Raw genomic sequence first — 46468 nt, forward strand, 5'->3', positions numbered from 1 at the left:
GGGACTCAGGACGATCGTCCCGGAGTTAACATCTATGATTGTCCGCAGGCGCATACTCACATACATCTCCCGGGCGTGTGCGGGAATGTCGTCTGCTGGAAAGTGCAGTCCTTTCAAGGAAGGGAGACGGTTGTTATTAATTGACTCAGCAACAACTTCTCCACTCCCGTCAACACTAAATCTGTAAATCATAATGCGATCTGTTTTCAAAAAAGACCGCACTTCTACTACCGTACTGGTTAAAATATCTTCTAATTCTAAAGATTTGCGGATGCGTTCAGTTATCCGCCGTACCAAAACTTCTCTGTCTAGTTTATGATGTAATTCTTGCGTATTTTCTGTGAATTGCATAATAAATCTCCTTTTGTAATTATACAATGATAATAAAAAGTTTTGATGTGCTGTTGGAGCGCTCAAACTCAAATGCACCACCCTGAGTTTTTGATTCAACCGATCTGTACAGTTAATCGGTGGCGCACTGGTGAGAGACGACGGTCTATCGCCTTTGGCGCCTTGGGATCGTAAAAATCTGCGATCGCGCCGGTTGAGTCCCTGCCTTCAACCTGCTGAGCGACTTAAGCAAATAATAATTATTATTTTAATCCTCTTATAAATTTCTCGCAATATTAAACTCTTACTATCAAAACTATTGATTGTTAGGATAGTTTGACATTTCTTGTAAAACTTTATACAATGATAACGAACGAAAGAATTTGAATTTCTATCAGCCCGCAAGGCGCTGACTAATTTCCTTGCGCACGCTCATCAGAATTTTACCCAAATGATTTTGACCGGTTCGGTCGCAGCCACACCCCCAGTAGTAATCCGTTGGCGAATCCTCGACAATCATTCGATCCCCTGTGGCGAGGAGAATAGCTTGAATGTCTGTATGAACGAGAAACTTAGTTAAAACTGCTTCGCGCATAATAGGAATTTTCACCGCTTCCCAATCAGCGCGAATCCGGTGGTTGGGATCGCGACCTAATTTGGCGGCTTCCTGGGGAGTTGCTACGGCTCGAATCGTCGCCACTAATCTTTCATCAGTGCTAACAAATTTTTGTGCTTGATAGTAATGTTCCACAGTCAACCAATCTTGACCGTGCAGACTAATGTCGTGTAGTGAAAAATTAGAAAAGCAGCCGTAAGGCTCCTCTACTTTATAAAAATAAATTATCATTAGATTTGAGATTTTATATTTTACAGGATTTAGGTAGAATGTAATTATTCATGGTGCGCCTAAAGCACCTCACCGCACTCTTAGTAACGTATCAAACCACTTTTTGTCAAGAGTATTTGAGATTAGATTCTACAAGCAGCGCGGGGCTGGTATTAAAAAATCCTCGCATCGACTTTATTTAAAATAGAAGTTACGCTTTTGAACCCCGTTTATTGGAAAAAATTGGGCTTGGCCACAAAAAATCTAGGAATCAACTGGCTTTCTGAGGAATAGTGCGTAATTCCTATTGTTAAATTAACGATTAAGAATTGGGAATGAAGAATAAGGAATTGGGATTTAAGAATCTTCCTTTTTCCTTCTTTCTTCGTCCTAAAACGGCATCAGCTTTTTAAGAGCGCGGTTAGCGATATCAGCATAACGCAGTTCACCGCACAAAATTTTGCTCGTCAACTGAGTAGCGATCGGCAATTTGACGCCCGCTCTGCAAGCAGCTCCTGTAAACTGATAGAATGCTCTAGCCAAGCGACCGGCCCAAACCATATCAGTTCCCCATTTTTGGGCGATCGTTTGATTATACTGCTCCTTAGCGTCGCAGGCACCTCCAAGAGTTCGATATATCGCCTGAGCAGCATTAAATTGGCTAAATAGGGCAGGTCGAATCCCCTCGCCGGAGAGGGAGTCGGCAAGACTGGTGGCGTCTTCTACAAGCAGAGTATTTTGCGAGTGCAATCGGCATCCCACAGACTAATGGGGTGTTCCCGCACGTTGCTGACACTAACATCAGCACCGCACTTAGTGGCGCAGTCGGCCAAAATTTTCTTGATATCTTTTGGCTTGTCGCCGCGCATCGCAGCAATACTCAAAGAGTAGCCGTCAGCTTTGGGAAAGCTCCAGATAAAACCTTTTTTAATAGTACCAAAATCGAAATTGAGCGAATCGCCTTTGATTGAGCGAGTTTCTAAACTTGCGATCGAACAGAGTTTTGGTTCTTTCCAAAACAGAAGGTTCCTGCTTTGCGTGGTGATAACCTGCTGTGCTACCTGCCGGGCTTGCACCGACAATAATGCCATCAAACATTTTTGGTTATGGGTAATTGGTTATTGGTAATTGGTTATGGGGAACAGGGAATTAGTAACTGGTAATTGCTAACTTATGAGTGTTAAATATTGAGTTTTTAACTCAAAAATCACAACTCATCGAGAGTCTGGGCGTTGTTCGCGACCGGCTCTCGGCAATCTCAAAACTATTCCTATTCCCCAGGCCCAATTTCCCATTCCCTAAACTGTCGTGATATCTTTCTCTTTCGCTGCTAGAACTTCTTCTATTTTGGCAATGTACTTGTCCGTCAGCTTTTGAATTTTATCTTGCAAGTCCCGCGATTCATCTTTAGAGAGATCGCTGCTTTTTTCCTGCTTGCGAATCGAGTCAACGGCATCGCGGCGGATATTGCGAATTGCAACTTTACCTTCTTCAGCAAACTTACTGGCCATTTTGACAAATTCTTGGCGTCTGTCGCTCGTCAGCGGCGGAATGTTCAAGCGAATAACTGAACCGTCGTTGTTGGGAACGAGTCCTACATCTGACAGGGAAATCGCTTTTTCGATCGAGTTGAGCGCTGTGCGATCGAACGGTTGAATGTTGATCGTAGTCGCATCCGGCGTGCCAATATTGGCAAGGGATTTGATCGGAGTTGGAGAGCCGTAATAGTCTACCATGACTCGATCGAGGAGGGAGGCGTTGGCCCGTCCCGTCCGAATAGTATTAAAAGACCGTTGAGTAGCCTCAACTGCCTTTTGCATATGATCTTCTGCTTCAGCTAACTTCACAAAAACCTCCGACAAGAGTTCCAATAGATTCTCCCATTACAGCTCGGTAGATGTTGCCCGACACCGAGAGGTCAAATACCATAATAGGAATATTATTTTCTTTGCAAAGGGCGATCGCCGTACTGTCCATCACCCGCAAATCTTGATTCAAGACGTGGGCATAGGTGAGGGTTTGATACCTGCGCGCGTTGGGGTTGAGGTGGGGGTCGGAATCGTACACCCCATCTACCTTAGTAGCTTTAAAAATCACCTCTGCATCAATTTCAGCCGCCCGCAAAGCTGCTGTAGTATCAGTAGTAAAAAAAGGGTTGCCAGAACCGGCACCAAAAATAACTACTCGTTTTTTTTCGAGGTGGCGAATCGCCCGCCGCCGGATGTAGGGTTCAGCTACTTCTTGCATGGCGATCGCCGATTGCACCCTCGTTGGCACTCCTACTTGTTCTAGGGCATCCTGCAAAGTGATAGCATTCATCACCGTAGCAATCATGCCCACATAATCAGCCGTTGCCCGATCCATCCCTGCCGAAGCAGCTTTCACCCCGCGAAAAATGTTGCCGCCACCGACAACAATCGCGATTTGAATGCCTTCGGACACGACTTTGGCCACTTCCTGGGCGATCGACTGAACGACTATCGGATCGATGCCGTAGCCCAAGCTGCCCATCAGCGCTTCACCGCTGAGCTTCAGCAAAACCCGCTGATAAACCATCCCCATGCCGCCACTATTTTTTTACTCTGTTTGCCTCCACCATAAGATAGCAGCATGGGTGCATTTTGAACATCAATTACCCAGAACAGACCCAAAAGCCTGTTCCAGAACTGTTGACTGAGAACGGTTGACTAAATTTAATCCTTGGGGACAAAATTAAGAGCAGCAGAATTCATGCAGTAACGCTGACCGGTAGGTTTCGGCCCGTCGTTAAATACGTGACCGAGATGAGCGTCGCAAACAGCGCACAGTACCTCTGTTCGGCGCATGAACAAGCTGTTATCCGACTCGCACTTGACATTTTCTTCGCTAACGGGAGCGTAGAAACTCGGCCAACCGGTACCGGAATCGAACTTTGTTTCTGATTTAAATAGCTCAGTGCCGCAGCAAATACACTTATAAATTCCGGTTTTTTTGTTGTCGTGATATTCGCCGCTAAAAGCTCTTTCCGTTCCCTTCTTTCGGGCGACTTTAAACTGTTCTGGCGTGAGTTGTTGTTGCCATTCTGCGTCGGTTTTTTGAACTTTTTCAGTCATGATTTGATGTTTGGTTAAGATGTATTTAGCTGTTGAGTGTTGACGGTTAGCTGTTAACTGTTGAGTGTTGACGGTTAACGGTATATTGCTAGTTAACTCATGCCTCCATTAATATTAACCTAATTGGCTCGAAATGAACATACCAGGGAAAAGGATTGTCCTTAATAGCCCTCCACTTTTCTTTGAAAACTTCGGCTTGCAAGTTATAATCTTGGGAATCATTGGGAGGCGAGTGCAATTTGAGATATAATGTCACCCGGTGCGGAGTTTCCACAGTCGAGGCGATCCAACAAGCAAAAGTATTTTCACGATCGCACCCGCTAACAAAACTCAGTTGATGAGCCCGAATTCCCACAGAAACTAGAGATTTGGGAATTGGTTCGACTACAGTCAGAGTACAGCCCCAGTCGATCGCCTCCACGAGACTTTCTGCGATCGGTTTAGCTGCTGAGAAATTCTTGCAGCCCGTCAACTGGGCGACAGTGAAATTGCCAGGGCGATCGAAAATATTCTCTTTGGTATCAAAGGCGATCGGTCTTCCCTCGGCCAACACCAACAGATTTTTGCACACCCGGTAAACTTCCTCTAAATTGTGGCTGACAAACAAAGTAACTCCCCGATAATTAGCCAGAGTCTGCATTAACTCGCGTTCCAGTTGACTCCGCAAATGAGTATCCAAAGCAGAAAACGGTTCGTCTAACAGCAGCAATTCTGGAGAAGGGGCGATCGCCCTCGCCAAAGCCACCCGCTGCTGTTGGCCTCCCGAAAGTTCCTGCGGGTAGCGGTTTTCCAGTCCCGACATTTGCACCGAAATTAGTTGTTCTTTTACCCGAAGTTTTTGCTCGCTTTCAGATAAATGCTGCAAGCCAAACGCAATATTTTCAGCCACTGTCAGGTGAGGAAATAAAGCATAGTTTTGAAACAAAAAACCGACGCGGCGGTCTTTAGAAGGTACATTAATGCCCTGTGCTGAGTTAAATAAAACCTTGCCGTTGACGGCAATTTTACCGCTGCTGGGAGTTTCTAAACCAGCGATGCAGCGGAGAGTCATGCTCTTACCAGAACCCGACGCGCCCAAAATTCCCAGCACTTCCGAGCCGATATCAAAACCGACATCTAAGGCAAAGCCAGAGAGAGGTTTAAAAATGTTTAAACAAAGTCCGCTTTCCGGTTGTTGTTTTTGGGGTTTTGTGTTACAAGTAGACGCGACTTTGGGAAGATTTGAGTGCAATCTTTGGCTCGAATTCGGTTTGGGCGATATCCTTTGTAAATCAGTCCAAAAATTAACAGCAGTTAGCACGCTCAAAGAAAGACTAAGAATAATCAAAACCCAAATACCAGCTTGCCTCATATCCCCTGCTTCCACAGCAAAATAAATTGCCGTCGGGATAGTTTGAGTTTGTCCGGGAATATTCCCCGCTAACATCAGCGTCGCGCCGAATTCACCCAAAGCGCGGGCAAATGCGAGAATAGTTCCTGCTAAAATTCCCGGCCATGCTAGCGGCAACATAATCCGCCAAAAGACTTGCCACTCGGAGGCTCCCAAAGTGCGAGCAGCGTTGAGAAGATTGGCATCAATTTGCTCAAAAGCTCCCAAAGCAGTTTTGTACATGAGGGGAAATGATACAACTGTGGCAGTAATGGCGGCGGCTTGCCAAGTGAAAATTATAGTAAAGTCGAATTGTAGCAATAATTGACCGATCGCCCCATTTCTCCCAAACAGCATCAGCAGCAAAAATCCAACTACTGTCGGCGGTAAAACTAAGGGAGAAATGAAAATGCCTTCAATCAAAGCTTTACCTCTGATGCGAGTTGAAAGCATCCACCGGGCGGCGGCTATTCCCAGGAAAAAGGTGAGAAATGTCGCAATAGTGGAGGATTTTAGAGATATCCAGAGCGGAGAAATATCAAATTCCATCTATAAATAAATCCGCGTTAATCAGCGCTTATCTGCTTTCATCAGCGGTAAAAAATCCCGAATTAGTTAGTTATCGAACTATGCCAAATCCATATTTCTGAAATACTATTTTAGCTCGATCGCCCGCCAAAAAGTCAACAAACGCTTTTGCAGCAGCGGGATTGCGGCTGTTTCTGATAACTGCCAGCGGATAAACAATGGGCGAGTGCAAATTTTCCGCAGCCGTTAGACGCACAGTTACTTTGTCGGATGCTTTGGCGTCAGTCGTGTAAACTATGCCAGCATCCGCATTGCCGCTTTCGACAAATGTCAGCACTTGGCGGACGTTATTTCCTAGCACTAATTTTTGCTGGAGTTGCTGCCACAATCCAAGCTTAGTTAGCATTTCCTGAGCGTATTGGCCCACAGGTACGCTTTTCGGTTCGCCGATCGCAATTTTCTTGATTCTAGCATCTGTTAACTGTTTGAAATCGCTCAAAACTATGCCATTTTTAGGAGTAATCAAAACCAGGCGATTTGTCAGCAAATTGCGCCGCGTGTCGTTAATCAGCAAATTAGCTTGCTGCAAAGCATCCATTTGTTTGGTAGCAGCGCTCAAGAATACATCTACCGGGGCTCCCTGCTGGATCTGCTGTGCGAGGGCGCCGGAAGCACCAAAATTATAAGTGATAGTAACATTGGGATTGCTGCCTTGATAAACAGTCTTGATTTCTGCGAAGGCTTGTGACAGACTGATAGCCGCAGATACGGTTAAAGACGTGCGCTGTTGGGCTGTTGCGACTGGAGAAACACTCTGAAATAAGTTCCAACTAATCAGCAGTGCTAACGCCGCGAGGGCTGCGACAATCAAATTGAGAATGCGTGTATTTTTTAAGTTCACCGAAAATAGTTTTGAATTTTAATTTTAAGTTACTCGGAAACCATTATAAAACTATCTTCTTCTCTTTCTTGCTTCGCGCTCTTCGGGGTTCGTTAACAGAAGTTAGGTCCTACTTAAAGCGATAAGGTGCGCAGTGCGCACCCCTACATTATTAGGTTCTGCATCCAGGATTGTTAATTTAAAACCTCGCTATTCTCGCCATTTGACAGAACAGCCGATCGCCTCTGTAGTTGAAGGCTCCACGGGTTGGCTGTTGAGCAATTGGTCGATCGCACTCCGCAAATAAGAAACTTGCACCGCCGCCGAATCGTCGGCGCTGTCGTCAATTAAACCTTTATAGCGCAGTTTGCCGTCTTGGTCTAACAAAAAAACCTCCGGCGTTTTAGAAGCCCCAAAACTTTCAGCCACATCTTGAGCAACATCTCGGATGTACGGGAAGTTGAGTTGATTGTCGGCTGCAAAAATTTTCATGTTCTCAAAACTGTCGTCGGGATGCTGGTTTGCATCATTAGCATTAATCCCGATTAAAGTAACATCTCGATCTTGAAACTCTGCTTGAATTTCTTTAAGGCGATCTAGATACAACTTCACGTAAGGACAGTGATTGCACATAAATATCACCCCAATAGCTCGATATTTTTCTAAATACCGAGCTAAATGGTGAACATCTTCGTCTACTCCCGGCAGTTCAAAATCGGGAGCGTAGCCGTTAATCGGAGTGCCGGTTGTTTCCATTAGTAAACTCATTTTTTGAGGGTATGAAGATCGGTATTTGCAACGAAAGAAAGATGAAACTCCTGGTATCTATAAAATTGGCTGTTTTTGGGCTTTGTCTTAATTCTAGCCTTGCCCGCAGCCAATTTTAACTCATACTTACCCGTTTATTCCTCGCCCTGTTTTAGCCAACCTTGAGCCAGAGCTTGATACCCAATCATTTTGTACGCTAATTTGGCTGCGGTAAATTCCGAAACAACAGAATCTACAACAGGTGCTAATTCCATAATGTCACAGCCGATGACTTCGTAGGACTCGAAGACGCGACGCAAAAATCCGGTGAGGGAATACCAATTTAACCCGCCCGGTTCGGGCGTTCCCACCCCTGGAATTAAAGTCGGATCGATGCCGTCTAAGTCGATCGTCAAAAATACTCGCTTAGTTGTTATGCTGGCAATTGCCCGATCGGCCCAATCCGGTTGAGTAGCAATTTCGCGAGCTCGAATCACGTTTAGCTGTTTTGCTTTAATCAAGTCGGCTTCTTCCTTGCAGATAGCGCGAATCCCGATTTGCAGTGTCGGTAAGCCCATATCGACAACGCGCCGCATCACGCAAGCGTGGTTGTGAATCGAGCCTTCGTACTCGTGCCGCAAGTCGCCGTGGGCGTCGATTTGCACGACTGTGAAAGGTTCATCCGGGTATGCTTGGCGATAACCTTCGACAACACCGGCGGTGATGCTGTGTTCGCCTCCGAGGGAGATGACAAATTTATTTTCGGTAACTAGCTGGTGGACTGCGGCTTGGGTGACTTGCAGCATTTCTGATGATGAAACCAGTTGTCTGTTGCGAGTGTCGGCGATCGGCTCTTTTGTATAAATTCCGACATCGTAGCAAACTTCGGAATCCAATTCTTCGTCATAGCACTCGAGTTGATGAGAAGCTTCTAGAAGTTTCGCCGGCCCGTTTTCGCACCCCCGGCGGTAAGTGGTGGTAGCTTCGTAGGGAATTGGTAAAATTACTACTTTGGCGGTGTCGTAGTCTGGTACAATTTCCGACCCCAAAAACGGTACGACAGCAGTGGAAATGATCGTTGGCATAAGGGAAATTTCAATAAGGCAAACAAGTCAGCATCTTTAATCCTGACATAATATCGGCTCTAACTGCAAAGGAAGAAGGAAGAGGGAAGAAGGAAGAAGGAAGAAGGAAGAGGAAAGAGGGAAGAGGGAAGAGGTATTAACCGCAGAGAGCGCTGAGGACGCTGAGGGAAGAGGGATGAGGGTTTGGGATTTATGTCCTAGCGGTTGCCTCGAATTGCGATAGGGTTTGTAGTAATGACTTGAGTCCTTTGCAGCCTTGCATTCATCTAAAATCTAAAATCTAAAATCTAAAATCTAAAATCCCATGACATCTTCTACTCCCACTTCGTCAACTGCTGTTGCACCTCAAACTTGGCTGTGGAAAGGCTTTCCGATTTGCTACCAGGCTGCGGGTTCGCAGGGGCCTGCGGTGGTGTTCGTCCACGGTTTCGGCGCGTCTTGGGGCCACTGGCGCAAGAATTTGCCGGCGCTGGCTGCTGATTGTCGCTGTTATGCGATCGACCTCATCGGTTTTGGTGGTTCTGCTAAACCCGCGCCCAAGCTTGAAATTGACTATACTTTTGAAACTTGGGGACAGCTAATTGCTGATTTTTGTCGGGAAGTTGCGGGCGGGCCGGCTTTTTTGGTAGGAAATTCGATCGGCTGTGTGGCAATAATGCAAGCCGTAGTGGATTTTCCCGATATTGCTTCTGGCGTAATTTTAATCAATTGTTCCCTGCGGTTGCTGCACGATCGCAAACGCGCCGAATTGCCTTGGTATCGCAGTTTTGGAGCGCCAATTGCACAAAAAATTTTAAATGTCAAGTGGATTAGTCAATTATTTTTTAAACAATTAGCAACGCCAAAAACAGTAAAAAAAGTGCTTTTGCAAGCTTATCGCCGTCCTGAAGCTGTCAGCGACGAACTGGTAAATATTCTGCTGGAGCCTGCTAAAGACAGCGGCGCAGTGGAAGTATTTGTAGCATTTATCAGTTATTCTCAAGGGCCGCTACCGGAGGATTTGTTGCCCAGTTTAAGCTGTCCGGCTTTGATTTTGTGGGGTACGGACGACCCTTGGGAGCCGATCGCATTGGGGCGAGAATTGGCAAAGTTTCCGGCTGTTGAAAAGTTTATTGCGCTGGAAGGCGTAGGTCATTGTCCCCAGGATGAAGCGCCGGAATTGGTCAATCCTATTTTACTCGATTGGATTAAAGAGCGATCGGCGTTTGCAGAAAATTAGCGCTTTTGCTCTTTTGGTGCTGGAAGAATTAGATTATTGAACCGCGAAGACGCAAAGGACACGAAGGAAGAAGTAGGAAGAAAAAATTAGGAAACGGCAGTGCCGTTTCCCTACCAAAAATAACATTGTAGGGAAACGGCAGTGCCGTTTCCTCGGTATGATAAGGAGTGCAGCCGGAATTGATATTACACGAATATGAAACTATCAAGAGTAAAGCCGCCTTGAATGACAGCAATTTGGTCAGATGTACCAGCCAAATTGATGGAGTTACCAACTATATTGTAGTTGGAAAGATTCCCACTTAACTGAATGCGATCGAGTCCCTGTTGGAAATCCTGAATCAGTGCAACTCCTGTTCCCTGATAGTAGCTAATTGCCGCATCACCGAGAACAAAAACATCTCTACCCCGACCACCAATCAGCACATCCGTTTCATTGCTTCCCGGTGCAGCACTTGATGGGTTGACTCCAATCAGGGTATCATTGCCGCGCAAACCTGAGAGTGTATCGTTACCATCTCCTCCTACTAAAGAATTGTTTTGGATGTTTCCGGTAAGGACATCCACATTTGGAGTACCTGTGACGTTAACGAAATTCTCTACCGTAAAATTCAGAGTGCCGATACCGGGTAGATTGTTAACCGCCAAACGATTTTGCGACAAATCCACATTAATAGAAGCTGTGCCGCTACCTGTAGAAGCATCGATGGTATTACTCTGTCCTAAAGGAGCAATTATTTGTTCTATATTTTGCAGGGTATCTGTACCTGCTGCGCCTTTATCTACTATGCCTTTCGCCTCAAGGCTAATGCTGCTGGTAAGGGAAAGATAGCTCATTGTATCCGTGCCTAATCCTCCAATTACGCTATCAGTGCCGCTACTACCTAGAATGAAGTTATCTAAACTATCTCCGGTAATATTGTCGTTTCCTGCTGTGGTGCTAATACTGTTAGCTGGCGGAGGGGGTGGAGTTGGATTTTGGGGAGGTAGAGCAGAATTAGTAATTTGTGCGCCTTGATTTTGAGGAGGTTGGTTGCCCGGTGCGCCTTGATTTTGAGGAGGTTGGTTGCCCGGTGCGCCTTGATTTTGAGGAGGTTGGTTGCCCGGTGCATTGATTGAATTAGGAAATAGTTGTGGCATGATGTAATTACCTGGATTAGTTTTCTAAGTTTGAAGAAGCTTTCAGGCTAAAGGAGTGAATTCTCGATCGGCCTTTGAGTTAGTCTCTACAATCATTAAGTTGGTTGAATATGACATTTACCCCTGTCCTAGGATTACAGTTTTGTAATCTGGAGAAATTAGGGTTTTTCCGAATTTTGAGGTAAATTACGATCGCCCGGTGGACGCGGTGGAATGCCCAGAATTTTAATCAACTCTGCTTCGGTGACTCCCAACTTTTTCGCTGCACCGGGAATATCTAAACGAGGACGGGGCGGTGGGCTGGGCGGGCGATTATTTTCGCTTGGCGGTTCCGGCGGTTTGGCGGGTAGGCCCAAAGCTTCGATTAACTCGGCTTCGGTGACTCCTAATTGTTTGGCAGCAGCAGGAAAATCTATACGGGGCGGATGTCTGCGCTCTTGACTGGGTTCGGGCTGGCTCTGGGCTAGTACAGTATTAGAATTAGCTGTAGTCCGATCGGGGAAAGTCAAGCTGCTAAATCCCAGCAGCAAGGCTGTAGCAGGTAATGCGAGCATTGAAGCAATTTTCATGAGAGTTACGATCGCCGACCTAAAAATGTTTATAGCTACATCAAAACCCCCAAACATTACCTGCAACACTGCGGATGGATTACAGTTTTGTAATTTAAGTAAATCCCTGATGGCGGTATAATCGCAACCGAATATGTAAATCTATGAATGTTCTATACGTTGAAGATGAAGAAAAAATTGCCAATTTTGTTTGTATCGGCTTGAAAGAACAAGGTTTTGTTGTGGATTATTGCGATAATGGTAATGATGGCTACGATCGGGCGATGGATAATGAGTACGATGCGATCGTCCTGGATATTGTTTTGCCGGGAAAAGATGGATTATCTATTCTCAAACATCTGCGAAAGGCTGGACGCAACGTACCCGTGATTTTATTAACTGCTCGCAATGAACTAGACGATCGCATTGAAGGGTTACATCTCGGTGCTGATGACTATTTAGCTAAACCGTTTTTTGTTGAGGAGTTAGTTGCTAGGATTTATGCTGTAGTGCGTCGGGCTTCGGGCGATCGCCAAAATATTCTAAGTGTTGGCCCAGTTAAGCTCGATCGCATTTTGCGAGAAGTTACCTGCGATCGCCATGCGGTAGAACTTACAACTCGCGAGTTTAATTTGTTGGAATATCTGATGCGATCGCCTGGCCGGGTACTCACCCGCACGCAAATCCTCGAACATATCTGGGGTTATGATTTTAATCCGAATACAAATGTAGTAGATGTATGTATTCAACGCATTCGCAAGAAAATTGAACCGATAGGCGGTACAGGATGGGTTGAGAGCGTGCGGGGCGTTGGCTATCGGTTTCGCAAACCAGATTCCCCATCGTGAAACTGCAATCTTTTCGCTTTCGGATTACTTTATTATCTGCTGTTCTGGCAAGTGTTGCTCTGATTGGCTTTAGTATTGTTTCGTGGTGGTTGATTTACGATGCTAAGGTCAAGCGTCTTGATGCTGAAATCAAGAATCAGTTAATCCAATCTACCCGCCCGCAATCGACGCAATGGGATGTTTATAGTGATTCTTTGCCCTCAGTTTTGGGCATGAATGATGGGGAAACAACCGCGGCTTTGCTGGTGACTGATAGAGATGGTAATTTGCTCTACCGATCGAGCCAGTGGCAAGATGAACTTGATGCTAATTCATTATGGCGATCGCTGCCCCAACCGCCTCCCGATCCTGCTAGAATACCTTTTCAATTAGAACCTCCCCCTCCACCCTATCCACCACCTCCACCCTATCCGCCACCTCCCGATCGACCGGATTCATTGTCACCGAGAGAAAGAAGACCCCCGCGCGATCGACCTCCTCAATTCGATCGACCGAATTTTCCTCGAGTTTTCAAAGCTAAACTAGCAACCCAGCGTACTAGCAGGGCAGTTTGGCGTGTGGGCGCGATTCATTCTCCTCAGACTCAAATAGCGATCGCTGTTAACTTACAAGCGATCGATCGGGAAATGGCATCAATTCGCAATATCTTTCTATTTTCTATTCCCGTAGTGCTGTTATTCGTAGCGGGTGGAGCGTGGTTGATATCTCGGAGTATTCTATATCCCATTGGGCGACTCACGATGGCTATTAGCAATGTTACCGTACAAGGGCTCGATCGGCGCGTCCCTGTCGGTTCAACGGATATAGAGTTTGTAGAATTAATTTTTGTGTTCAATCAGATGTTAGAACGTCTGGAGCGAAGTTTTAAACAAGCTTCTCGTTTTAGTGGAGATGCTGCTCATGAACTGAAGACACCGCTGGCAATTTTGCAAGGCCAACTAGAACGGGCTTTGCATCAAGTTGAATCGGGTTCTGAGGTGCAGCAAACTCTGAGTAATTTATTGGATGAAGTGCGCCGTTTGAGTGAAATTACCCGTAAACTTCTCTTACTTTCTCTAGCCGATGCTGGACGTATGGGTTTACATTTGGTTGAGGTGAATATGTCGGCTTTGCTATCGGAAATTGCCGAAGATATGGAACTGCTAGCACCGCATTTAGATGTGCAAATGGCAATTGCTCCTAATTTATATATCAAGGGCGATCGCGATTTGCTGGTGCAGGTTTTGCAAAATCTAGTTGGTAATGCGATTAAATATAATTTACCGAAGGGTTGGCTCAGGTTACAGGCTAACTGTCAGGGAAAAAGAGTAATTGTGAAAATTGTCAATAGCTCTCAAGATATTTCTTTGAGGGAGCGCGATCGCATTTTCGAGCGCTTCCATCGCGGCGACTCCACACAGATCCAAAAAATCGAAGGATCGGGATTGGGGCTAAGCTTAGCAAGGGAAATCGCACGGGCGCACGGCGGCGATATTCAACTAGATGCTGCCATACTTGGTCAAACAGGGTTTATACTGAGTTTACCTGTGGGCGATCGCGATTAACCTTATAGCAATTAAGCAGCTTGGCTAAGACTTTGGCTAATTCGGATTTTAAAGTTAATAGATCCCTAGTCAATCATAGGTCTGTTTAGGATTAATCCTCTTGCTGATAAGTACAGCAAAATACCATTACAAAGATGCCAAACAAAATGAGTACCCGTTGAAAAATAAGGACAAATTGCTCGATCGAGAGTGCGGAATGAAAGGGCTAACAGGAATACCCCCGATGCTGCTAATAGAACAAATGGCTCACGCTTTTGCTGTTGATAGTGATATACTCCAAGCCCTAGTAAGACTAAAAATGCAGGAGCATAAGAAAGAGAACCTTTGTAAATTTATTGCTGAAGTTGCTGGCCAAGAAAAATCCTAAGAGCAATCCTCCTACATATCCATATTTCATCCTAACTACTTGACGGCTATAGAGCCATAAAAACACAACCTGAAAGAGCATAATAGGAATCACATCTAGTAATCTCCCCCATTGTGTCGCAAATGTATGAAATAGCGCACTTCCAATACCAATACTGGTGGCTAAAGTAATCAACATCCAAATACCCGTGGGTACTTTTTGCTGTCGCCGAGCCAATTGAAAAATAGCCCATGCTGCAATGAGAAAAGAAATATTAGATACAGCATTTAGTGGTTCACTCCATAAACCAGGCATGGTACGTTCGCAGTAAAGATCGATGTAATCATTCATCTCATGTCACTGTTGTGGGAGTTGAAGCCATACTACAGCAAAAGCGTTAAAGTGAACGAAAAAACCTGTCTCAAAGTTAATGAATTCCCCAATTTCTCCCGATCGCCGTTTTTTAAAATATAGAATTGCCCTGCTCATCAGTATAATCGTGATTATCCCTTTAGGTTATGCGGTGAGGTTTTCTCGCGGCCTTGCACCGGAATGGTTCAACGACTCTTTTGGGAGCATAGCTTATGAGGTATTTTGGATTTTGCTGGTAGTTCTGATCTGGCCGCGATTTTCCCCAATTATGGCGGCTTTAGCTGTGTGTCTAGCTACCTGCGGAGTAGAGTTTCTCCAACTGTGGACACCTCCGTTTTTACAAGCAATGCGAGCTACTTTACCCGGAAGGCTGATTTTGGGAAATCACTTTAGTTTGTCAGATTTTATCTCTTATTTTGTAGGGAGTTTTTTAGGTTGGTTGTGGGTGCGATCGCTTCATTTCACTTGCTTCCGCTTGTAACTTGTACTGAATTTAAATTGTATATTTTGATTGCCAGATCCCAAATCGTCAAATCCTCTCCCCATCAGCTCCTCTAACACCACAGACAATCTAGATGCACAAAAGCTTAATGATATGGTTGCCGTTATTTTCACTCAATTATAAGCGATCGGGTTAACTTAGAATTGAGAATTTTTAGGAGTTGAAGTGGGAGGTATATTGCCGCGATCTCGCCAGAGCAACAACGGAATGGTTAACGTTCCTAAAATCATCACAGTTCCAGTCATAATCCAAACTAGCACACGATTTGGGCGATAATCACCTCGCTCAATTTGCCAGAAAACTCGATTATAACGCCATGCTGCCAAGGCAATGACCGCAATCCCAAAAACGACCAGACTCAGCCCTAAATTTTCCGAGTTGAAGAAGGGAGGGGAGGCAACTTCTTGCTGAGTCACTGTAGCTTGAAATTGACGCAGAAATAAACTGAACCGACTGATCGCAAACCCAAAACCAATTAAAGCGAGTGAAGTTCGTAACCATGCAAGAAAGGTGCGTTCATTGGCCTGATGTTCCCGCTGTCGGTCTATTTTAGCACCCTTGTTCATCAACCCTACCTTTATAAAATATTTTAAGCTTTCCCTCGTTGATTATTGTTTCACTTGTGATGGCAGAGGGAAGTGTCGGTATTGCGATCGTGATTCATCATTACAAAAAAGATAATATCATAGGAATTGCGCAGAAACCGGATTTTTTCAGAAAAAGACTGTGTTATAGCTTTTAATCTCGGTAAAAAACCTTCCAGCAATCCGAGTGCGCAAGTCCTAGCTTACAAACCCGGTTTATACAAAAAAATCTTGGTTTGGTAATTAGGAATCTACGAATCAAGGGGGTTTCTGAGGATTAGTGCATCCAGGGCTTTATTAGTTAGTAAATCGCCAAAAAAGCGATCGCCCCCATCTCTACCAACAGAAAAGAAGAGGACACAGCATTGCTGTGTCCCTACAAATACCGCGGTTAAAATCCAGTTTAAAAAGACTTAGCCGCACCGCCGGACTGAGCCTTTTTCTGCAACCAATCCTGACCCAATCTGATTGTCACGTCCGACTGCAAAGAACCGGTACTCTCAACCAGCACGTCTCCAAAACCCAAAAACTGGCGAATCGCTTGAGCACCTTTAATATCGCCCTGTTGAGCTACTACAGTAGTTACCTCCAACGGTTCGGGCCAAGCTTTATAAACCTGAACATTCCGATAACCTGCTTGAGTCAGAGTATTGACAAAATCTTCAACAGCCGATTCATCTCCGGTACTATCTTGAATCGCCACCTTCAGAAAAGTTGCATCAGCATTCTCAATTGTCCAACTATTCTGACCGAAGTCAAAATGTTCTGACACCAGAGTTTCGATGCCACTTTGATCGGGCAACCAAAAACTCGCCTTGTAGTCCTTAGCATCGCTAAATTTGCCGGGAACCATTAACATCTGCACGCCAGCGCGATCGGTTTGAGTAGCAAAACCAGCCAAAGCCACCAATTCTTCTATACTCAAATTCGTGTCAAGGTGAGACTGAATCACCGACAAAATCTTCGGTAGCCGAGACAGCAAACCTACATTTACTTCCTGTTCTACAAAAGCCCGCATCAACAATTGCTGGCGCTGCACCCGCCCGATATCGCCCAAATCGTCGTGCCGGTAAAGCAAATATTGCACGATTTGTTCGCCGTTGAGTTTCTGCTTGCCAGCCTTTAAATTTATATATAAATGCTGGCTTTCATCCGTATACTTCATGTCCTTAGGGACATTAATAGTAATGCCGCCAAGTGCATCTACCAAACTTTTGATGCCTTGAATATTGACCGTGACATAACGGTCAATTCCCACGCCGCCCAAGAGTCCGCTGACTGCCTTCGCTGACGAAGCTGGGCCCCCGTAGTAATTAGCTTCGTTTATTTTCACCTCCCCTCTACCTTCAACATAGGTGCGAGTGTCTCGCGGAATGGAAAGCACGCTTAACTTTTTATTTTGAGGGTCAAACCTAACCAACAGCATGGTATCGGTTAAGCCCTTGAAAGAGTTTTGCCAGACCTCGTATCCCTGCTCCCTATCGGCATGGCCGTCGATGTCTGAACTCAGAACTTTAAGTCCTAAAACTAAAATATTAACTGGGCGAGTCAGCTCCGGCATCTTCATGTTGAGCTTTGCCATGTCGCCTTGAGAAAACACCGCCGCTTCTTCAGGGCTCAACTTTTGTTGCTGAAGCGGCGTTGTAGAAAGGGAGACGGCTAGCAATGCTCCGGCTGTGGCTGAGAGCATGGCTACTCCCGCCAAACCAAAACCAAAACCCAGCCAACGGCCTCGATGGGGCTGCTGGGAAGATTTTTTGGTTGCAGGTTGAGCAGTTGATTGTTGGATAGGGTCTTGATTAGGAATTTTTTGAGCTGGCACTGGCTTCCTCACACACAACAAAAATAAAAAAGATAATGGCAATATGTAGTATCAAGCTGAAGACGCAATCAATCAATACGGTAGGGGCTTAAAAGAACCCTAAATTATGATAAATGTTTGCCCACCACTTGCTCCGCTACGCGGCTAATTCCGGGCAACCATAGCGGTTGACGCTTCCAGAGGCGAACCATCAGTCCCAAAGCAACGATGAAATAGCTGGTTGTCAGCAGGCTACTCATTAATAACATGGGAAGTGTCGGAGATTCCGCAGAAATCGCTCCAGCTTCTAAAAGAATATGTCCTAATAGCCAACTAAAAGCAAGGGCAATTGCCAAGCGGCTGATGGCTTTGCGTTCGGGGCTGCCCTGACGGCGGTAAAGAGTCCACAGGGCGGGGAAAAAGCCGATGACTGGGATCATTAATACAAACAGACTTGCACGATCGAGTTCAGGATTTTCTAAGGGATCTGTATTTTTCATCATTCGCTACTCAATATTTGCAGAAGGTCAGATTTTGCACGAAAGTTATTTGTTAGAGGGAAAATTAATATCCTAAACCAAAATTCCCAGAGCAGGGCTGGTGCGATCGCCAAACTTGTCTGTCAAAGGCAAAATTTTTCGGCACTCCCGAACCCGCGACCGATCGTTGGCAACTTTTCGACCCGGAGACTCGTATTTTGATAAACTGGATACAGCACAGCAGACAGGAGAACAGACTTAGCCATGACCCAATCCCAAAAATCAATCGTTATTGCTCCATCCATATTATCAGCCGATTTTAGCCGTCTCGGAGAAGAGATTCAGGCTGTCGATCGAGCTGGGGCTGACTGGATTCACGTAGATGTGATGGACGGTCGCTTTGTTCCTAATATTACTATCGGGCCGCTGATTGTTGAGGCAATTCGCCCTGTTACTACCAAGGTGATCGATGTCCACTTGATGATTGTGGAGCCGGAGAAGTACGTCGAGGACTTCGCTAAGGCTGGTGCTGACATTATTTCGGTTCACGCCGAGCATAATGCTTCGCCTCACTTGCACCGCACCCTCGGCCAAATTCGGGAATTGGGCAAAATGGCTGGTGTGGTTCTGAATCCTTCGACGCCTTTGGAGTTGATCGAGTACGTGCTGGAACTTTGCGATTTAGTGCTGATTATGAGCGTCAATCCCGGCTTTGGCGGTCAAAGTTTTATCCCGGCTGTTCTGCCAAAAATTCGCCAGTTGCGCAAAATGTGCGACGACAAGGGCCTCGATCCTTGGATTGAGGTGGATGGCGGTTTGAAGGGGAACAATACTTGGCAGGTTCTGGAAGCGGGCGCAAATGCCATCGTCGCTGGTTCTGCTGTGTTTAAGGCGAATGATTACGCAGGGGCGATCGAGGGTATCCGCAACAGCAAGCGCCCGACCCCCGAGTTGGCTGCTGTTTAGTTGAAAATGCGATCGTGTCCGTCAAGTTACCAATAGACTTCTCCTCTCAAAGCAGATTTTGAACAGGCAACGAGGGCCTGTTCCACGATAATTATGGGAGAAGTCTAATAAAAAAAAGTGGTTTGCAGTCAGGACGAATAGTCATTATTAAAAAATGGAAGAGCAAATTCTTCCATTTTTTTGTGGGCGATCGAGCAAAAGTATTGCCCGGATTGTTAACTCAAGCTGTTTTACGATCGCACCCGCAGCGTCAGGCGCACTGTATCCCCAATAAAGTGAGGAATGCGCCAGCTAAAGAGGCATTTTTTGATAGTTTTCAGCAACTCCACATCCGCCAAAGTCGAAGCATCAGCATCCACAACTATGCGGCTGGCGCGCACTTTAGTGAAGACAATTTCTAACACCAATTCGCCATTTGTACCGGGCGGCACAGTCAGAGTTGCCAAGTGTTCGTTTAAACTATCGATCGCCACTTCATCCAACCCCGTAGCGCTAACGACTTCTACAGGTGATGTACTCCGCCTGTGCCGCTTTGACTTTGCGCTGGGGGCGCTGGCTAGTGCGGGCAATGGATACACCCGCTTCTGTGAGCGATTAAATGTGATGCCGCGTTCTTGTTTTTGTTCCATCCAGTCTGTGCAGCCATTATCTTCTACATAGCCTGTGCCGCCCAATACGCCCAGATATTCCACCGCTTCCGGCATTTCTACAGGAACGTTCATCGAGATGGATTGCGTACCCGGTTCGACGCGCACATCATCGCTGACAGCCACAAAAGCCGTGTACTGCGACAGAAGCTGATACGTTAGCGCCGTTTCTGTCACTGTTTCCACCCCCACCTTGGTTTCGTACTGCACCATCTGATTCATCAAATCTTTGATGCGCTGCCGCCCCCAAAGCTGGGCAACTGCCGGATTTCCAGGATCGGTAAAGTCGAGTTGGTAGGTTTGGACGTACTGGTGTCCGCCTGCGCTAACCCCTTTAATCTGCAATATTCCAGCTTCGCGATCGCCCTTTTTCCCAAACAGAACCAGCGGTTGTTCGGCAAATAAATCCGGCGCAACTGACGGATAAATTACCGGATTTTCGCCCTCTCCCTGCCAAGTAATTTCCAGATTTACCAACACCGGATTGTTGATTTGCCGGAAAAACTTTTCGACAAATTCCTTAGCTGGTTCGTCATGCCGGATTATCCGGGAGATTCCCCGCCCGATTTCCGCAATGCGATCGAGCAAAAAGCGATTGACGGAACTCCCCGCACCGAAACTGTACAGGCGATTCCCCGATTTGAGATGCTGCTGCACTTCGGCGAGAACTTGGTTTTCGTTGCCGATGTAACCGTCGCTGAGGAATACCACAGTTCGCAAGCGCCCGGATGGTGCGGGAAAATCGATCGCCGCCCGAATCCCGCCCAACATTTCCGTAGCGCCAGAAGCGCGCAGTTTGTTGATATATTCGATCGCCTGTTGTCGATTTTCTGCTGTATTCGGTAGCGGTTGTTTTGATAGTTGTCGCACTTTGTCGGAAAAATCCAAAATCGAGAAAGTATCCGCTGGATTCAATCCGTTAATAAATTGCCGCAACAATGCCTGACATTGCTGCAAAGGCGCACCGGATTGCGAACCGGAAGTATCGACTAAAAAAACGACATCTTTCGGCACAATTTCATCGGTTTTGTACTCGATCGCTGGAATCAAGTAAACTGCAAAATGCCCGCCGCGATCGTCCGAATGAGTTAATACCGTCGATTGACTTTCTCGACCCGCAATTTGATAGCGAACAATCAAATCTTTGTTGGGAATTGTATCTTGATTTCCCAACTGAATGCGCACCCTCAACCCATTTTTTTGGTCACTTGCTAAGGAAGTTTGGGGAGAGTCGAAATATTCAATTTGCAGTTGGTGGGATGGGGAATTGACATTACGAATCGGTACGCCAGCTTCAATTTCCAGCGTCACGCCGATATCGTGTCCCGATCGCATTCCCGGTGGCAAAATCGGGGCATTAAGGCGCGACGCATCGGGGACAATATCGGTATCGGAATTGACTGTCATTGGGGCTGGGGCGCTACCGCTAGCAGCCGTTTCATCCAGCGGCGTACCGGGAATATATCGCGGCCCGACAACCATCGGAAAAATGAATTCGTAATCGCCAGCTAAAAATTTCAAACTGTCAGTGTAGCGAATCGTGACATCGATTGATTCACCCGGTTTGATGTTGGCGAGGGACTGGGTGAAAATATTATCTCGCTCCTGTTCCAGCAAACCCGCAGTCCGCCCTTCTTGTTTGGCTTTTTCGTAAATTTGTTGGGCTTCTTCGCGTTTTTTGATGCTGCCTTTAATGGTGCGATCGCCAATTTTAATTTCCATCTCATCTACCGCTGCTTCCGCAGGTAGCGGGAAAATATAGACGGCTTCTAATGGCTTGGTGAAAGGATTTTCAAATTGCTGCGAGACTTCAACTCGCGATAAATTTCCGGCAATTTTTGCTCGGACTTCTGTATGTTTCAGGGGAAAAATAAGTTGTTCTCCCTCTGGGGAACGCACGTATAATCCACTGGTTCGCTCGGTTGGAGATTTCAATGATGGCATAAAAGTAGTCCTCCATAAATGATACATCAAAAGGAACTGCAACACGCATCGTCTCGACTGCCTACACTCTAGCGATTTCTTTTGGGTTTCAGCGCTTGATTTTATTTTATTTTATTTTATTTTGTTTTGTTTGCTTTGGATAAAGATTAGAAAGGGAAGCGGGAACGATCGATCGAGAAAAACAGCAGATTCCAGTAGGTATCGATCTGTCCTATTAAATAATGGCTTAGAGAACAGGAATTATGCAAAAAAATCGGTTTTTGGGAAAAATCGTCGCTTTTTTCGAGAAATATTGACGCATAAACCTGGTTTTTGGGTTCTCTAGAGCGTGTTTTCTTGCGTCTTAGAACCCCCCAGTACCCCTTAAAAAGAGGGGAGCAAGAGGGTCAAATTCCCCTTTTTGGAGCTCATAGCGAGCTGGGAAAATGTATCCTGTGTTACAGGGTAATGGTAATAGGTAATAGGTAATTGGCTCCAAATGACTAACCCATTACCCATTACCTATTACCAGTTCTTAGATCGAGTTATCACCATAGATCCGGGAGAGCCGATTTTTTGTATACGATCGAGCAAAAGGACACGGCATTTCCGTGTCCCCAGGGGTATCGATTTAGACCGCTACAAAATCTGCAACATTAATCAGCCCTGTTGACACATTGCTGAGAGTTGCTAACAGTTGACCGGAACTGGTAACTCGGAGCAAAGTAGAATTATTTTCTACAGTAATGCTCAGTTGCGAGAAACTTAAACCGCCTGTCAAGCCGATCGCATCGCGACCATCTTGAAAGTCTAAAATAGTCTCGCGACCGCTGTCGATACCTAAGATAAATCGATCGTCCCCAGTACCTCCAATCAAAGTATCATTCCCCTCATCTCCAAATAACCAATCGTCCCCAGCACTACCCAGTAAACTGTCTTCATCCTTGCCGCCATAAAGAGTATCGTTTCCAGCATCACCGTTAACGGTATCCTGACCTTCATTGCCAAACAACAAATCGTTGCCCAAATCACCGCATATCTGGTCTTGAGCGCCAGCGGAGCCGATCGCCAGAGGGCTGCCAATATCCCCGTACATAGTATCTTCTCCGTCGCCACCACAGAGAGTATCGCTGCCCTCATCCCCAAACAGCAGGTCGTTGCCCAAGTCTCCTAGGGCCAAATCATCACCCTTGCCACCACGCACTGTATCGTTTCCATTACCGCCAGAAAGGGAATCTTCGGCTTCTTGCCCGTTCAGGTAATCATCGCCACTGAGGCCAAATAGCAAATCGCGACCTGTAGAATCGATGTCTAAAGGGTTAAGAGTACCACCGTATAATGTGTCGTTACCCTCATCGCCAATTAAAGTATCGCTCTGTTTGTCTCCAAAAATTATGTCGTTATCTTTGCCACCGTAAGCAACATCTTCGTTCTTCCCCCCAAAAATTAAATCATCTTTAGCACCCCCGTTGAGGTAATCATCGCCCTCATTGCCAAACAGCACGTCGCTATCTTTGGCAGAGGGAAGAATGGTTATATTTCCTAGATCAATGCTGAGGTAAGATCCGCCGTAAATATTGTCATTGCCAGTGAAGCCAACCTCCAAGTCGTTACCATTTAAGCCGTCGATATTGTCATTGGTAATCGAACCCTCCAGAAAGTCGTCGCTTTCTGTACCGTTGGTGGTGCTATTTGTTTGGTTGGGGCCGCGAACAGCAGTCTGGCTGGGAAAGGTTATCTGCTTGCAAATGCAATCTTCGTCTTGAGTTTCTGGCGTTGGTGTGGGAGTTGGCGTCGGAGTCGGAGTCGGAGTCGGAGTTTCCGTTGGAGTCGGAGTTTCCGTTGGAGTCGGAGTTTCCGTTGGTGTGGGAGTTTCCGTTGGAGTCGGAGTCGGAGTCGGAGTCGGAGTTTCCGTTGGAGTCGGAGTCGGAGTTGGAGTCGGAGTCGGAGTTTCCGTTGGAGTTGGAGTCGGAGTCGGAGTCGGAGTCGGAGTTTCCGTTGGAGTCGGAGTCGGAGTTTCCGTTGGAGTCGGAGTCGGAGTCGGAGTTTCCGTTGGAGTCGGAGTCGGAGTCGGAGTCGGAGTTTCCGTTGGAGTTGGAGTCGGAGTCGGAGTCGGAGTTTCCGTTGGAGTTGGAGTCGGAGTCGGAGTCGGAGTTTCCGTTGGAGTTTCCGTTGGAGTCGGAGTCGGAGTTTCCGTTGGAGTTGGAGTCGGAGTCGGAGTCGGAGTTTCCGTTGGAGTTGGAGTCGGAATCGGAGTCGGAGTTTCCGTTGGAGTTGGAGTCGGAGTCGGAGTCGGAGTTTCCGTTGGAGTTGGAGTTGGAGTCGGAGTCGGCGTCGGCGTCGGTGGAGTCGGCGTCGGTGTCGGAGTTGGCGTCGGTGTCGGAGTTGGTGACTCCAAGTCGTCATTTGCGATCGTACCTATGCCCGTCGCTTTAGTAATAGTCGCATTGACAGCGGTGCTGAGGTTGACGTTAAATGTTTCGTCAGTTTCAAACTTAGAATCGCCGTTGACAGCAACAGTAATGGTTTTTGTCGTTTCCCCGGCATTGAAGGTGACGCTGCCTGTGGCCGCCGTGTAATCGCTATCAGCAGTGTTAGCAGTACCGTCGTCTGAGGTGGCGTAATTAACGGTGACGGGCAAGCTAGAAGCTGCTGAGAGAGTGGCGGTAAAAATGGCGCTAGCAGTACCCGTATTGCCCTCGGTAACAACTACATTATCGATCGAGATACTAGGAATATCATCATTGGCGATCGTAACAGTGGCGGTGCTGGTGATGACAGTCGAACTTTCCGGCGCTGCGGTCGGATTTGGGTTGCTGAGGGTGACGGTAATTGTCTCGTCAGGTTCAACTTCAGTTTCGCCCAAGACATCGACAGCAATAGTTTTAGTTGTTTCGTTGGCGGCAAAGGCGATCGTCCCTGTGGCGGTAGTAGCCCCGGCAGCATTGATATTATTGTAGTCTGGGCCGTTGATCGCGGTACCAGCGATCGCATAATTTACTGTACTCGCTACCCCCGTGCCGCCGCTGCGAGTGACGGTGAAAGTGACGGGTTGAGTGCCGGAGTTGCCTTCTGTTAAGGAACCTGTGGCTGGATTTGTGAGTGCGATCGCATAAGCAATCGAGTCATTCGCAGGAATAGTAACGGTAGCGTTAGTGTTGACAGCATCAATCGTGTAATTATTGCCAGCAGCCAAATTCAGGCGCAGCGGTTCTGCCAGTTCAGGAATGGTATCGTCAACAGCAGTGAGGGTGACATCAACAAAAGCTTGTCCGTTGGGAATCGTCACCGTCACGTTAGAAGCCGCAACCGCTACGCTGCCACCCGCAAGGCTGTAATCAGCGGGGACAGCGGTACTGCTGTTATCAATAGCGAGATTAACTGTCAGGTTGCCTAATGTGCTACCAGTGCGGCTAATGCGAAAAGTACCTGCGCTTCCACCTTCAATAGGTGTATTGGTTGGGGCTGCAATGCTGACGGTTTGCTGTACTTCAAAAGCGCCGATGTCAACAGCAATGCCAGAAGGCCGAGTTAAGCCACGCTGATCCGTAGCAGGTGCGATCGCACTGTTACTCGCATCGATCGCGGGACTACCTGCATTCAGTGCGTGCGTCTGCGTAAGGCCGCCGTTATTTGCCAGTGGTGCTAGATTCGGATTGATGGGAGTGCCAGCAGTGCCTACTAGATCGCCATTAACACCGTTTGTGAAGCCAGCACCAGTACCGTTGCCAATTAAGTTATTGCCCTCACTTGTAAATGTGCCGTCTACATCGGGGTTTAACGGAGCCGTATTCCCAGCAATGATGGTGTTCCGGACGTTTGCCGTCAAGGTATTGAAGATGCCCCCGCCTTGGTTTGTGGCACTATTGAGAGTAAGAGTGCTACTTCTCAGATCCAGCGTACCGCCATTTCTGATCGCGCCAAAGTTAGTTGCCGTGTTCGCAGAAAACGTACTGTTGGTAATGGTTGCCGCGCCGCTGTTGACAATGCCGCCGCCGTTTTGTGCGGCTTGGTTGCCATTGAACGTGCTGCTGGTGACACTTAATGGCTGGGCATCGTTTCTGATAGCACCGCCATCAGCCGCCGAAATATTGTTAGTGAAAGTGCTGTCAGCAATGCTTAACAGTTCGCTCCCGCCTCTGTGGTAAATCGCGCCGCCACCGTCGGTGTTTTGGGAACTATTGCCAGTAAACGTGCTGCCAGTAATGTTTACCGAACCGGTATCGATCAAGATGGCACCGCCCCCTTGGCTAGTTGCCGTCGCTGTATTTTCGGTGAAAGTGCTGTTAACAATGGTGACAATACCGCCACCCTGCCTGATCGCGCCGCCGCCGAAACCGTTGACTGTATTGGCAGTAAAAGTGGAACTCGTGATTGTTACAGTACCGCCGTTATTGAACAGGGCACCGCCTCCTCCAGCGGTGTTGCCTGAGAAGGTAACGTTGGTGAGGTTCAGGGTGACACCTAAGCCGTTAAGAATGCCGCCAGTGCCGTTAGCAAAGGTGAGGTTAGAGATGCTAACAGGGCCGGTATTAGTGTTAAGTATCTGTACTAAGCTGTTGCCGCTAACTGTCAAGTTAGCTGCAACAGGGCCGTTCAGACTGACGCTTTCATTAATAGTTGGCAGTGTTGCAGCTAGGGTAATTGTGCCAGTAATGCCAGTCAGGTCAATAGTATCTACGCCTGGAGTAGCATTGGCTTGGGTAATCGCATCTCGCAGCGAGCCTAAGCCGGAGTCGTTGGTGCTGGTGACTCCAAAAAAAGCTAAAACGCGATCGTAATTTGCGATCGCCTCTTGGGTGAATGCCAAAGGTGTCTCAATCGAACCAATTGTTACTTCTAAATCCCAGTCACCGCCTAATGCAGCACTTCCTGTCAGGTTTTTGGAAGCAGCGATGTCTGCACCTGTGAGTTGATTGAGGCGTTGCAAAAACGATCGTCCCGCTATCGGTGGGGCGATTTCTGCCGCCACGTTGCAACCGTACAGGAGGATATCGGCGTTAGGGGCTAAAGCTTTTTTCCACTGCTGAAGTCGATCGCCATATTCGTCTAGGTTGTCAGAATTTAGCTGAATTGACCCCAGTTGCAAATTTCCAGGCCCGCCGTGAGAAACAATGTGAACGGCGGAAATATCCGTGTAGCTAGCTAATAACTCTGTAATTTGCTCGACTCCATCCCCCGCCCGATCGAGTATAAATATCTCTTTCCTTGGTTCGGCGCTTGGTGCAAGGCTTTGATAATCTTCAACCGTTGGGTCAATGACAACTATTTGCGTAATTTTTTGCATGATAAATTTTCCTCGTAGATGCAAGGGAAATGGAGCTTAAAAGCGGCGATCCTCTTGCCAAAAGAATTCAAATTAGTATTGACTAATAATTATTTGAATCCACTAGCTAGGTTTGGGAAAGCTGGTAAAAGGCAAGATATAATGCTTAAGTCATAAGCAGCTTAGAGTCTTACTAAGACAACACCTAGAGCAAATTTGTTCCCAAGCGTAAAAATTAGTCAGTAAATATAGCGATCGACTCGATCGCGCATTCGATCCCCGACTTCTTTAAGAAATCGGGGATCTGTTGTGTTTATTCAGGTGGGCTTACTTATTTGGAGATACTAGCGAGAATGCTTTCCATCTCAGAAAGCTCGACCGCCCCGGAGAAAGTTTGACCGTTCATAATAAAGAAGGGAGTCCCTTGAATGCCTAGTTGTTGAGCGAGTTGCACGTCTTTGGCAATGGCGGCTTCGGCAGCGGGGCTGTTGCGATCGGTGTTGAATTTATCTAATTTTAGATTGAGCTTTTGGGCGATCGATGCGTAAAATGGCTCGCCTAACTCTTTCTGCCCTTCAAACAAAGCGCTGTAGTATTCCCAGAATTTGCCCTGCTGTTGGGCTGCCCAAGCTGCTTTAGCTGCTGGCAGCGCTTGAGGGTGAATTGAAGTCAAGGGAAAATGCTTGTAAGCTAAAGTAACTTTGTCCTGGTGTTTTGCCATAAACTGCTTGACAGTATCGTGAGCGCGCGCGCAAAACGGACATTGAAAGTCTGAGAATTCTAAAAGTACAATCTGCTGCGAAGCTGATCCCGTGCTGGGAGCATCCCCGATCGCAGATTTGGGATTAGTTTTCATCTCCTGCAAAAATGATTCCTGCGCTGCTTTGAGAGACTGCTGCTGCTGTTGCTGGTACGCTTGTACCGAATCTAAAATTACTTGCGGGTTTTCGCGGATAATCTGCAAGACTTGCTCTTTCAACTTGGGATCGACTGAATTTCCAGCCGCTGACTGCGCGGGGGAACAACCGATAAATACCAGGCAAGCTGCCAGGAGTGCAGCAAAGCAGAAGGCTTGCTGGCTGCGGAGTTTTCGCCAAATAGTGGATAGGTTCATCTTTTATTTCTCATTCACGGCAACACTTAATCCTACATTTAATTTTGCGGAGTGTCAGGTGTACCGCTGTTGACTGCTGTGCACCTATTTTTAGCTGTGACCAATAATTAGTCATTGGCAATCGGTAATTCGTAGTCGGTAATTGGCAATGGATGTTAATCACCCGAACAGCTAAAAACCAAATAATTAAGATTTAAATTTTCGGGATTTATTATAATATTATGTCCCCGGGAACCACCGCAATCAAACAGGTTTGTAATGAGGACTTGAGTCCTCCAACCGCCAGTCGATTTTAGATTTTAGATTTTAGATTTTAGATTTAAAAATCGACTCCACAGATGAATCTGGGAGCTGGAAACTAGGTGTAAAAATTTTCGTAAAATTTTTCGCTTGTCAACAGTCAACAATCAACAGTCAACAGTCAACAGAATCTTATCAGGACTCAAGCCCTCACTAGAAATGCGATCGCGGTTATTTTACAGGACTAGATATAAAAAATAAAAGGACGATCGCCCGGGCGGTCGTCCTTTTATTTGCTGCACGTAGTATCAGCTTTGAAGCTTGTGTGAATCCGAGACTATTTGCGGTTGTTGAGCCATTTAGCAGCAACTATTCCCAAAATACCCGCCACAATTGGATTTCCCAAAAACTTCATCAAACTCGGCTGTTCTGCCAGCACTTCTCGGAAAATATCCGGGTGATTGTGATAGGTAAACGAGGCAAGCTTGGTAACATCGTCAGCATTCATGCGGCTGGCGTGGTGAGTAGAAAGTCCTAGCTGCTTTTCCAAGGTGCGATCGTCCAATCCTCTCTTGCCCAAATGCTTGAAGAATTCCCGCGCCACGTCGTCGAGTTCGTTTGGCTTAATTTGGGCGATCGCCTTTTGCAATTCCGGTTCCAACTGAGCCGGCGGGAGGGAGTCGTGATTCAGAGAACGCCCGAATAATTGTTTGCGCTGATCGGGCGAAGTTCTCTGAGCAAAATCGTCAAAATTTTCGTACTCTTCACCGGTTGTCTCCGGCATCGTTTCTCGATCTCCCTGGGCCAAATCTTTCATGATTTGACTCTTGTAATTATCGCTGCTACTCATGGTAAATCTTTTCCTCTCTAGACAACACTTTTGTCTTTATTTGAGATTCTTTCGCCTTCAAAAAACTGCGGAATATTAAACCGTCGCGCGGCTTTTATTTAAGCTTTCTAACCAGGTCAAGACTTGTATTCAATTTGATTTGATTGCTGGTCGTACTTAGCCGTCAAAATCAGTTTTTTGTCAGGAGCGTAAACCAAAACACTTACATCCTGATTTGGGAAATTGCGGTGAAAACCTTGTGCTAAAGATTTGGCCAAATCTTTCACTTCAGTAGGGCGGACTTGGGAGGTAATTACCACTCCCAATTTGTTATTGTCGCGCACGTAAGCATCCTGAACCAGACCCTTAGCCGTCTTTGTTACCCATTGACCAAAATCTTGACCGGAAGCGGTATTGCCGCGTTCTAGCTGCGCGTAGTTACCCTGGCTGCCACCAATTGCTACAGGTACATTAGTCGGTTTTTGGGCTGAAACGCTGGGCGCGCAGGCAGTAGTAACAGCCAGCATTAATACCAAGAGTAGGCCCGCAATTATTTTGCGACTCTGCTGCAATAAACTCACCTTTTTTCCTCCATTCCGAAAAGATTGTGAATAATTGAAAGGGTCAGGTTGCTCGACCCTTTCAATTAGTATTAGGCTTAGTCTAGTTTCTTCTTGAGCTCATCTTTTACATCTTCGACCGCGTGACCAGCTTGAGCTTCTGCTTGCTTGGCTTTGCCTTCTGCTTTATCCTTCGGGTCTCCAGTAACATTGCCTAAGGCTTCTTGAGCAGCGCCTTCGATGTTTTTGCCAGTTGCCTTTGCTCTATCTTCAACGCTCATTGGTTTCTCCCTGTCTGTATCTAATCAGACGTTTTTTACTTAATAAACTCATCATAGGTAACTAGGAGCTGCATTGCACTCTACCTCTAGGAAGAAAGAATGAAGAAAAAATGAAGAGGGAAGATAAAAAAGTTATTTTTCCGTCTTGGACAGACTGCCACTTTCATATTTACCAGGTGTTTTTACCGTTTCTGCTGGCTGTAATGAAGTATTTCTGTGAAAAAACTCGTCGATCGTCACCCGTGCGTCCAAGACAATTTTTTTAAACAAAAAAATTAAAATTATAATGTTTTTATTGAATTCTGCTTTGTACCTTCAAAAAGCGAGTGTGGGCAAGACCGCATCTTACCCACACCCTACAAAAATCCCTATGAGTTTTAATCTACCTTGTGAGGACATTCTTCATCTATTTTTTGCTGAAGTTCTTCTTTCAACTGTTCCACAGCGTGCATAGTTTGAGCATCTTTTTGTTTGTGATCGCCGAGGGATTTTTCTGTTTCCTCTGCGAGCAATGTTTCCCTGGATTTTGGTAGCGTTACTTGAGTGGCAGTGTCAGTATGGGTCGCGTTTTCTTCAATATTCATTTGTCTTGACCCTATTGTTGGTAAAATTTATTTTTAACAAGGCTAATTACATTAACCTTATATTTATAATAACGCTAATCGCGAAGCCTTCCCTCTGCCTGAAGATAGATAGGGAATAGATAGTATTTGGTAGTTTTACAGTAAGAAAAATTAGGGAGACTTCCATCTGCCGGAAGAAAGATATAGGAAAGGGATGAGTAGGTGAGTGCGTGAAATTATTGATGAGTCACAAGGCTATCCCCTGAATGAGTTGGGGAGAGGGGAGGGCGGGAGATGGGGAGAATTTTTCTGCGGCGCGCGCCTTAAGTGGCAAATGTTGTTGGATGAGGCTGTTTCGACATCAGTAAAAGATGAAGAGAGAAATATGGGACAGGTTAGTGCAGACTTAAGTCTATGCTGAGAGTTTGACCGTTAAAATCCACCAGGTACAGCAATTCGCAAGTTGTGTGGCGATCGGGTTAAATAATCTGCTAAACAAGAGTTAGCGTCAAGGCTAACTTCCTGCCGGATGGAACTAAAATTTCTGTTATTAGTAAAAATTATCTAAAACCCTATGGGAGCAAGGAGCAGTAACCCCCTCGAAGCAGTCGGCCCGACTCGTGAGCCGATCAAAATAGGCGTTTTGCATTCGCTGACGGGCACGATGTCCATCAGCGAAATTTCTGTTAAAGACGCAACGCTGTTGGCTGTTGAGGAAATTAATGCGGCGGGAGGGGTACTCGGACGCCCATTGGAAGTGGTGATAGAAGATGGAGCCAGCGATTTGCAGACTTTTGCTCAAAAAGCTAAGCAATTGCTCCTAGAAGCGCGGGTGGCGGTGGTATTTGGCTGTTGGACTTCGGCGAGCCGCAAAGCTGTACAGCCGGCTTTCGAGCAGGGCAAAGGATTGCTGTTCTATCCGGTGCAGTATGAAGGGCTAGAACAGTGTCCGAATATTTTCTACACTGGTGCTGCTCCGAACCAACAGATTGTGCCTGGGGTGAATTACTTGCTGGCACAGGGGAAGCGGAAAATTTTTCTGTTGGGTTCGGATTATATCTTTCCCTGGACGGCAAATCTGATTGTGAAAGCTCAACTGGCTGCACTCGGGGGAGAGTTGGCGGGGGAAGTGTATCTGCCGCTGGGTTCTAGGGAAGTGGGCGAGGCGATCGCACATATCTTAGCAGTGAAACCAGATGCTATTCTCAACACTCTCAACGGCGACAGCAATGTGGCTTTTTTCCAAAAGTTGCGGGAAGCTGGCGTGAAACCTGAGGATTTGCCGGTGATGTCGGTCAGCGTAGCAGAAGAGGAAGTGCGGGCGATCGGGCCGTCCAATATTGCCGGACATTTGGTGGTTTGGAACTATTTTCAAACGGTGGATACACCGGAAAATCGTAAATTTGTCAAGGCTTATAAAGCCCGATACGGGGAAAATCGAGTCACGGATGACCCGATCGAAGCAGCTTATTTCGGCGTTTACCTGTGGAAGCAAGCAGTAGAAAAAGCTGGTTCGACAAATGTGGTTAAAGTCAGGGCGGCTGCTAAAAATATGGAGTTTGCAGCGCCTTCGGGCAAGATAAAAATAGATGCCCAAACGCAACATACCTGGAAAACAGTGCGGATTGGTCAGGTGAGGTTGGACGGTCAAATTGAAGAGATTTGGAATTCGGGCCTACCGGTGCAGCCAGATCCTTTTCTCAAGGGCTATCCTTGGGCGGCGGCACTGGCTCCGAAGCAGATTTCTTTGGGAACTCGGGCTTCTTTGAGCGGGCTGTTTGTCATCTTGGTACTGATAACTTGGATGGCGGTGGGAGTCGGGTGGATGGGTTCTGTGGAGATGAAGAACTATTTGCTGACAATAGAGGCTGCCTCAGCTCCGGCGGCGGGGGTTCCTGAGGCAGCAATGGCGGTGCTGGTGCAGCAAACTCTGGCTTTGGTGAGCCACACTCAGCACTGGCTGCTGGGGGCTTTGGTTTTGAGTTCGATCGCGGGGATAGTGGGTTTTGTGTCGGTGTCGGCAATTATTCGGAATCTCGGCTTGCTGCGGCAAACTGCTGAACAGATGGCGAGCGGTGATTTGACGGCTCGATCGCCAGTTGTTTCTAATGACGCGATCGGGGTGCTATCTTCTACTCTCAATACAATGGCTCAGCAAATTAGCAATTTGCTCAACGGTTTGGAACTGCGGCAGCGGCAGCTAGAGGAACGATCGCGCGAATTGGAAGTCGCTAAGAATGCTGCAGAAGCTGCCAACCGGGCGAAAAGCACATTTTTAGCAAATATGACTCACGAGTTGCGGACGCCATTGAATGCGATTATCGGCTACAGCGAGCTGCTGCAAGAAGAGGCTCTGGAACTCGGCGAAGAAGAGTTTGTGATGGATTTGGCAAGCATTAATATGGCAGGCAAGCAGTTGCTCAGCATTATTAGTGACATTCTGGATATTTCTAAAATTGAAGCAGGAAAGATGACTCTTTTCTTGGAGACTTTTGAGGTGTTGAATTTGATCGAGCAGGTTGTGACTACTGTTCAACCCCTGCTAGGGAAAAATGGCAACACTTTGATCGTCAATTGCGATCCCAATATTGGCACGATCTACTCCGATTCGTCGAAGCTGCGGCAAGCGCTGTTGAATTTGGTGAGCAATGCTGCTAAGTTTACCGATCGAGGCAAAATTACTATTAATGTTTGGAAGGAAAAAGAGGAAGTTTTGCCGATCGACAATTCCGAAGAACTCTCGCCAGATCCTTCTCAGTGTCAAAAGCCTTCGATCGTGTTTCAAGTCAGCGATACCGGCATTGGCATGACTGAGGATCAGGTGTCGAGGCTGTTCGGAGCTTTCACCCAAGCGGACGATTCTACTACCCGCAGATACGGCGGCACCGGTTTGGGGCTGACAATTAGCCGCAAGTTTTGCCAGATGATGGGCGGGGACATTACGCTTGAGACCGAGTTTGGTTGCGGTTCTACTTTTACGATCGGGTTGCCGGTTGTGGTAAAAAGCCAGCAAGAAGCGTCGCCCGATCGAGAAATCGCAGAAATGGAGGCCGTGTCTTCCCAAGAGTTAGAGACGAGTGCAGCGGGGACAGAAGCCAAGCAAAAAGAAGTGCGATCGCCAGCGCTGGAGCTGCCCGATGCTGCTACTGTCCTAGTGATTGACGACGATCCGGACGCGCGGGATTTGATGACCCGCTGCTTGTCGAAAGAGGGATTTCGGGTGCGATCGTCGGCTAGCGGCCAAGGGGGGCTTCTGTTGGCTAAGGAGTTGTTGCCGGACGCGATTATTCTGGACGTGATGATGCCGAGTATGGACGGCTGGGCGGTGCTGTCGGCGTTGAAAGGCGATCCGGATTTGGCTGATATTCCGGTGATTATGATAACTTTTTTGGACGACAAAAATCAGGGTTTGGAATTGGGAGCGGCGGAATATTTGGAGAAGCCTTTAGATTACAAGCGCTTTGCTGCTTTATTAAGCAAATATCAGGGTGTGGGGAAGTAGTTAGTTGACTGTTGACTGTTGACTGTTGGCAGTGGTTATTAGTTATTAGTTATTGGTAGCAGATAATAACTAACAACTAACAACTAACAACTAACAACTGACTAATTAATCTAAGAAGCCCATTAATGCCGAGCTATCGTCAATTTCGTTTGAGGCAATAGGGCGGTTTCCTCCCATTGTGGAGTAAACTTCATCAATGTGCAGAGTGCTGATGCCAATAGGGCGGGCACCGGACATACTGAACATTTCGCTGACTTGCATGGCGCTGGAACCGATCGGGCGATTGCCGAGTGTAGCAACCACTTCAAAGTCGCTGGATTCGACCGGGCGATTGCCTACAGTACCGTAGGTTTCGCTGAGGTGCAGGGTGCTAGTGCCGATCGGGCGGTTCCCCGAAATCGAGACGGTCTCGCTGATGGTAAAATCGTCTGGGCCGACGGGACGGTTGTCATGCATGAGTTGCGGCCGATAAAGTTGAATTCCTGTTGCTTTGGCATCCGTGGGTTCTGTCGCTTGGCTTTTGGAACCGCCTTTGCCGCGGCGGACGATCGCTTTGCCTTTGCCTGTACCTGTACTGCTCGTATCCATAATTCTTTTCCTCGCTTATTGCTGTTGATTGCTGGGTTCGGACAACTGCTTTTGTGGGCTTTCTGCTTTCTATTTCGGCCGATGATTAAAATAATATTACAAAGTCTAACTATTTTCTGAACGAATTGCAGTATCTCTGCATTTTTGTTAAAATTTATGGGTAATAGCTACATTTTCCTATGGTAACTGCGGCAGCATCTTTTCAATTGCAAGCGCCCTTCCAGCCCACAGGCGACCAACCGCTAGCGATCGAGCAACTTGTCAAAGGCATCGAAGCGGGCGATCGATTTCAAACCTTACTCGGTGCCACAGGTACGGGCAAAACCTTCTCCATTGCCTCGGTGATTGAAAAAATTGGCAGACCCACCTTAGTCCTAGCACACAATAAAACCCTGGCAGCTCAACTGTGCAACGAACTGCGAAATTTTTTCCCGAACAATGCAGTCGAATACTTTGTCAGTTATTACGACTACTACCAACCTGAAGCATACATTGCTGTCACCGATACTTTCATTGAGAAAACGGCAGCAATTAACGACGAGATAGATATGCTGCGGCACTCCGCCACGCGATCGCTCTTTGAACGCCGCGACGTAATTGTAGTTGCTTCAATTAGCTGCATCTACGGTTTGGGAATGCCTGCTGAATACCTGAAAGCTGCTATTCCTTTGCAAGTAGGAATGGAAGTCAACCAGCGGCAAGTTTTGCGCGATTTAGTCAACGTCCAATACACCCGCAACGATATAGATTTAGGCAGAGGCAAATTTCGCGTCAAAGGTGATGTTTTGGAAATTGGCCCCGCTTACGAAGATAGAATTATTCGCGTCGAATTCTTCGGCGACGAAATCGATGCCATTCGCTACGTTGACCCCGTAACAGGTAAAATCCTGCAAAGTACAACCGCTTTAAATATTTATCCAGCCCGCCACTTTGTCACGGCAGAAGATAAATTAGAGGCAGCCTGCCAAGGAATAGAACTCGAATTAGAAGACCGACTGGCAGAATTTGAAAAAGACGGTAAACTATTAGAAGCTCAGCGGTTGGAACAGCGCACGCGCTACGATTTAGAAATGCTGCGCGAGGTAGGTTACTGCAACGGAGTCGAGAATTATTCGCGGCATTTAGCAGGGAGAAATGCTGGAGAACCGCCAGAATGTTTAATTGATTATTTTCCGAAAGATTGGATGTTGGTGATAGATGAATCTCACGTGACAGTGCCGCAAATTCGGGGGATGTACAACGGCGACCAAGCGCGGAAAAAAGTATTGATCGAACACGGTTTCCGCTTGCCCAGCGCGGCAGATAACCGCCCTTTAAAAGCAGAGGAATTCTGGGCAAAAGAAAATCAGTGCATCTTTGTTTCTGCTACGCCTGGGGATTGGGAAATGGAAATATCTGAAGGCAGAGTTGCAGAGCAAGTAATTCGCCCTACCGGAGTAGTAGATCCGACAATTTTTGTGCGTCCGACGGAAGGACAAATTGACGATTTGTTGGGCGAAATTAAGGAGAGAGTGAGTCGGGACGAGCGAGTTTTGGTGACGACTTTAACCAAGCGGATGGCGGAGGATTTAACCGAATATTTGCAGGAAAGGGCGATTAGAGTTCGGTATTTGCACTCGGAAATTCAGTCTATTCAACGCATCGAAATTATCCAAGATTTGCAGGATGGTAAGTTTGATGTATTGATTGGTGTTAACTTGCTGCGGGAAGGTTTGGATTTGCCGGAAGTTTCGCTGGTGGTAATTTTGGATGCGGATAAAGAGGGGTTTTTGCGCTCGGGACGTTCCTTGATTCAAACGATTGGAAGGGCGGCGCGACACGTTCAGGGACAGGCTATTTTGTACGCGGATAATTTGACGGATAGTATGGTTAAGGCGATCGACGAAACGGATCGCCGCCGGGGGATTCAGCTAGCGTACAATAAGATGCACGGGATTACGCCGCAGCCGATCGCGAAAAAGCGATCGAGTAATGCGATTTTGGCCTTTTTGGACGTGTCGCGCAAGCTGAATTCTCAGCAGTTGGAGGAGGTTTACGAACAGGTAAACGAGTTATCTTTGGATGAGATTCCTCAGTTAATCGGGCGGTTGGAAGCGCAGATGAAGGCGGCGGCTAAGAAGTTGGAGTTTGAGGAGGCGGGTAAATTGCGCGATCGGATTAAGCATTTGCGGGATAAGCTATTGGGACAATAAGGAAGAGTGGGAGGATATGATGTTCGATCGCATTACCTTCGATCCGAAACAACGGAGGACACGGCAGGGGAGCGTGTCACTTATGTTATGAGTATAAATACTGATAAAGACTACAATCACTTTTTTACCTATCATCAGTAAAATAGGCGATAATTACGAGCTCTTCCCACTTCCAACTTGAGATAGAATCATGACACCCGAACAACAACAGGCGATTAAAACACATCTAGATGCTATTTCTGCCATCCTTTATGCTGATTCTAATCCTGATACCTTCCAGACATTAGAAGATATTGAACTTGCAGTCAGAGACCAAGTTTTGACTCATGTGAGACCGCATATCGGCTTTTTTTTATCTGCTCAGCTACCGGTACAAAAGCCGGAAGAATCAAGACATTAAAAAGCACTCTCGGTAATTTAAGTATCACCCAGAAGCAAGCAGATAGACGCTTGCCTAGGTAGCCGTAGTCGGTTGAGTCCACATTTAGAAAACTGTTGCTTAAGACTGAGTGCCAATGTCTCTTATCAGCATGCAGCCCTAGATATTAAGTATCTAACGGGAGTGACTGTTCCGTCTAAAACACAACAGAGATTAGTACATTATCAAGACTTCCACTAGCCCATCGCCAGATCAGATATTTTGGAGCTAAGTGCAGATGGTGGAAAAGTACGACTCAGGAGACCTCAAGGAGAAAAGTCTGAATGGAAAGATTATAAAGCAATTGTGTCGGAAGCTGGTATGGTGGCTAGTTTCAATAAAAATGATATCATCATTAATTGGGCAAATAAACAACCGCTAGCAAAACCTATAACTTGCTTGGGCGATGGACATGATGGAGTGTGGAATATATTTAAGGAAATCAGTTGTGAACAGAACAGAAGAGAAATTCTCGATTGGTATCATCTGAATCAAAATCTTCAGAAAGTAGGTGGTTCAATGAAGAGACTTAAGCAAGCAGAAGCATATTTGTGGAAAGGGAACGTAGAGAGCGCGGCAGCTCTATTTAGAAAGCTCAAGAAAAAATCAGCAGTGAATTTTTGCAAATATCTAGAAAAGCACAAACAAAGGATTATCAACTATGAAGTTTTCTCTATTGATGGCATCTGTTCAATTGGTTGGCTGAGCGGTAGAATCAGGGATTAAGCAAATAGCCAGACGAATTAAAATATCAGGAGCTAGTTGGAAATCAGAACATGTGGGGCAAGTATTAGCTCCGAGTTGTGCTTACTTGAACGGGTTAATTGGAAATCAGGGGGAAACTTCATAAGTATAATTACTCACTGCAAAAGTGACATGCTCCCAATGATTGATGCTGTAGGTGCAAGTATTATTAATTTATCCCCATACTCCCCAGATTTTAACCCCATAGAGCTTTGGTGGTCGCAACTAAAATCTTTTTTGCGTATGTTCACTCCAACTACCACGTCCACGATCGATCAAATAATTGCAGTTGCTCTCAACTTAATCAATCCTCAACATCTCAGAAATTGGGAAAGCTAATTGTTGTTATTGTACTTCTTAACAGCGGGAACCGCTGTAGCAATCGGCTTGGGCTACAGCACAATTGCCTGGATACCCGAAGCGCAAGGGAGTTGGGCTTTACCTTAAGACACGAACGAATCACCAGGAAAGGATACACCCATCAGTAAAGCGGCATGGCAGTTAGAACAAGTGATAGCAGGGTTGCCACAACGACCATTAGTATTATTTGACCGGGAATATGGCTGTGCCAGTTTAGTTTTGCAGACTGCCCATCTCAAAGCCGACAAGTTAATCCGGCTGCGTTCTAATCGCTGTGTATACTCTGCCCCACCAGCTTATTCTGGCCGAGGACGCCCCCGTCGTCACGGGGAGAAATTTCAGCTCAACGACCCCCAGACTTGGTGGGCTGCTGAGGAGATGGTAGAATTAGATGACCCAAAGCTAGGACAATTACAAATTAGAAGGTGGGATAACTTACACTTTCGCTCTAGTGTCCAACATCCGATGACATTGATCTTGGTAGAGCCAAAGGCTCTCGGTAGTAATTGTCGTCAGGTTAAACCTTTATGGTTAGCATGGATAGGTGAGAATTCTTGTTCTCTCGAAGTAGTCTGGATGGAATATTTGCGCCGTTTTGCCATTGAGCATTGGTATCGCCAGAGCCAAGCAAACATTACATTGGACTCTACCCCATCTAAGTACCAAGCGAACAATGTGACCGTTGGAGCGATTTGAGGCCTCTGTTAACTTGGCAGTTGTGGTTGGCTCAAGATTTAGTTCGAGACTATCACTTGCTGCGGGCAAAAACCTCTGACTAATTTGACTCCAGGACGGGTGGCTCAATCCCTTTTCCCACTTTTGGTCAAGATTGGCACTCCAGCTCAAGCACCAAAACCACAGGGAAAATCCCCTGGTTGGCCGACTGGTCAATCTCGCTCTGGGCGCATTTGCTATCCAGTAGTAAAAAAGGGTCGAGGTCAGTTCCAAAATCATCGAAATTTGACTTCTTAATCACATATATTTGGCTGCCCAATGGATTTTTTATGCCTCAGTTTCTAACTGAGCCAGCTTTTCTTAGTCTAAACTCCAGTTAATGAGGAAATGTGAATATGTTGTCGATCAAACTGATGGTGGGACAACTTTTGGCTGGCCTGGCCATAGGAGTCCAAGCAATGCCTGCTATGGCGGAACTTTCCCCACCGGAAATCAATTCCATCGCCCGACAGACAACGGTACTGATCGCGCCCGGGCTCACCCCGGAGTTGCGCCGGGACTTGGAGGAGAACCGCAATAACCCGTTAGAAAATAGACAAGTCTGGAACCCAGGTTCAGGGGCGATAGTGGCTCGCGAAGGCAATAAATACTACGTTTTAACTGTCGCTCACAACTTTTTCCAGAGGTACTTAGATACTCCAGAGTTCTGGCAGAACTCTGGCGGGACTCCCTTCTACGGTATCCGCACTTGGGACGGTGAAGTTCACAAAGTTGAAGGTGTCAACGACGGCAGGGGTTGCCCCCTTAGAGGGATCGCCGAGGTGCGATCGCTGATCCGATTCGGTTGCCGCGATCGCTTCGTCCCCGATACAGAAACAGTTGATCGCAATGACGGCCAAGATAACGTCAAAGGCATCGACTTAGCCATCATCAGTTTTACTAGCCCCAAAGACTACGCTGTTGCTTCTCTAGGAGATGCCAGCACAGTCAAAATCGGCGATCGGGTTTACATTTCCGGCTGGCCAGATCCCGAACTCGAGCAAGCTCAAGCCGGCCAGAGCGTCCGCCCGGTTTCCCGCAGGCAGAGGCGTTTAGCATGGGGATCTGTGGGGGCGAAACTCTCCCCTGATGCCAGCAATCAAGGCTACAGCATCTTTTACACCGACTGCACTCGCGCTGGGATGAGTGGCGGGCCTGTCTTTGACAAAGACGGCCGTCTTGTCGGCAATCACGGCCTGGGCAGCAGCAACAAGCAATCCTGTGGCAGCGAGGGCAGCGCTAACAGCTTCATGGAATCGAGGGAGCGCCCGGATGCGCCCGGACAGATGCCTGACGCCAACAGCTTGAGGCAGAGGTTTAGCGGTTCGCAGCAAGTCAATCAAGCCCTCGACTTGACCCAGCAGAGCAGACTGCGTTTACCCTTCAACTTGCAGATGCCTACTGCTGAGTTGATTAATAGAGGGTTGGCTGGTCAAGCCGTTCAAGTCCCTTTTGGCAGCAGCGGCCGCCTCGAATTTGACATTGCCGCCGATCGCACTTCAGGCGCATTTGACGATCCCAGCGATGTCATCCCGGACATTTACAAGGAATATTCCTCTTTTTCTGGACTGGGCAGCCGCGTTAGAGACGTACCCTCCGGCGGGTGCGGCACTATTTTGCTAGGAGAACCGTGCCCGTGAGGAAGGTAGCAGAAGGAAACTTAAAACTTCTGCTCTCACCCTTACCTCAAAGCTTCTGGGCCAATCCCTTGCCTGCTACCAAACCAAACCGCCAGCCGGCGAGGGATTGGCCGGGGAAGCCACTGCACCTTCAACCACCGTGTTATTCAGGAATTGCTTGAAGTCAATGTAAACAGCGCTGGGTTCGTCTTGGCTTTCATAGAGGGGGCCGCTCGCGCCAGCGCGGATGTTGAACAAGCGCTGTACCGTTTCCCCAGCATTCGACCCCGGTTTGAGGGTAAATAGTACATTAGCGCCACTACAGGGACGCCCGCTAGCCTGTGCCGCGCACACCACCGCTTGCCCGTTCACGTAACCGCTGGCGATGAAGTTGAGTTGCCCGGAGTTGTAAAAATTCTGGAAGCGGGCAGAAACCTCCTGGCAGCGTCTTTCCGGCGTGAACCCACCCCCGCTGAAATAATCAGAGAACCAGCGGATCACTGGAACTTGCCCTCGTGTCGTAACAGCATAAGTTGTGGGCAAACCGTTAGCGCCAGAAGCGCAAATAAAGCTTGTCCGTTGTACTGGGGGGGGCTGCGCGGCAAGAGTTGGTTCTGGGTCGATCGGCGGGCTGCTGGAAGTAGCGCCCAGGGGAATCAGGCCCGGCGGCAGGAGTACCCTGTTAATCCTGACAATCACCCCATTTTTTGCTAGCAGTGGTAATTCTCTAGCAGTAGCGTCGTTGATAATTACTTGAGTGGCGCTACTGCTAGCACTAACTTTAACTGTCGTGCCGTCTAGGGTTTTCAGTTCTCCACTTAGGAGGTCGCTCTCACTGATTTCGCCAGGAATAACGTGATACCTGATAATTCTTTGCAGCAGTTCTCGGTTTTCTGGCCGCAATAATTTTTCCAACATCCCTGGCGGCAAGGCAGCAAACGCTTCCTCTGTCGGTGCGAGAATGGTAAGCTGATTATTTCCTGACAGCAGGGGGATTAAGCTCGTCTCCCGCAAGACGGCAGAAAAAGTTGTTAGAGAGCGGTTCCTGCTTAGCCCTTCAACTAAGGTTAAGGTAAGAGCATCGTCAGGTGATTCGTAGCGAGCGCCGCGGTTGAAAAAGCGATAATAAGGGTAAAACCGCTGGGAAAATGCTGCTGAGAAAGTCCAGAGTGCGCTCGCCCCTACCAGTCCAACGATAACTGCTAACCTTGCCATCCTACCTGTATGCTTTAACCTATTCATAAATATTTCCTCCTTTTAAATAAAACATTAAACTTTTATAAAGCCTTGCCTGACTATATTTCTTCAAGTCTTCTCAATCACGAGTTGTTCAGTGACAAGTCAAGTTTTTTTTGACAGACTATATCTTATATAATATCTTTAGTAGGTAATAGATGGCAAGGGGTTTAAGACTGATCTTTGCTGCCAAAGTATACCTCTGGCGCTGGGAACTAGATGGTCAAGCTCAAAGAGAAACTCGCTTAGGTCAAAAACGATGCAGGAGACAATACTAGGTGGACGCTACAAAATTATCAGGCGGTTGGGAGGCGGGGGCTTCGGTCAGGCTTATCTGGCTGTTGACACGCAGTTACCGGGAACCCCCCAATGCGTCGTCAAACAGCTCAAGCCTCAAACTGCCGACTTAGCCACAGCGCGGCGCCTATTTGACCGAGAAGCGACAACTCTGCACAAGTTAGGGCAAGGCCACGACCAGATACCGCGCCTGTTTGCCCACTTTGAAGAAAATGAAGAATTTTATCTGGTAGAGGACTATTATGAAGGCGAGACGCTAGGCGAAGAACTCCAGCGTTTGAAGCGTTTCAGGGAACCGCAGGCGATCGCCCTATTGCAAGATATCCTGTCTATTCTTAAGTATGTCCACAGCCACAACGTCATCCACCGAGACATTAAACCGTCGAACATTATCCGGCGTAAGAGAGATGGGAAATTAACCTTGATTGACTTTGGCGTTGTCAAACTGCTCGGCTTTGCCAACCTGTCAGGGCTCCAAACCAACGCTGAAACTGTTGCTGTCAGCACTTATGGCTATACGCCTCCGGAACAACAAAACGGCCATCCCCGCCTGAACAGCGATATCTACGCCTTGGGCGTCACAGCAATTAAAGCTTTGACGGGAAAAGACATAAGGGATTTGCAGATTAATTTGCACAACTGGCGGGAGCAAGTGCAGGTGAGCGACGAGCTGGCAGCGATTTTGGATAAAATGGTGCGCTTGGACTTTCAGCAGCGCTACCAGAGCGTTGAGGAGGTGCTGGCAGACTTAGAGGCGATGGTAGCCGAATTCAACCAGGCCACGCAAGTGCGGGAAACGCAAGTGCGGGAAACCCAGGCGCAGCCAACCCAGGTGCGCGAAACCCAGGCGCGGCCAACAGCACTCCGCCCCGCTCCGACTCCAGCACCTGCGCCGATCGCCCCAACTAAGGGGTTTACTTTTAAACCCTGGCACTTAGTGGCGATCGCAGCTGTCGTTACGGCTGCGTTATTGGGCGGGTGGAAGCTCTACGAACCCAATTTCTACTTGCAACAAGCTAAGCAACAGCTAGATAAGTACCAACCAGAAAAAGCCTTAGACACCTTTCAGAGACTCATTGACAGCAAACCCAATGACCCCCAAGCTTGGAGGGGCAGGGGAGATGCGCTCCTAGCTCTAGGTCGGTATGAAAGAGCCCTCAGTGCCTATGACAAAGCGCTGCAACTGCAGCCGAACGATGCCAAAACATTAAACAAAAAAGGCGAAACGCTTTATGAATTGCAGCGCTACCAAGAAGCACTAGATACTCACGAGCAAGCGCTCAAAGCTGCTGATAACGACCCCGAAGCGTGGTATGGAAAAGGCAGGGCTTTCATTGGCTTGAAGCGTTACGAAGATGCTCTTACTGCCTTTGACAAAGCGCGGGAAATGAAGCCTCAGTCCCCCTCAGTTTGGTACAGCAAAGGTATCGCCTTAGAGTATTTGAATCGGCGGCCAGAAGCGCTCAAAATTTATGAGGAGGCAGTGGCAACTTACGACGAACAGCTTAAAGCGAACCCTAATAATTTGAAAGGCTGGGTCGAACGGGGTTCTGTGCTCAGCAAGCTGGGGCGCTTCAACGATGTACTCGACTCTGCAGAAAAAGCGCTGAAAGCTAACCCCGACTTCTATCCGGCACTGGTACTCAAAGGCAATGCGCTGCGCGTGACAGGGAAGGCAGATGAAGCCCTGCAAGCTTATAACAAAGCCCTGGAAATCCGCCCGGACGATTATTTGACGCTGCACAACCGAGGAACGTTACTAGCAGAAAAAGGAGATTTTATACAAGGGATTAAATCCTTTGATAAAGCCCTAGAAATTCGGTCCAGCTTCTCTCCGGCTTGGGTCGATCGCGGCATAGCTTTCAGCCAAAATAACCAACAAAAAGAAGCAATCGAATCTTTTGACAAAGCGCTCAGCTATGCACCAAAAGATGCTCAAGCGCTAGTTGGTAAGGGAATTTCACTGAGTGCGCTGAACCGAAATGAGGAAGCGCTAGCTGCCTTTGAACGAGCCAAAGAAATCGAGCCAAATGACCCCTTTCTTTGGGCGAACCGAGCTGCTGTTCTAGAGAATTTAAAACGGAATGACGAAGCGCTAAAATCCTATGACGAAGCAATTCGGCTTAAGCCTGACTTTCAAGCGGCGATCGAGGAGCGGCAAAAGTTGCGGCAGAAGTTATGAGGCGAAAAAAGTGACAGGCAATCTTGCAGCTAGCTGCATTCGCCAGGTACGAATTGTGAGAAAATCTGCTGTTGGCGCAGATGGGTATTTCGGCGCGATGGCGAAGGGCCGGCGTAGGCATCGCGCTGATGCTTGATCTAGCCGAATATTTGTTTAGTTAAATCCGTTTTTCAACACGCAGGATAGATAGATGATAGTGGCAATGACAGGGGCGACTGGTTTCCTTGGAAGCAATCTCCTTTTTGAGATTTTTAAGCAAAATTTTACTCAATTAGATCGGTTAAAAATCTTTGCTTTGGGACGAGCTAAAACTGCTGAGCAGTTGGGGGAATCCCTGGAAAAATTGATGGCTAATGATGGCAGGAAATATTTGGGTTTGAGTCAAGAAGAATATGAGCAAAAATTGCAACCTATAGTCAAACAGTGTATCATCCCAATTCCTGCTGATTTAACTCAGGATAATTTGGCTTTATCACTGCATGAATTCAGCAATTTAAAGCAAGCTAAAATAGACTTTTTCTTTCATGTTGCCGCTCTCACAGATTTAAGGTGCGATCGCAGCGTTGAATTTTCATGCTCAGAAATCAACGTTAAGGGTACTCAAAGGGTTTTAGACTTAGTTTCAATCCTAAATCTGAGAGAATTTATTTATATTGGCACAGCATTTAGTTGCGGAATGGAAGTAGGTGAAATCCAACCAGATTCGATCAATCCAAATAATTTATTTCGCAATCCTTATGAATCTTCCAAACTTAAATCGGAATTGTTAGTGAGAGATTTTTTCAGAAATAAAGCAATGAAGTTTAGGGTCTTTAGACCTTCTGTTCTAGCTGGGAGGCTGATCGAGAGACCAATAGGTACTACTAAAAAATTTGACGTTTTTTATAGTATTCCTGCCTTTATTGTTAAAAATAAATATGAAATCGTGAACTCTTTAAATAAGTTATATAGTGAAAGTGTAGAAATGCCCCTGCGAGTGCACCTAAATTATAACAGCGGACTTAATATCGTTCCCGTAGATTATGCAGTGAAAATTATCTATGGCGCTTCTTGCATTCACAGCGATCCCTCAACTTTTTACCACATCGCTAATCTCCAACCAATTCCGCATATAGAATATGGCAAGTGGATGCTAGAGGCGATCGCGGTTAAGGGCTGCATTCCCAGCCCCGAAGAACCAACCAATAAAAACTCATTGGAAAAACTTTACTATAGGACTGTTGGAAGAGTTTTGCAGCCGTATATGCTGTCTGAACCAATGGATTTTAAAACTGACAATTTGAGAAGTTTGGAAAACAAGCTTAATATAGAATGTCCGCCTATCAACAAAGATAACTTTATGAAATTGATGGACTTTGCCAAGCAGCAGTATTTTGGCTTAAATCTCACTTAAGTTTTCAGTGTAAACAGGTATTGACGGGAAGCAAATAATCGGCAAAAGCATTCAGGGAATTGTTATATCAAAATCATTCCGGCTACGCCGGGAATTGAGATCGTTTAGGAATGTTATATTTAGTTACATAATTTCCCAAAAAAGCCCTTGACAATAGGACATATATATATATAATTAAAGAAATTTATCTGCAATAGCTGGCATTTCCGAAGCAATCACATCGTAGTTTAGGTGTAAGTTTAGGTGTAAGTTTAGGTGTAAGTTTAGGTGTAAGTTTAGATGTAAGTTTAGGTGTAAGTGAGGAGTTATGGTGAGAGCAAAGCATTTTTTATTGGCTGTTGGGGTATTTTTGTGGGCTGCACCGGTGGCTGCGTCCGAGGTGGCAATGAGTACAGAAGCGACGCCTGGGGCAACTGCAAGTGGTGATGAAGATATTGTAAAAACAGGGGAAATTGCCACCGCTTCCAGCAGCTATTCAGGGAGGATAACTGCAATTGAAGATGTTTTAATCGACCCGTCCAAGGCTCAAGTAGAACATCAGGAAGTCAGAGAAAGTGGCAGCAGCAACGCTGACGAGTCCTTGACATCTGCGATC

40 protein-coding genes and 4 pseudogenes (1 of these 44 running past the window's edge) are annotated in these 46468 nt (G+C 46.9%); 16 read left to right on the forward strand and 28 right to left on the reverse strand.

Translation table 11 applies throughout. From position 1 onward, the window contains the following. The 12 genes and pseudogenes from QUA13_RS02340 to speB form a co-directional block, all read right to left on the reverse strand. Positions 1-351: the beginning of a GAF domain-containing protein gene (locus QUA13_RS02340; protein ID WP_333196327.1), read on the reverse strand. The gene continues 2655 nt to the left of window position 1, outside the view; the window shows 351 of its 3006 coding nt (coding positions 1-351); its start codon is at positions 349-351; the stop codon falls past the left edge of the window. A 373-nt stretch (positions 352-724) separates the two neighbouring features. Beyond that, positions 725-1177: an NADAR family protein gene (locus tag QUA13_RS02345; protein ID WP_172190872.1), complete on the reverse strand. Its 453-nt coding sequence runs from the start codon at positions 1175-1177 to the stop codon at positions 725-727. 369 nt (positions 1178-1546) lie between these two features. Continuing rightward, positions 1547-1906: a hypothetical protein gene (locus tag QUA13_RS02350; protein WP_333196329.1), complete on the reverse strand. Its 360-nt coding sequence runs from the start codon at positions 1904-1906 to the stop codon at positions 1547-1549. Beyond that, positions 1879-2247 carry a hypothetical protein gene (locus tag QUA13_RS02355; protein ID WP_333196331.1) on the reverse strand — a complete coding sequence of 123 codons (369 nt, stop codon included), beginning with the start codon at positions 2245-2247 and terminating at the stop codon, positions 1879-1881. Before QUA13_RS02355 ends, QUA13_RS02350 begins: the two co-directional genes overlap by 28 nt. Before the next feature lie 207 nt (positions 2248-2454). Next, the gene (frr, locus tag QUA13_RS02360; RefSeq protein WP_333196334.1) at positions 2455-3003 is read right to left on the reverse strand and encodes a ribosome recycling factor; all 549 of its coding nucleotides are present in this window, start codon (positions 3001-3003) and stop codon (positions 2455-2457) included. Then, positions 2990-3718 carry a UMP kinase gene (gene pyrH / locus QUA13_RS02365; RefSeq protein WP_333196335.1) on the reverse strand — a complete coding sequence of 243 codons (729 nt, stop codon included), beginning with the start codon at positions 3716-3718 and terminating at the stop codon, positions 2990-2992. Before pyrH ends, frr begins: the two co-directional genes overlap by 14 nt. A 131-nt stretch (positions 3719-3849) precedes the next feature. Next, positions 3850-4248 carry a peptide-methionine (R)-S-oxide reductase MsrB gene (gene msrB / locus QUA13_RS02370; protein ID WP_333196336.1) on the reverse strand — a complete coding sequence of 133 codons (399 nt, stop codon included), beginning with the start codon at positions 4246-4248 and terminating at the stop codon, positions 3850-3852. Between the two features lie 651 nt (positions 4249-4899). Beyond that, positions 4900-5299: pseudogene (locus QUA13_RS32665) on the reverse strand (sulfate/molybdate ABC transporter ATP-binding protein); the annotation flags it as partial. A 234-nt stretch (positions 5300-5533) separates the two neighbouring features. Continuing rightward, positions 5534-6166, reverse strand: a pseudogene (modB, locus tag QUA13_RS32670) (molybdate ABC transporter permease subunit); the annotation flags it as partial. A gap of 70 nt (positions 6167-6236) precedes the next feature. Further along, complete coding sequence (gene modA / locus QUA13_RS02380) at positions 6237-7046, reverse strand: molybdate ABC transporter substrate-binding protein (RefSeq protein ID WP_333196340.1); 810 nt, start codon at positions 7044-7046, stop codon at positions 6237-6239. Between the two features lie 189 nt (positions 7047-7235). Beyond that, positions 7236-7793, reverse strand: coding sequence for a thioredoxin family protein (locus QUA13_RS02385; RefSeq protein WP_333196341.1), 558 nt, complete (start codon positions 7791-7793; stop codon positions 7236-7238). Positions 7794-7927: 134 nt separating this feature from the next. Beyond that, positions 7928-8857 carry an agmatinase gene (speB, locus tag QUA13_RS02390; protein ID WP_333196343.1) on the reverse strand — a complete coding sequence of 310 codons (930 nt, stop codon included), beginning with the start codon at positions 8855-8857 and terminating at the stop codon, positions 7928-7930. Positions 8858-9161: 304 nt separating this feature from the next. On the opposite strand from speB, the gene QUA13_RS02395 reads away from it, so the two are divergent. Then, on the forward strand, positions 9162-10076 hold the full coding sequence (locus QUA13_RS02395; RefSeq protein WP_333196344.1) for an alpha/beta fold hydrolase: 915 nt from the start codon (positions 9162-9164) through the stop codon (positions 10074-10076). A 185-nt stretch (positions 10077-10261) separates the two neighbouring features. Here QUA13_RS02395 and QUA13_RS02400 read toward each other — a convergent pair whose 3' ends face one another. Beyond that, positions 10262-11215 carry a M10 family metallopeptidase C-terminal domain-containing protein gene (locus QUA13_RS02400; protein ID WP_333196346.1) on the reverse strand — a complete coding sequence of 318 codons (954 nt, stop codon included), beginning with the start codon at positions 11213-11215 and terminating at the stop codon, positions 10262-10264. Between the two features lie 158 nt (positions 11216-11373). Next, positions 11374-11784: a hypothetical protein gene (locus tag QUA13_RS02405; protein WP_333190923.1), complete on the reverse strand. Its 411-nt coding sequence runs from the start codon at positions 11782-11784 to the stop codon at positions 11374-11376. A gap of 143 nt (positions 11785-11927) precedes the next feature. Here QUA13_RS02405 and QUA13_RS02410 point away from each other — a divergent pair, with 143 nt between their 5' ends. Both QUA13_RS02410 and QUA13_RS02415 read left to right on the forward strand, forming a co-directional pair. Further along, a complete protein-coding gene (locus QUA13_RS02410) occupies positions 11928-12611 on the forward strand; it encodes a response regulator transcription factor (RefSeq protein ID WP_333190924.1) in 684 nt (227 codons plus the stop codon). Beyond that, a complete protein-coding gene (locus QUA13_RS02415; RefSeq protein ID WP_333196348.1) occupies positions 12608-14155 on the forward strand; it encodes an ATP-binding protein in 1548 nt (515 codons plus the stop codon). Before QUA13_RS02410 ends, QUA13_RS02415 begins: the two co-directional genes overlap by 4 nt. A 292-nt stretch (positions 14156-14447) precedes the next feature. Here the strand turns inward: QUA13_RS02415 and QUA13_RS02420 are convergent, their stop codons facing one another. Then, the gene (locus QUA13_RS02420) at positions 14448-14852 is read right to left on the reverse strand and encodes a ceramidase domain-containing protein (RefSeq protein WP_333196350.1); all 405 of its coding nucleotides are present in this window, start codon (positions 14850-14852) and stop codon (positions 14448-14450) included. 79 nt (positions 14853-14931) lie between these two features. Between QUA13_RS02420 and QUA13_RS02425 the strand changes: the two genes are divergently transcribed. Beyond that, positions 14932-15354: a DUF2809 domain-containing protein gene (locus tag QUA13_RS02425; RefSeq protein ID WP_333196351.1), complete on the forward strand. Its 423-nt coding sequence runs from the start codon at positions 14932-14934 to the stop codon at positions 15352-15354. A 158-nt stretch (positions 15355-15512) separates the two neighbouring features. On the opposite strand, the gene QUA13_RS02430 is transcribed toward QUA13_RS02425, so the two are convergent. From QUA13_RS02430 to QUA13_RS02440, 3 genes are all read right to left on the reverse strand, one after another. Further along, on the reverse strand, positions 15513-15941 hold the full coding sequence (locus QUA13_RS02430; RefSeq protein WP_333196354.1) for a DUF202 domain-containing protein: 429 nt from the start codon (positions 15939-15941) through the stop codon (positions 15513-15515). 421 nt (positions 15942-16362) lie between these two features. Beyond that, positions 16363-17781 (reverse strand): LCP family protein, encoded by a 1419-nt coding sequence (locus tag QUA13_RS02435; protein ID WP_333196355.1) that lies wholly within the window; start codon positions 17779-17781, stop codon positions 16363-16365. A 104-nt stretch (positions 17782-17885) separates the two neighbouring features. Then, the gene (locus QUA13_RS02440) at positions 17886-18260 is read right to left on the reverse strand and encodes a hypothetical protein (RefSeq protein ID WP_172192965.1); all 375 of its coding nucleotides are present in this window, start codon (positions 18258-18260) and stop codon (positions 17886-17888) included. A 243-nt stretch (positions 18261-18503) separates the two neighbouring features. Here QUA13_RS02440 and rpe point away from each other — a divergent pair, with 243 nt between their 5' ends. Then, a complete protein-coding gene (rpe, locus tag QUA13_RS02445; RefSeq protein ID WP_172192955.1) occupies positions 18504-19205 on the forward strand; it encodes a ribulose-phosphate 3-epimerase in 702 nt (233 codons plus the stop codon). Between the two features lie 230 nt (positions 19206-19435). Here the strand turns inward: rpe and QUA13_RS02450 are convergent, their stop codons facing one another. The 8 genes from QUA13_RS02450 to QUA13_RS02485 form a co-directional block, all read right to left on the reverse strand. Then, positions 19436-21796 (reverse strand): VIT domain-containing protein, encoded by a 2361-nt coding sequence (locus QUA13_RS02450; RefSeq protein ID WP_333196356.1) that lies wholly within the window; start codon positions 21794-21796, stop codon positions 19436-19438. Between the two features lie 610 nt (positions 21797-22406). Continuing rightward, positions 22407-27062 (reverse strand): DUF4347 domain-containing protein, encoded by a 4656-nt coding sequence (locus QUA13_RS02455; protein ID WP_333196358.1) that lies wholly within the window; start codon positions 27060-27062, stop codon positions 22407-22409. Positions 27063-27372: 310 nt separating this feature from the next. Next, entirely contained in the window at positions 27373-28155 is a 783-nt protein-coding gene (locus QUA13_RS02460; RefSeq protein WP_333196359.1) for a DsbA family protein, read from the reverse strand. Between the two features lie 577 nt (positions 28156-28732). Then, on the reverse strand, positions 28733-29245 hold the full coding sequence (locus tag QUA13_RS02465; protein WP_333196361.1) for a hypothetical protein: 513 nt from the start codon (positions 29243-29245) through the stop codon (positions 28733-28735). Between the two features lie 116 nt (positions 29246-29361). After that, the gene (locus QUA13_RS02470; protein WP_333196362.1) at positions 29362-29805 is read right to left on the reverse strand and encodes a hypothetical protein; all 444 of its coding nucleotides are present in this window, start codon (positions 29803-29805) and stop codon (positions 29362-29364) included. A 77-nt stretch (positions 29806-29882) separates the two neighbouring features. After that, positions 29883-30065 carry a CsbD family protein gene (locus QUA13_RS02475; protein WP_333196364.1) on the reverse strand — a complete coding sequence of 61 codons (183 nt, stop codon included), beginning with the start codon at positions 30063-30065 and terminating at the stop codon, positions 29883-29885. Positions 30066-30197: 132 nt separating this feature from the next. Next, a complete protein-coding gene (locus tag QUA13_RS02480) occupies positions 30198-30335 on the reverse strand; it encodes a hypothetical protein (protein WP_333196366.1) in 138 nt (45 codons plus the stop codon). 107 nt (positions 30336-30442) lie between these two features. Beyond that, the gene (locus QUA13_RS02485) at positions 30443-30649 is read right to left on the reverse strand and encodes a hypothetical protein (RefSeq protein WP_333196367.1); all 207 of its coding nucleotides are present in this window, start codon (positions 30647-30649) and stop codon (positions 30443-30445) included. A 205-nt stretch (positions 30650-30854) separates the two neighbouring features. Between QUA13_RS02485 and QUA13_RS02490 the strand changes: the two genes are divergently transcribed. Both QUA13_RS02490 and urtA read left to right on the forward strand, forming a co-directional pair. Then, positions 30855-31049, forward strand: coding sequence for a hypothetical protein (locus QUA13_RS02490; RefSeq protein ID WP_333196369.1), 195 nt, complete (start codon positions 30855-30857; stop codon positions 31047-31049). Positions 31050-31202: 153 nt separating this feature from the next. Next, positions 31203-34130, forward strand: coding sequence for an urea ABC transporter substrate-binding protein (urtA, locus tag QUA13_RS02495; protein WP_333196372.1), 2928 nt, complete (start codon positions 31203-31205; stop codon positions 34128-34130). 105 nt (positions 34131-34235) lie between these two features. Here the strand turns inward: urtA and QUA13_RS02500 are convergent, their stop codons facing one another. Further along, complete coding sequence (locus tag QUA13_RS02500) at positions 34236-34718, reverse strand: hypothetical protein (protein WP_333196374.1); 483 nt, start codon at positions 34716-34718, stop codon at positions 34236-34238. Positions 34719-34897: 179 nt separating this feature from the next. Between QUA13_RS02500 and uvrB the strand changes: the two genes are divergently transcribed. The 5 genes and pseudogenes from uvrB to QUA13_RS02525 all read left to right on the forward strand — a co-directional run bounded on the left by uvrB (position 34898) and on the right by QUA13_RS02525 (position 40786). Further along, positions 34898-36910 carry an excinuclease ABC subunit UvrB gene (gene uvrB / locus QUA13_RS02505; RefSeq protein ID WP_333196377.1) on the forward strand — a complete coding sequence of 671 codons (2013 nt, stop codon included), beginning with the start codon at positions 34898-34900 and terminating at the stop codon, positions 36908-36910. 190 nt (positions 36911-37100) lie between these two features. Further along, positions 37101-38178 (forward strand): annotated as a pseudogene (locus QUA13_RS02510) (ISKra4 family transposase). Between the two features lie 38 nt (positions 38179-38216). Beyond that, positions 38217-38315: pseudogene (locus QUA13_RS02515) on the forward strand (transposase); the annotation flags it as partial. Positions 38316-38582: 267 nt separating this feature from the next. Continuing rightward, positions 38583-39128: a transposase gene (locus tag QUA13_RS02520; RefSeq protein ID WP_333196379.1), complete on the forward strand. Its 546-nt coding sequence runs from the start codon at positions 38583-38585 to the stop codon at positions 39126-39128. A gap of 374 nt (positions 39129-39502) precedes the next feature. Then, positions 39503-40786: a serine protease gene (locus QUA13_RS02525; protein WP_333196380.1), complete on the forward strand. Its 1284-nt coding sequence runs from the start codon at positions 39503-39505 to the stop codon at positions 40784-40786. Between the two features lie 75 nt (positions 40787-40861). On the opposite strand, the gene QUA13_RS02530 is transcribed toward QUA13_RS02525, so the two are convergent. Next, positions 40862-42007, reverse strand: a complete 1146-nt coding sequence (locus QUA13_RS02530; RefSeq protein WP_333196382.1) for a COP23 domain-containing protein — start codon at positions 42005-42007, stop codon at positions 40862-40864. Between the two features lie 253 nt (positions 42008-42260). Between QUA13_RS02530 and QUA13_RS02535 the strand changes: the two genes are divergently transcribed. The 4 genes from QUA13_RS02535 to QUA13_RS02550 all read left to right on the forward strand — a co-directional run. Next, positions 42261-44480 carry a tetratricopeptide repeat protein gene (locus QUA13_RS02535; RefSeq protein WP_333196383.1) on the forward strand — a complete coding sequence of 740 codons (2220 nt, stop codon included), beginning with the start codon at positions 42261-42263 and terminating at the stop codon, positions 44478-44480. A 10-nt stretch (positions 44481-44490) separates the two neighbouring features. Further along, positions 44491-44616, forward strand: coding sequence for a hypothetical protein (locus QUA13_RS02540; RefSeq protein ID WP_333196384.1), 126 nt, complete (start codon positions 44491-44493; stop codon positions 44614-44616). Between the two features lie 54 nt (positions 44617-44670). Then, positions 44671-45873: an SDR family oxidoreductase gene (locus tag QUA13_RS02545; RefSeq protein ID WP_333196386.1), complete on the forward strand. Its 1203-nt coding sequence runs from the start codon at positions 44671-44673 to the stop codon at positions 45871-45873. Positions 45874-46180: 307 nt separating this feature from the next. Then, on the forward strand, positions 46181-46468 hold a 288-nt coding region (locus QUA13_RS02550), incomplete at its 3' end, for a hypothetical protein (protein ID WP_333196387.1).

Origin of the sequence: Microcoleus sp. S28C3 (assembly GCF_036700785.1) — a bacterium.
Classification (GTDB): domain Bacteria; phylum Cyanobacteriota; class Cyanobacteriia; order Cyanobacteriales; family Microcoleaceae; genus Microcoleus; species Microcoleus asticus.

Excerpts from the sequence above, each read along its gene's own strand:
- QUA13_RS02345 (WP_172190872.1), bottom strand. The coding sequence starts at position 1,177 with ATGATAATTTATTTTTATAAAGTAGAGGAGCCTTACGGCTGCTTTTCT.
- QUA13_RS02355 (WP_333196331.1), bottom strand. The coding sequence starts at position 2,247 with ATGGCATTATTGTCGGTGCAAGCCCGGCAGGTAGCACAGCAGGTTATC.
- pyrH (WP_333196335.1), bottom strand. The coding sequence starts at position 3,718 with ATGGGGATGGTTTATCAGCGGGTTTTGCTGAAGCTCAGCGGTGAAGCG.
- msrB (WP_333196336.1), bottom strand. The coding sequence starts at position 4,248 with ATGACTGAAAAAGTTCAAAAAACCGACGCAGAATGGCAACAACAACTC.
- QUA13_RS02385 (WP_333196341.1), bottom strand. The coding sequence starts at position 7,793 with ATGAGTTTACTAATGGAAACAACCGGCACTCCGATTAACGGCTACGCT.
- speB (WP_333196343.1), bottom strand. The coding sequence starts at position 8,857 with ATGCCAACGATCATTTCCACTGCTGTCGTACCGTTTTTGGGGTCGGAA.
- QUA13_RS02395 (WP_333196344.1), top strand. The coding sequence starts at position 9,162 with ATGACATCTTCTACTCCCACTTCGTCAACTGCTGTTGCACCTCAAACT.
- QUA13_RS02400 (WP_333196346.1), bottom strand. The coding sequence starts at position 11,215 with ATGCCACAACTATTTCCTAATTCAATCAATGCACCGGGCAACCAACCT.
- QUA13_RS02405 (WP_333190923.1), bottom strand. The coding sequence starts at position 11,784 with ATGAAAATTGCTTCAATGCTCGCATTACCTGCTACAGCCTTGCTGCTG.
- QUA13_RS02410 (WP_333190924.1), top strand. The coding sequence starts at position 11,928 with ATGAATGTTCTATACGTTGAAGATGAAGAAAAAATTGCCAATTTTGTT.
- QUA13_RS02420 (WP_333196350.1), bottom strand. The coding sequence starts at position 14,852 with ATGAATGATTACATCGATCTTTACTGCGAACGTACCATGCCTGGTTTA.
- QUA13_RS02425 (WP_333196351.1), top strand. The coding sequence starts at position 14,932 with ATGAATTCCCCAATTTCTCCCGATCGCCGTTTTTTAAAATATAGAATT.
- QUA13_RS02430 (WP_333196354.1), bottom strand. The coding sequence starts at position 15,941 with ATGAACAAGGGTGCTAAAATAGACCGACAGCGGGAACATCAGGCCAAT.
- QUA13_RS02440 (WP_172192965.1), bottom strand. The coding sequence starts at position 18,260 with ATGAAAAATACAGATCCCTTAGAAAATCCTGAACTCGATCGTGCAAGT.
- rpe (WP_172192955.1), top strand. The coding sequence starts at position 18,504 with ATGACCCAATCCCAAAAATCAATCGTTATTGCTCCATCCATATTATCA.
- QUA13_RS02450 (WP_333196356.1), bottom strand. The coding sequence starts at position 21,796 with ATGCCATCATTGAAATCTCCAACCGAGCGAACCAGTGGATTATACGTG.
- QUA13_RS02455 (WP_333196358.1), bottom strand. The coding sequence starts at position 27,062 with ATGCAAAAAATTACGCAAATAGTTGTCATTGACCCAACGGTTGAAGAT.
- QUA13_RS02460 (WP_333196359.1), bottom strand. The coding sequence starts at position 28,155 with ATGAACCTATCCACTATTTGGCGAAAACTCCGCAGCCAGCAAGCCTTC.
- QUA13_RS02465 (WP_333196361.1), bottom strand. The coding sequence starts at position 29,245 with ATGAGTAGCAGCGATAATTACAAGAGTCAAATCATGAAAGATTTGGCC.
- QUA13_RS02475 (WP_333196364.1), bottom strand. The coding sequence starts at position 30,065 with ATGAGCGTTGAAGATAGAGCAAAGGCAACTGGCAAAAACATCGAAGGC.
- QUA13_RS02485 (WP_333196367.1), bottom strand. The coding sequence starts at position 30,649 with ATGAATATTGAAGAAAACGCGACCCATACTGACACTGCCACTCAAGTA.
- urtA (WP_333196372.1), top strand. The coding sequence starts at position 31,203 with ATGGGAGCAAGGAGCAGTAACCCCCTCGAAGCAGTCGGCCCGACTCGT.
- QUA13_RS02500 (WP_333196374.1), bottom strand. The coding sequence starts at position 34,718 with ATGGATACGAGCAGTACAGGTACAGGCAAAGGCAAAGCGATCGTCCGC.
- uvrB (WP_333196377.1), top strand. The coding sequence starts at position 34,898 with ATGGTAACTGCGGCAGCATCTTTTCAATTGCAAGCGCCCTTCCAGCCC.
- QUA13_RS02525 (WP_333196380.1), top strand. The coding sequence starts at position 39,503 with ATGTTGTCGATCAAACTGATGGTGGGACAACTTTTGGCTGGCCTGGCC.
- QUA13_RS02530 (WP_333196382.1), bottom strand. The coding sequence starts at position 42,007 with ATGAATAGGTTAAAGCATACAGGTAGGATGGCAAGGTTAGCAGTTATC.
- QUA13_RS02535 (WP_333196383.1), top strand. The coding sequence starts at position 42,261 with ATGCAGGAGACAATACTAGGTGGACGCTACAAAATTATCAGGCGGTTG.
- QUA13_RS02545 (WP_333196386.1), top strand. The coding sequence starts at position 44,671 with ATGATAGTGGCAATGACAGGGGCGACTGGTTTCCTTGGAAGCAATCTC.